We start from the raw sequence: 49183 nt of genomic DNA, 5'->3' as shown, positions 1-49183 counted from the left end.
AACGGTTTGATCGTTTTAGATTAAAGGTGTTATTACACCATCAATATAAAAATGTAGCAGTTCGAGTCGCATAAATTAGGAGTGAGCGTTCGCTCACCCCAACATTTGACTTAGAACCATAAAAAAACCTACTCGAGGTTCGAGTAGGGAAATGGTACAAGTAATAAAAAAGATTTAAAGCTTTAAAGGTTTATTTACAGTATAACATAATGGATTGACAATATGCGGGAATTGTATATAATTTCAATTTATTTATATAAATTATATTAACTCATTTAGTTCTTTAAAATCACATTAGCAATTCGGATTCAAGTTAACACAGTAATTAGTACATTAACTACTGACACCATATGGCTCCTTTATTAAGTTCTTAAAGAGTCGAGGCTGTCGGAGATTTTTGCGAATTATTTGTTTATCGCTCCTAACTTGCGTTTGCAAGCTCTTTATCTACTTGTAACTCATTTGTAACTCTAAGGTATACTATGATAATTACAGTAGACGGAAGGGGTTGAATAATGTGCAGACAGAAATCGATTGGATAGGAAAACGTGCTCAACTTTTCTCTAATGACCGAGCTATAATAGATGCAGATACGGATGAATCATGGACTTATTTTGAAATTAACGAACGTGCTGAACAATTGGCAGCGATTCTGGTTGATCATCAAGTAAACAAAGGTGATCGAGTTGCACTGTTAGCCCCTAATCATGTAAGTTATCTTGATTTTCTTTTTGCCTGTATGAAAATAGGTGCCATTTTTGTTCCGCTAAATTGGCGTTTATCAACAGATGAGCTGCAATATGTCGTGAACGATTCTGGGCCAACCTTTATTGCTGTACATCAACTTTTTTCGGAAGAGCATGAATGGTTAGAACCATCCATGATAATTAAAACAAATGATTACATAAATAGTAACCACCTTAATGATATACCTCTTTCAGTTGTTGATATTTCAGAAAAAGACCCGCTGGCCATGGTCTATACAGGTGGTACTACAGGAAAACCAAAAGGCGCGGTGTTAAGTCACCAATCGATATTTTGGAATGCGATTAATACAATAGTCAGCTGGAATTTAACTAAAGAAGATTGTACGTTAACGACTATTCCAATGTTTCACACAGGAGGTTTAAATGCCTTAACTACACCAATATTATTGGCTGGGGGAACGGTCGTTTTACGATCGACTTTTGATCCTGAAGAAGCCGTTGAGGAATTAATTAACTATCGATGTACAACTGTTTTATTTATCCCAACGATGTATCATATGATTGTACAAACAGAGATGTTTAAGCAAGCTGATTTTCCGGATATGAAAGTATTTTTATCTGGAGGAGCCCCTTGCCCGTTAACGGTATATGAGGCGTTTAAAAATAAAGGACTAAAATTTAAAGAAGGTTACGGCTTGACTGAAGCGGGTCCTAATAATTTTTATATCGATCCAGATGAGGCCTTGCTTCATCAAGGGTCAGTTGGAAGAGCCATGTTGTTCAATGAGATAAAAATTGTTGATGAAGATGGTGCTGAAGTTGATGTGAACGTGAATGGGGAACTATGGTTAAAAGGAAAGCATTTATTTGAATGTTATTGGAATAATGAAGAGGAAACTCGAAATGCATTTATTCAAGATTGGTTTTTAACGGGTGATCTGGCGCGACGTGATGCAGCGGGGTATGTTTACATAGCTGGTCGGAAAAAAGAAATGATCATATCAGGCGGAGAAAATATCTATCCGTTAGAGATTGAACATTGGCTACAGTCGCATGAACAAGTGAATGAAGTCGCAGTGGTTGGGTTACCCCATGACAAATGGGGAGAGGTAGTTGCTGCATTTGTTTCTCTGTGTGATGGTCACATGACAGAAGAAGTACTGGTTAAGTATTGTGAACAAAAGCTTAGCAGATATAAAATCCCTAAGAAATTTTATATGGTAGATGAATTGCCTAAAACCCATGTCGGTAAAATTGATAAAAATGCGTTAGTTAAGGAATATTCTAATATATAGGTTTTACCCCCTTAGGAGAGCCATAGTGCTCTCTTTTTTGTTTATCAATTTACTCCGTCTTGAGGTGGAGATATAAACACACTCAAGACTGTTATATTATTCTGAAAATTTTTGCTATAATCTTATTAGTTTATAAAAAGGGGGATGAAGATGGAAACGATTATTGAAGTTAAAGAGTTACACAAAAAGTACAAAAAAAGAAAAACAAAAGAGATTGTCAAAGCAGTGGATGGCGTTAGTTTTGAAGTGTATCGAGGGGAAATCCTGGGGTTATTAGGTCCGAATGGAGCTGGTAAAACGACTACCATTAAATCAATTTGTGGCCTATTAAAGCCGAATGGAGGATCCGTTCATATAAATGGTTATGATTCTGATAAGCAGCGTTTGAAAGCGCTAAATTATATTAGTGCGGTATTAGAAGGGAATCGTAACTTATACTGGAGGTTAACTGCTCGAGAGAACCTGGAATACTTTGCAGGAAATCGTGGAGTTGGCCGTAAAGAAGTTAAGCAGAAAGTTGAAGACTTACTTATATTGTTTAACTTAAAAGAAAAAGAAAATGAGTTGGTGAGCAGTCTCTCGAGGGGGATGCAGCAAAAATTAGCAATTGCTGTGGCATTACTCGCAGATACAGAAGTTATTCTATTAGATGAACCGACGTTAGGTTTAGACGTAGAAACAAGCTATGAAGTGCGAGAGTTACTCAAGCGAATTGTAAAAGAACAAGGAAAGACGATCATCATTAGTACACATGACATGCCAGTCGTTCAAGAACTGTGTGAACGAACAGTCATCATTAATAATGGTAAAGTTGTCGCAGATGAAAAGGTTGAAAATTTAATTAAGCTTTTTGAATCGCGTGCCTATTGCTTTACTGTAAGCGATGAATTAACTCAACAACAAATTACAGCGATAAAAAGTCACTTTCCAATCTATGAAATTAGTGATCAACAGATCGAGATTACGATTGAAAGAGAAAATGACCTTTACATTATGATGGACATTTTAAAAAGTGAACAAACAAATATAGAAAAAATTGATCGAACATCTGTCGATTTTGAACAGGTATTCATGAAGTTAATTAAGGAGGGACAAGAGAATGATAGAGCTTTGGCATCTAGTTAGTGCAAATACACGTAAAGAGTTTATTGAATTAAAACGATATTTTCCTAATACGATTAGTATGATTCTAACCTTTTATTTTATTTTCTTAGCGATGTTATTAGGTATTAATGTTATTGGTGATCCGCAACAAGCCGATACAAATATACAATATGTAATTGTGAACTATGTGATCTGGTTCTTCATGCTAATGACTCTTCAGGGGCTAGGGTTCACAATTTTAATAGAAGCCCAGCGAGGAACTTTAGAACAATTGTTTATGTCGCCTAAGGGGATGTGGCGAATTCTATTAGCAAGAATTACCGCGAACTTTTTCTTGAATGGCACCATTGTTATTTTCTTATTAATTTTATCTATGTTTACAGCTAATCAGTGGTTGTATTTTAGAGTTGATTTAGTGCTCCCTATTTTCTTTATTACTGCAATTGGTATGGTCGGCATTGGGTTTATGCTGGCTGGTCTTGCGATTATTGTTAAACAGATTCAATCATTCTTACAAATCTTACAATTTATTTTAATGGGATTAACGTTCGTCCCCTTGTCTGTCGCGCCTTATTTAATCTTCGCCCCATTTGTTAAGGGGGTTGATATGATTCGTCAGGTGATGATTCATGGTTATACTTGGGGAGATTTCACAATGATCGATTATTCAGCGCTTGTGTTAAATTCTATATTTTACGTTGCAATAGGGTTATATATTTATATGAAATCTGAAAATGTAGCGATGGAGAAAGGTTTGCTAAGTCAATATTAATCCACTAAAATTATCAGTGCAGCTCTATTAATAGAGTTGCACTTTATTATTGTTATAGGTGGTAAGCATATGATACGTTCTTATATATTTTTAATTGTTACAGTGATGATTTTTTCCGGAAATTTAATAGTAGGTAAAGCCATTAATGACTTACCTCCTGTCACCATTGCATTTTTCAGAACGCTCATCGCATTTACAGTTGTTTTACCATTTGGATATAAACAGTTTCGGTATTATTATTCTATTTTAAAAGAAAATTTATGGCCATTGATTGGTATTGCCCTTACAGGGATTACGACGTTTAATGTCTTAGTATACTTATCATTAAATTTTACGACATCTACAAATGCAGGGATTGTTGAAGCAACGACCCCAGCTTTTGCGATGATCTTGTCATTCTTAATTTTAAAAGAAAGACTAAGGATTAAACATATTATAGGGACTGTTATTTCATTTATTGGTGCGTTGTGGGTATTAACACAAGGTTCTTTTCAAGCATTGTTACAACTAGAATTCAATATCGGGGATATCACAATGCTTGTAGCCATGGTGGTTTGGGCGTTTTATACATTAATCGTTAAGCAACACAATCACAAGTTCCCTATTCTAGGTGGAACCTTAGCCATGGTCGGTTTAGGCGCAATGGTATTATTACCCGCAATGATGTTGGAGTGGTTTTTAGTTGGCGTTCCAACTCAATTAACTACAGTGAGTAGTTGGTCAGGATTATTGTATTTAGGAATCTTCCCTTCATTTATTGCTTTAATTTTATGGAATCAGGCTGTGTCTGATTTGGGACCATCGCTATCTAGTGTGTTTCTAAACTTACTTCCGTTTTTTACTACGATTGGTGCCGTCATATTCCTTGATGAACAAGTGGTTGCAGCACAAATTATTGGCGGGGTTCTAGTTGTCATTGGTGTAATTATGGTGAATGTGAACATTCAATCCATAAAAAAGTTTAAATTAACTAAATCTAAAAAAGTTTAAAAAAAGCTATCGCCTTATAATTGGGCGATAGCTTTTATCTTTATTTTGCAGCTTTTTGAAGCTTATGAATAAGGTATAGTGATTTTCCTGTACCAATTGCTACACATTCTAATGGGTTTTCAGCAACGTGTACGGGTACATCGATCTCACCTTGTAACCATTCTTTCATGCCTTTAAGAAGTGCGCCACCACCTGTAAGCATAATACCGTGATCGACGATATCACCACTTAATTCTGGAGGGCAGTTTTCTAAAGTTGATCGAACAGCTTCAAGAATAGATTCTAATGGTTCTCTAAGGGCTTCTTGAATTTCTTTTGAGTTTAGAGTGACCGTTTTTGGTAATCCTGTAACAAGGTCACGACCTCTAATTTCCATTTGTAATGTATCATGATCAATGAGAGCATAACCGATTTCCATTTTAATATTCTCAGCTGTACGCTCTCCAATTAATACATTGTAATTTTTACGAACGTGTTGAATGATGGCCAGGTCCATATGGTCGCCACCCGTACGAATAGAGTTGGCAGACACGACACCACCAAATGAAATAATAGCTACTTCACTTGTTCCACCACCAATATCTACAACAACGTTTGAAACAGGCTCGTCTACTGGTAAGCCAGCACCGACTGCTGCTGCAACAGGTTCTTCAATAATATGGACTTGTTTAGCGCCATAGTCTTTAATCGCATTATCAATCGCTCTGCGTTCTACCGATGTAGATCCTGTTGGCGCACACACGATAACATTAGGCTTGCGCATAGACATGCCAAGGCGTTTGCTAACTTTTTTAAGCATAACATTTAACATTTGAGAAGTTACTTCATAATCCGCAATTACACCGTCTTTTAACGGACGAATCGATGTAATATTTGCAGGAGTTTTACCAATCATTTCTTTTGCTTCATTACCAACAGCTAATACTTTTCTTGTTCGAGTATCTATAGCAACAACTGAAGGTTCATTGAATACAATTCCTTTATTTTTACTGTATATCAAAAGGTTCGCTGTCCCTAAATCTATTCCAATCTCTGCATTCGCAAACATAAGATGCCTCCATCTCTAGTAGTTCTGAGTTCTAGTCTAATTTCCTAATTAATATTTTAACACGGAAAGTTGTCGAATAGCGTTAAGAAAATTTAACAAAAAAATTACAGAGGAATAATCCTCTGTAATAATAATGGTTATTTTTTCTTGGATTCTAGTAAATTTGCAAGTGTAGATGCATCATATGACTCAATTTTGCGTCCTTCATGATAGCTTACACCGATTTTTTTCAATTCTGTTACAAACCAACCTTTAGTACCGATATACATCTATAACACCTCTTTCTTAAAAGTTGAATCAGAAATTCATATGCATTAGGCATTGTAACATCTATATTTCCCTATGAGAAGTAAAAAAATCATAAGATCTTATATGAAACTTTTTACATATGTACGAGCGTTATCCTATGGTAAGATAATAAGAGCAAATTAGAAAGGTTGTTTCATATGGAAAATCGTACACTTGAACAAGTCAAACAACGTTTAGCAAAGCTTGAAACGTTTGAATTAGATGAAGATTCATTTTATGAAGTGGCTGAGGATCAATTAGATTGTTATCATCAACCAAAAGAAAAAATGATGGCTATATATCAGAAATTGCTTCAGGAAGTATCTCAAAAAATGAATCAGATGGATAATCACATGGATATGACACCAAACTGTCAGTTAGGATGTGCATTTTGCTGTTATTTCCCAATAATTATCTCTCGGTTGGAAGCGAAAATGATTATAGCTTCAATAGAAGCTATGCCCGAAGAACGACACAATGAACTTAAAGAACATCTGCGACAATACTATAAAAATTACGAAAATTTAATAGAAGATGCTACTTCACTTGATTTTGAAGAACAAGATGTGAAGTATGAATATATGAAAAAACAGCTACCTTGTCCATTGTTAAACACTGAAACCAATACATGCATGGCTTATGAAGTACGACCATTACCATGTCGAACTTATGTAAATTATATGGACCCTGAAATTTGTGCAAAAAATTACGTACCAGAAGAAACGGTTAGCTTTGAGTTTCTATATGAGAATTACATGGGGGCATTAAACGCAGCGGCACAGGTTGTTTTTGAAGAGGATGATCCAGAGTTTTTAGATTATCCGACTGATGTGTATCAATATAATTACTTGCCAGTGTTTTTGAAAGAATGGATTGATTCGCTAACTTAATTGTAAAAACAGGTAGACTACTTACCTGTTTTTTATTTTCTTTGAATTGTTTCTAGATATGGGTGAAACCTAGAGTGTTTTTTTTTTAGTTAATATTCGAAAATTTGTAACTCCTTTGTAACTTATATTCTATATTATTAACTCATCAAATTTGATAAAAGGGGTTGTTTGATGAGTAAGTTATTTTTTAAATTGTTTATTACTGTTTTGGTTTTGGCTTCCCTTCCTTTATTAGGAGGAAATTCCCCTCAGAATACTTCAACACTATCCTTAGAAGAAACCTTCACAAATGTCAATAACGGTTGGAGCCACGTGGAACGATGGTCAGATTCTAATCCTATGTTTAAAGCCGAAGATTATCCACCAGATGGTCGTGGTAACCAAGAAGGTCAAAGATTAACTTTTTTCAATAATGTTCAGGCACCTCATTCTAGTAAGTTTTTATTATATTATGCAAACAAATATGATACTAACTCAAAGGAGGTTCCAGTCCTTCTTGTTCATGGCGCTAATGACAATGCAGACCGTGCTTGGGCAAATCCTAATGAAATGGGATCTTATGGATGCGGATCTTATAGTTGTCCTGACACCGGGTTAATGCAAGAGCTTGTTTCAGATGGACATAAGGTTTTTGCAATAAATTTTGGACATAAACAAGGAGACAACTACTATTGGGCCGAACACATTCATAATGCGATTCAAATTATTAAAGACGAAACGGGTTCAAATACAGTTAATGTTATAGGTTGGAGTAAAGGTGCTTTTGCAGCAAGAATGTACGGATCATCAGTGATTAAAGATGGTGGAACTGAGTATCAAGATGATATAAATAAGTTAATGTTAATTGGAAATCCCAACAAAGGATTTGACTATGTCTTTAGACATGGTTGGTCACATAATTTTTCAATATACCCTGAGTGTGGGGGAACCGTAAATGCTCCTTCTCCACATACTGAAATGGTTTGCTATGGTTTATGGAGAAGTCATGATGAACTGTCAATTTATATTACGGATGAAGGGAATTTTTATCCTGGTCAAACTCAGATGCTAGCAAGATGGGATGGTGTATACTCATTACCAATGAATGAACAAGATTGGTATACCACTTATTATGGTGGTCAAGGTTATTATACCTATGGATTTGGTATAGATCATGCGATAAATGAAGGTTCGCTTGTAGATGACATTATAACAGCTCAAATACCAAATTCCATTGAATCGTATTTACTAGCTGGTAATCAAAATGATATACCAACAATTCACAACGAGCATACTGGACCGAGTGATGGCGTAGTATTTATTACAAGTGCCACATCAGAAGAAGGAATTGGTCAAGTATCTGGAAATAAGGTAATTTCTCACAATCATTTGGAATTAGGTTGGGTTAATGCTGCTATGACTCAAATTAAGTCATGGCTAGATTAATAAATATGGGGAGGAATTATTATGGAGTATTTAGAAAAAAGGATAAAAACTGAAAGGTTAGACATGTTTTATTTAGAGGCAGGGAGTTCTGAAAAGCCACCATTATTTCTTATTCATGGAAATGTTTCATCTAGCCAATTCTTTGATGAAACAATAGAAGCTTTTACAAATGATTACTTTGTTATTGCACCGGACTTAAGAGGTTTTGGTCAAACTGAGAGGGTTGAAATTGATGCAACTCGCGGTTTACGTGATTGGTCTGACGACTTAAAGTCTTTAAAAGAAGCATTACAAATTGATGAGAAAATACATTTTGTTGGTTGGTCAGTAGGGGGTGCTGTCGTTATGCAGTATGCCATCGATTATCCTAAAGACGTCGCATCATTAGTTTTAGAAAATCCAATGTCACCATATGGATTTGGTGGAACAGGTGATGAACAAGGAACGCCTTATAGTGATTCATTTGTTGGTTCAGGAGGAGGTACAGCTAACCCGGATTTTGTTAAACTATTAAGTGAGAAAAGCATTGCTGACACAGAAGATAATAGTCCTAGAAATGTAATGAATCAATTCTATTTTAAACCCCCATTCCGTGTAGAAAAAGAAAGGGAAGATCGATTTGTTAAAGCCATGGTAGATATTGAGGTGGGAGATGGGTTCTATCCAGGTAATGTGAATACATGTGAAGAGTGGCCTGGGGTTGCCCCAGGTGAAAAAGGGATTAACAATGCTATTTCACCTAAATATGTAAATTTATCAGAATTTGCTGATGTTCAAGACGACATTCCTGTTTTATGGATTCGTGGAGATCATGATATGATTGTGTCAGACCAGTCGTTTTTAGATATAGCATTTTTGGGGAAACAAGGTTTTGTGCCAGGGTGGCCAGGTGATGAGTTTGCATCACCTCAACCAATGGTATCTCAAATGCGTCATGTATTAGATAAGTACAAACATCAGGGTGGCTTTTATGAGGAATATATTATTAACGATTGTGGACATTCCCCACATATAGAGAAGGCGGACCAATTTAATCAAAAGGTAAGAGAATTTTTTGAAAACGTGAACTCGAATTATATGTACGAATAATGAATGAATACCAATTTAACCAAAAAACCAGTTATGCTGTTAAAGTCATAACTGGTTTTATTTTCTATTCTTGAGCCAGCGTATTCGTCAACACGAAACGATCATCTTCAACTGGTTTTTCATTCGCATCAGTTAACCATACCGCTTTCATTCCAAGCTGTAGGGCAGGGGCGACTTCGTTCATAAAGTTGTCGCCAACAGAGACCACTTGTTCTGGAGCGACATCATATTTTTGTAAAACATAATTAAAATGTTTTTTCGTATTCACGGGTTTCATGGCTGAAGGGATCAATTCCTCAAAATGTTCATCAATGTTTAAGAACTGAAGAAGCCTTTTAGCATCAACTTCATCACTGTTCGTGCATACGATTAAACGTTTGCCATTTTGAAGTTCTTTTAGATATTCTTTTAGTCCAGGTGTGCGAGTCAAATAACCATCAAGCTCTGCCATTTGTTCTTTGGTGCGATTATATGAAGCTTGAATAACATCTATGCTTAATCCAAAGTGACGAGCAATGGCGTATGGTGGCCACCATCCATCCCCAATTGGCACCCAATTTTTAAAGTCAAATTCGTTCGCTGCAATATGTGATGGAGCGTCATTAATATGTACGGTCTCATTGTCCCAGTTTCTTGCTTCAGTTAGGGCTTCTGTAAAAGGGTTCCAACTCCAAACTAAATCGCGAACACCATCATAAATTTTTCCGATTTGAACAGGATGATCACCAACTAAAATTGCGTCATAAAGTTCTTGAAAGTGCTCAGCTTTCTCAGGGTCTAACTTGGCTTTTAAATTTTCGACATGTAGATTAAAGTGGTCTGTTCCTTCATATAATGTACCGTCTAAGTCAAAAATGATGACTTCTGCTTCTTTTAAGTAATTTTTATACATACCCATATCCCTTCCTTTAAATATCTTTTAACCAATTTTAACACATTTTAGAATAATCAATGGCGAAATGCTCAAACCAAACCTACTAATTTCGACATCTTTTATGTAAAATGTAAAAAGAGAAAAAATAGGGGAGAGAACAAGATGCGCACGTTGTGGAGTTTAATTTATGGAGTTATCTATGTGTTATATACGGCGTTAACATTAAGAAAGGTTAGAAAGTTAAAACGAGAAGATTATACGAGAGAAGAATATGACCAAATGATTCATGAAGTTCCTAAGCGATTTGCACGGAAGTTTTTTAAACAATCAGGTTCGAAAATGATAGTTAAAGGTGAAGAAAATATTCCAGAAGGCTCTTATCTCATTGTCGGAAATCATCAGGCGAACTATGATATTTTTGCCTATTTAGGCTATTTTAAAGAACCATTCGGTTTTATTTCAAAAATTGAAGTGAGTAAGCTTCCAATTGTTCGTCCTTGGATGGAAGTCATGGGTTGTTTGTTTTTGGATCGGGATAATCGCAGACAGTCGGTTAAAACCTTCAAAAAAGGTATAGAATTATTAAGGGATGGTCATCCATTAGCGATATTTCCAGAAGGTACACGTTCTTTAGGCAGTGAGATGCTGCCTTTCAAAAGTGGAAGCTTTTCATTAGCGAAAAAAGCTAAAGTCCCTGTATTACCAGTGATGATAGAAGGTACTTATAAGATTATGGAAGAAAATAAAAACAGAATTAAAAAGGCAACCGTTCACATGGCGATTTGTGAGCCCATTTCAGTCGAAGAATTAGAAGAAATGAGTTTAGAAGAAATTGCTGAAGAGACGCAACGAAGAATTCAACACGCCATGGATGAAATAAAAGTGAGGTGAGTTTAAATGTGTGGAAGATTTACATTTGTAGCAGATCCAGAACAGGTGATGGAAGCTTATCAATTAGAAGAGCCGTTTGATTTTCCAACACGATATAATATTGCACCAACTCAAGAGGTACTTACTATTGTAAGTGATGGTACTTCAAATAGGGCGGGAACGATGAAATGGGGTCTCGTCCCATCGTGGTCAAAAGATCCATCTATTGGGAGTAAGATGATTAACGCAAGGTTAGAGACTGCTGATCAAAAGCCAAGTTTTAAAAGATTGATGGGACGTCGTCGTTGTCTAATCCTGGCTGATAGCTTTTATGAATGGAAAAAGACAGATGATGGGAAACAGCCTATTAGAATTTCATTAGAGAACCGTGATTTATTTGCATTTGCAGGATTGTGGGACCGTTGGACAGATGGTGAAGAAGAACGTGTAACGTGTACGATTCTAACCAAAGAAGCGAATGAATTTATGTCACCGATGCATCATCGTATGCCTGTTATTTTACCTAGGTCAGCTGAAAAAGACTGGCTAGAGCATGATGTGAAACAAGCGAGTGATATGAAAGACTTTATAATGAAGCTGCCTGACGAGAAACTGGCAGCTTATGAAGTGAGTCAATATGTAAATAATCCAAGAAATGACGATCAAGATTGTATTGCTTCCCTAACATAATAAATTAGAGGGTTTCCATCTTTAATTGGAAGCCCTCTTTTTATGCATTGTAAAAAATTAATATTTTCCTAATAAAAAGTCCGATTGCAATTCCAGGTATAACAAATATCATAGGGAGCCACACGGGCCCGAGGATGTAACCTAATACTTCAGTCCTGTATGAATACATCAAACCCAAGGTCACAAAAAAGGCTGAGAAAACAAAAGGTAGAAAGTCTAATGGAGGATTTTCTCCTTCTGCATTTTTGTATGCATCCCATATTCCAAAGAAATAAACACATGGGTAGAACATCAACCATTGATAATCAACTACTTGGATGGCTTGATCTATTTCACCAATAAAACTGAATAGTATTGCCTGGTTGAACTTACTAAATACGTTAATTGTTACCTCTAAAATTATAAGAGTGATTCCTTTAATGAGTTGTTGATTAAGAACTTGTCCGAAACCAGGAAATGCGATACTCCAAAATAATACTTCAAGTTTTTTATTCCTCATGTTCCCGCCTCTTTATGCTTTAAATAATTTGTCACGATCAGGTACTTGTGGAGGTTCTTCCAACCATCCATTATTAATTAATATATCGTTTCCATCTTTAGCGAATAAGCCAATTTCAACAGATAAGCGCTGGTAGGTAAGTGAAATATCAAAGCGCATACTTGCTGATGCAGCCGTTGAGTAATTTCCTTGACCAGCTGCGCTTAGAAAGGTCATCATATACAGCATTAATTTATCGGAAAAGACTCTGGATGTAGAATTGGTTACAAAACTATTTGACCCAATCGGTGTGTCGATGTCTGATTCATTCATAATTTTTGTAAAGATTTTGATATGTTTTTTTGAGATATTCAGGCCTCTTTTCATAAATTCCTTAACTTCTACTGACTCTGAAGTTTGTCCGAATGCCATACATATCATTTCACCGACGGTATTAGATTTGATGTTTTCAAATAAATGAGTTAACTCAATTGTGTTTAGTGCACGATTACCGAAGAAACTCATATATTTTTTACTTGCAACAAATTCAATGCCTTTTTGTACGGTAATATGTGGTGGACGAACCATAATGCCTTTACTTAATGACGTATCAATGCATTTATTAAATAATTCTATAGTCCGTCTAGATAACTCGGTAAATAAATCCCTGATATCTTTTCTTGTACTAAGGCTTAAAGAAGTATTACTTGCAATGAGTCCAAATTTTAAAGTATGTTCCATAAACAACAGCATGAAAGGGTCATGAAATATTTTATCAGCTTTCAAGTTCACATCGTTTTTAGTAAAACCGACAGGAGTATCTATATCCTCAGACTTGAAAAAGTGTTCAACTTCTTGCATGGTAAATTTACTAACTTCTATAGTTTCTTTAATTAACTCTAATGTTTCCTCGTCTTCACATGTCTCAATAAAATACTTAAACACTTGTACATATAAGGAGTTCTGAAAATATTGCGTCCATAATGCTGTTATTTCATTGGTGCTAAGGTTTGTATAATTCATAAAGTCACTCCAAACATTGAATTGTCATTTCTTGAAATTCAATGTTATTTTTACCTAAGATTTCATAATTATAACGGAAATTATTGAGCATTCATTTTTTCAAATATCATTTCTTTTATTCTTGACCAATATTGTTTATGATATTTGTGGAAGGGAAAAAGAAATATATATTTGTTGATGAAGGTGATGAACTTGGTAAAAGTATTATTTGTTTGTTTAGGGAACATTTGTCGTTCTCCCATGGCAGAAGCAGTTTTTTCTGACTTAGTAAATAAGAAGGGGTTAGATGACAAATTCGTTGTCGATTCAGCTGGCGTAGCTGATTATCATGTGGGTGAAGCGCCACATGAAGGGACGGTTAGTAAACTTGAAGAACACGGTATAAATTCAAATGGTTTAACTGCTCGTCAGGTTGAGCAAGTTGATTTCGACCACTTTGATTATATTATTGCGATGGATGACGATAATATAGAAGATCTAAACAAAATTTTATCGTCTGAATCAAAAGCAATCGTTAAAAAATTATTAGATTATTTTCCTGATGGGGGAAAGGCAAACGTCCCAGACCCTTATTTTACAGGCGATTTTGATGAAACGTACCAGCTAGTGAGCAATGCATGTAAAAATTTATTAGATGATATTCGAATTAATAATGATATTTAATAACAAGGAGGAGAATATAAAATGAATAATAAATTAAAAACGTGGCAATCTGGGATGATTATTGGTGCATTAATGGGACTAGTTGTATCCATGTTTAATCAAAGAGAAAGAGAAAGTTTTAAAAATAGTTCTAAAAAAACTTACAATCAAATAAAACATATTTATAAGCATCCATCAGAGTCTGTACGTCAACTTCGTTTAAAAATAGATCAAGTTAATAAAGGTACGGACAATCTAATTGATCAAATCGAACAAGTTCAACGTTTGATTGATAAGGTTGACCAAGGTCAGAAAAAATAGTAGGTGACAATATTGATCTTTTCAAAACATTTTTGGAAAGAATTGTATACTCATTTTATGGATGATGATGTTGTTGGAATGTCTGCTCAGTTAGCATATTTTTTTCTATTGTCATTATTTCCGTTTCTTATTTTCTTGTTAACGTTAATTGGTTATATGCCCATTGATCAATCCAGGGTGTTTTTACTTATTCAGCGGTATGTGCCAGGGGATTCGTTGAACATTATTACAGACAATATTTATCAATTGATGGAAGAGAGAAAAAGCGGTTTATTATCTTTTGGTTTATTGCTAACGGTATGGTCTGCGTCCAATGGTATTAATGCGTTAATGCGCGTGTTTAATCGAGCTTATGAAACGGACGAGAACCGTTCGTTCATCGTGACGCGATTGATTTCCATGGCATTAACTGTAGCGATGATTTTGGTCATTGCCGTTGCATTAGCTTTACCTGTATTCGGTAAAGCAGCTGGAGCGTTTATCTTCTCATTCCTAGGCTATTCAGATAGCTTTATTGCATTTTGGGAAACCATCCGTTGGGTGATCTCATTTGTTATTATCATTTTTATATTAACGATTCTTTATATCTTGGCACCTAATAAATCAGTCACTATCAGACATGCCTTACCCGGTGCCATTATTGCCACAATTGGTTGGCAGTTAACTTCATTAGGTTTTGCTTATTATGTCGAGAATCTCGGTAACTTCTCATATACTTACGGAAGTTTAGGAAGTATCATTGTGCTTATGATTTGGTTCTATTTATCAGGGATGATGCTAATCGTTGGTGGAGAAGTTAATGCTGTTCTTGAACGGCATAAAAGAAGATTTATAAAGATAAGAAAAACTCGCATGGATTAATCATGCGAGTTTTGTTATGTCACCGGATTTGGTTGTTTGATTTGAATAATAATAAAAACAGTGAGTAAGAAAAATGTAATCACATAGAAGAACGAAACACCGGGAAAGTATTGTAAGAATAGGCCACTTAATACAGGCCCCGTTATACTTCCAATACTAAACGAAGCACCGCATAAGATGTTTCCGGCTGGGAGCAAACTTTTAGGTAACAGGTCCGTCATATAAGACATCCCCAAAGAGAACAATGAACCTACTAATAGACCAGCTACGGCAAATACAATAAATAACCCGACAAGTGATTCTTCTATAAAAGCTGCAATAAAGAATACGACAATCCCACCAATTAAAACCATAGAAAGAACTTTAACACGACCTATTTTATCGCTTAAGATCCCTAATGGAATTTGTGATAAAATACTTGCAGCTGCGAAGCTAGGAATAACTAGAGAAATCATTGATATATCGTGATCTATTCGCATCGCATAAACTGGAAAAATCCCGTGTAAAGATGCTTCCAAAAATCCGTAAGCAAAAGGTGCAAGAAAAGCTACCCATGCATATTTAACCGTTCCAATGAAACGTCCGATTGAACGAGTAGATGTGACCTGATATTCGTCCTCTTTAACGGGTAGTTCGTTTCTAACAAAAAACATGAGTGTCCAGACTAAAAAGCAAAGTGTTCCACTAATGATAAAAGGTAAATTAGGATTTAATTCTATTAACCCTGTCATTAAAGGACCAATAGCAAATCCTAATGCAAACATCAAGCCGTATATCGCAATGTCTCTTCCACGGTTTTCTTCTGATGTTGATGTTGTAATCCATGTTTGGGTACCGAAATGAAGTATGTTGTCCCCAATTCCAATCATCATTCTTAAGACAAACCAGAACCATAATGATTCCCAAAAAGTAAAAAAGAATAAAGAAGAGAATACTAAGATACCACCTGTTAAAATGATCGGTTTATAACCAAATGTTCTTAAAGGTTTCTCTAAAAAGGGTGAAATGATTAAAATACCTATGTATAAAGCTGTTGCGTGAACGCCATTGACTGATGATGAAATACCACTCTGTTCAAGTAATACGCCAATGACTGGCAGCAACATACCTTGAGAAAAACCTGAAATTCCTACAATTGTTACTAAAATCATAAATCGAGTACGTTCATTAGCCATGCAATTTCCCCCTAGATGACTGTGAGCAAAGTCAATGACATTGTACCTTATAATCATGTTAGAATTAAAGCAAATCATACTAAATGAGGAGTGGCAATCTATGAAATTTAAAGTAACAGAAAGAGATATAACAGCAGAGTTTCCATTTGCCCCTATGAACATTTCACCAAATGAAGAAGAAGGTTATCGACCTTTTCAATTAATGGTCGCATCACTTGCTGGTTGTAGTGCTTCTGTTTACCGTCGGATATTGGCTAAACAAAAGATTGAATACGATGAAATGACCATTGATGCTGAAGTAGAACGTACAGGTGATGATGTAAATAAAATTGAGAAAGTAACTTTGTATTTCAAAGTAAAAGGTAAAGACTTAAACGAGAAAAAACTTCAGAAAAGCTTAGAAATCGCTTCGAAAAACTGCTCTATGGTTCAATCTGTGATTGGGTCAATGGAAGTTATTGAACAAGTAGAAGCGATCGAGGCATAATTTTTTAAATCAACTCCCATAATTTTTAATAAAAGGGGGTTGATTTTTTAAAACACAACCTTTATCATGATAAAGTGTTAACGCGATAACAAGATAACATAATAAAAAGGGAGAGTTAAGTTATGGCTTCTGCAGTTATAATTTCTGTTTTAATATTAACGGTACTAAGTTTATTTAAAGTTAACGTCTTAGTGGCTATTATTATATCTGCACTTTCAGCTGGTTTCATAGCTGGTTTACCCTTCGTTGAAATAGTTGAAGTTTTTGTTTCAAATATGGGAGAAAGTGCAAACACTGCTCTTAGCTATGTCTTACTAGGTGGCTTTGCAGCTGCAATTGGTATGACTGGAGTAACGAAAGGGATTGTTCAATTTCTTCGTCGAGCGGTTACAGGTAAAAGAGGATTTATGTTGATTACAATTGCTATTATTGCTTCTTTATCGCAAAACGCTGTACCTGTACACATTGCGTTTATTCCGATTTTAATTCCGCCATTGATTTCACTTTTTGATAAGATGCAAATTGACCGTCGTGCGATTGCAACTTCATTAACATTTGGTCTTAAAGCACCGTATATTATGTTGCCGGTTGGATTCGGACTAATTTTCCAAGGGATCATTCAAGAAAACATGATTGAAAATGGCATTGAGATTTCTTTATCAGAAGTGACTCAAGCTATGTTAGTACCAGGGCTTGGTATGGTAGTTGGGCTATTAATTGCAATATTTATTACTTATCGTAAGAAGAGAGATTATAGTCAAGTTACACCTGAAGGACCTTCAGCTGATTATGAAGAGATTGATGATTCGCCATTTAAATTCGAATTAAAGCATTCTATGACATTAGTTGCGATTGTTGGTGCTTTATATGTTCAAGTAGACACAGAGAGCATGGTTTTAGGTGCATTAACTGGCTTAGTTTTAATGTTTGTTTTAGTAGCAGTTCCATTTAGAAGCAGTGAAGAAGTTATGTCTAAAGGTATTAGCATGATGGGCATGATTGCATTTATTATGCTAGCTGCAGCTGGTTTTGCTGGTGTACTCAAAGAAACGGGATCAGTTGAAGCATTAGTCGATGCGTCTTCAGGCATGTTAGAAGGACAGAAGGCAATAGTTGCACTAGTTTTATTATTAGTCGGTTTAATCGTCACGCTGGGGATTGGGACATCATTCGGTACGATTCCAATCTTAGCGGCGTTATATATACCAATCGCAACAGCTGCTGGCTTTTCACCTGTTGCAATTGCAGTACTAATTGGTACAGCTGGTGCATTAGGTGACGCCGGAAGTCCTGCATCCGATAGTACGCTTGGACCAACAGCTGGCCTGAACGTGGATGGTAAGCATAATCACATATGGGATACGGTTGTTCCAACATTTATTCACTTTAACATTCCATTGTTCATTTTCGGATGGGCTGCAGCATTAATGCTGTAATAAAAAAAAGCGCGACTTTTTGACCGTCGCGCTTTTTGTATATGTTAAATCAATGAAAGAATAAACATAATAACAACGATAAGACCAATAATCATCAATAGTGTTCGAATCAATTGCTTCACCTTCCTTAGTTTCCGATTAACTCGTTATTTGAAATTTTTAGCTTTCAGTGTTTTCATTTTTATTTAATGAGCGCATAAAATACGTTGTAGGTAATAAAATCCCCATCATTGCCTCCAGTAAGGCAAAAAGTCTCGCAATACCAACGGGTACATAATCACCAAAACCAACTGACACTATAGTTTCTCCACTAAAGTAAAGAGCTTTCCATATGTCTACGTTGACTGGATTACTGGAGCTATCAAGTAAAACATCCTGACTCATTGATAAGGCGTAATAAAGTACTCCGAATCCAACCGTTAGACCAGAAAGAACTAAAAATAACTTGAAGAAAAGAATAGAACTAAAATAACTGTACCTATAGGATCTGTTATAAAAGAAATAAAATAAATTAACTAGTATAATTAAAGCAGCGATTCCGACTAGAACTGTTGCCACGATGTCTCACTCCTTGGTTCCTTGGTTAATCAATACCCTCATCACATGACATTAAACATTCAAAGTATTAATTTTATATTTCAACACAAAATAAAGAAAAAGTGATGGAGGACCTATATATGAAGAAGTTTGTTAGCTTAATTATTTTAGCTGTCGTGTGTTTTCTTGTAAATACGGTTTCAGCTATGCCAACAGAAGAAGCTTATGGCTACGGTTATAAGAAACAATATAATGAGCAGCCACCTGATTTAGGGTTTTATGCTCCATTAATTGAAAAATATAATGGCATTTATATGGGAGATCCTAATAAGAAAAAGGTTTATTTAACCTTTGATAACGGGTATGAACAAGGGTATACAGGAACCATCTTAGATATATTAAAAGAAAAGCAAGTTCCAGCAACCTTTTTCTTAACAGGACATTATGTTGATGATGCTCCAAAATTAGTGAAGCGAATGGTAGAAGAGGGACATATTATCGGTAACCACTCTAATGACCATTTAGATTTCACCAAGGCTTCAGAAGAAAAAATCAAACAAGACTTAAAAACATTAGACGAAAAAATTATGAAGCACACCAAACAAAATTCAGTGACTTTTTTTAGGCCTGCGAAAGGTATTTTTAATGAAAAATCACTGAAAATAACCGATGAATTAGGCTATGTTAATGTCTTTTGGACAGTGGCTTTTGTAGATTGGTTCAGCGATCGTAAAAACGGTTGGAAACATGCATTTAACGAAGTCATGGAGCAAGTTCATCCAGGAGCTATCATTTTGTTACACACGGTTTCACAGGATAATGCCGATGCTCTAACCCACCTAATTGATGAGTTAAGAAAACGGGGATATGAATTTGGTTCATTAGATGAATTACTTTGGGATGATTTGGTTCCTACTGAATAGAATATGATTAACGGTCTATTGAATAGGCCGTTTTCTTTTTCGGTTAAAAATTTTTTGCTATTATATTTAAAATAGATGTAAACTGAATATAGTTGTAATTGTAAGGGAGAGTTAACTATGTGGAAGGAATACTATCATGCACCCGGCATGTATGATTTTGATTATGCATTAAAACGCTTAGGTATGGATCCGCTCATTCGTTTAGATATGAAAGAACGTTGGGTTGATGTTCCAGTTCAACTAGAAAACGATCGAACGGTAGTCCGTGTTAAAGCAGAAGGAACGACAGAGAAGCCGGTCTTCTCGGTGATGTCTGATCACGATGAAGAACAGGACGTCATTTTTGAACATATTAGAAATATCTTTCAATGGGATAAAGATTTAAATGAGATTCATCAATTCTTTCAGCAAACAGAATTGTCGATGCTATTTCATCAATACCAAGGAACACCAGTTGTAAGAGACTTTCACCTCTATCAGTCATTAATGAAAGTAATCATTCACCAACAACTGAACATGAAGTTTGCATATACAATATCAACACGTTTTGTTCAAACATTTGGCGAAGAAGAAGATGGTTCTTGGTTCTATCCAACACCAGATAAAGTCGCTCAACTTGAATATGATGACTTAAGGAATTTACAGTTCAGCCAACGAAAAGCGGAGTACGTAATTGATACGTCGAGGAAAATTGTTGATGGCGAACTTAACCTTCAAAAGTTATCCAAACTTCCAAATGAAGAAGTCTTTAAAACTTTAGGAAAAGCTCGAGGTATTGGTCCATGGACAGTAGAAAATTGGTTGTTATTTGCCTGTGGCCGTGATGATTTATTCCCAGCTGCTGATATTGGCATTCAAAATGCCCTTAAAAAATGGTGGCAATTGGATGCAAAGCCTACTAAGGTTGAGGTTGAAAAGAAAGCTAAGGAATGGGAACCGTACAGAAGCTTTGCAGCATTGACGCTGTGGAGAAGTATAGAGGATTAATAAAAGGCGCTTCCGGTTAGACTGGAGCGCCTTTGTTATGTTTAATAATCTGCATTATCTAAGTCAACTGACGGATCGCCGCCACTACCGCTTGGGTAATCGATGCCTTCACATTCTGGAAAATCTGGGCCAGAATCGGTGTAGTTAATTGATTGCCAATCAGGATTAATAATGGGTTCGGATTGACCTTTTTCATATATCGTCAAGTCACCAGCAACATTGATTGTACCACCAAAAGTACTAATGTTTGTTTGATTAGTATAAACGGTTAAATTGCCTCCAACGTCCAAACTAGTATTTTTAATATTTAAACCGTCTTTAAAAATGGTATCATTACCAATTTTAGCTGGGTTGTTTTCGAAATTGACAGGGCCGTCTGATATAACGTAACCCCTTACTCCAAATTGGCCTCTGTAATTAATACCTTCTTTGAAACGTGCATTACCACAAACTAAAAATTCACTGTTGGGATTATTTTCACTCGTTAGCGTTTTATTTATGAACGCATTTTCATGTATTTTGACTCTAGTTTTATTGTTAATTTCAACGCCCATAAAGACCGCAGTTCCATTAACGGTCAGGTTGTTATGGCTTTTACTTACTTTTACGTTACCTTCAGAATAATAGTCGCCAACCGTCGCCTCACAATTAAAAGTCGCATCACCTTTCACATAATACGAACCGTCTTCATCATCAGGACAATCATTTTTCTTCCAAGTAACATCTTCCTCATAAACATAATCAGGTTCAGCTGGAGGATCTGGGAATGTTTCGCTATTATCTTCCCAATCATCTACACTTTCTTCACCACTAATTAACTGAAGAGTTACTTGTATGGGGTTCGATATATTCTCATCATGGCCCGTTACTTCAGTATTTAATAAAGCTCCACGATCGTTTTCCTCAAAAGTAAAATCTGCCGTAATTTCAAAAGAACGCTCAGGAAATTCCCTATCAACAGTGACACCACTTATTTCTGATTCAACAAAGGATTGCATGGATGAAAAGTAATCATCAGTTGCTTCAAACTCGTTATTTCTCATATATTCTATAACTCGATCTTTAATGAATGTTGCTCCCATCTCAGCTAAATGGGTGGAGCGGTAGTTTTGTTCAGTGATATCATTTTGCTTTGCATTAGACAAGATACTGTTCATCATAACCGTTGAAAAAAGCATGATTAACGCAATCGTTAACAGGACCACAACTAGGGCTGCACCTTGTTCGTTTTTTAAGTTTTTGAACATGATTAGCTACCTCCAGTACCAGATAGACGTGAAATAGATGTGGAAATTTCAATGGTTTTAAAGCGTGGATTAGAGTCAGTTACTTTAATAAAAAGGTCTTGTTTTTCACGGTGATCGATTTCTTTAGAGTGACCGACTTCGAGTAAATGATCTGTTAAAAGTGAGCCATTTTGCCAAATCTTATGGTTAATATAGAGTTCCACATTGTCAAGAGCACTATCAAATGTATAGGTATTTCCATCCATAGTAACTTGATAACTTGAAGCATCTATTCGTGTAATGGTATATGTTGAGTGGCTTTGATGAATTTCAGTTAAATTTAAAATAAAACGATTAACTTCGGATTGAGCTTGTGATTGAATTTCTGAATGCTGGTAATTATTGATCGCAGAAATCGCGACCGAAAACACTAATGTTCCTATAATAAAAGTTAAGATTAATGTTGTTAGAACCTCTACTAATGTTAAACCGCGCTCATTCTTAATCATGGAGACACCTCAATATAATCATAGGTATCAGTGTATACTTTACCGTTTTGATCTATAACTTGTAATTTTGCTTTTAGCAAATTGGTATCTGACTCATCAGTAATGATTAATTTTAAGTAATACGACGGTTGCGAATAGAATTGACCTTGATTATTTACTGATGCAATATCTAATAAGTCGAAATTTGTATATGTACCCGGAGACACACTACTGCTATCCAGCTCTCGAACATCTTCAAGTGCTGAACGAATTAAATTGGTCGTTAGCATTTCTTCTTCATTTACATTTTGCATAGAGGCAGATTGAGTGAAGACAGAAAAGAACCCAATTAACACGATTGATAGAATGACTAATGCCCCTAGAATTTCTATTAAAGTCATGCCTTTTTCATGTTTAATTAATTGTTCACACATTGTCAACAACCCTCGATTTTTATCTAGTAAAATAGTATAATAGATTAATATAGATTATCTATTACTAATTTATCATATTTTAATGAATAATGAACGCTTTTCATACTTGAAAGGGAGATTGACTTGGCGAAAAAAGTAAAATTAAGACTTGGGGAACTGCTCGTCCAGCAAGGCTTAATCACAAAAGAACAATTAAATAATGCATTAGATTCTAAAAGTCCAGGTCAAAAATTAGGTGATAGATTAATTGAAACCGGTGATATTACCGAAATGCAGTTAATGGAAGTCTTACAGCAACAGCTCGGAATACCACACGTTCGCTTACATAAATACGAAGTTGATCAGTCATTACTGAATTTAATATCTAAAGATTATGCAAGAGAAAATCTTGTTTTACCTTTAAAACGAGACAAAAATAAACTCGTGGTAGCAGTAGCTGACCCATTGGATTATTTCGTCTTTAACGATTTACGGTTATCAACAGGGTTTGTGATTGAACCTGTGATGGCAACCAAGGATGAAATCAGGCAGAACGTACTTAAGTTTTACGAGACTGAGAACTTAGCTGAACAATTTGAAGCAGATTATGAAGTCGAAACTAGAGATGACTTATCCATTGAAGAAGAGGCATCTCCAGTTGTTAAACTACTCAATCAAATCATCCAACAAGCTGTCGTAGAAAAAGCCAGTGACATTCACTTTGACCCTCATGAGCACCGAATAATGATTCGCCTTAGAATTGATGGATCTTTACAAACCGAACAAACCCTTTCCCGAAGCATTCAATCATCTCTAATTACACGTATTAAAATCATGGCAGGACTAGACATAACTGAATCCAAAATACCACAGGATGGGCGTATTAAACGAAAAGTCGAAGGAAGAGACATCGATTTACGTGTAAGCACGTTACCAACCATTTTTGGCGAAAAAGTCGTAATTCGTGTATTAGATATTCATTCAGTGTCGAATAGATTAGAAGACTTAGGGTTTCATCAAAAGAATTTAGGAGATTTCATACGTATGATTGAGAAACCTCATGGAATTGTGCTACTAACTGGTCCAACTGGTTCGGGTAAAACTTCCACGATGTATGCGGCTCTAACTCGTTTAAATCGTGAGGAATCCAATGTCATTACCATTGAGGATCCAGTTGAGTATCAATTAAGTGGGGTTAATCAAATACAAGTTAACCCTAAGGTCAATTTGACATTCGCTTCAGGTTTACGCTCCATGTTACGTCAGGACCCTGATATTATTATGGTAGGTGAGATTCGTGATGAAGATACAGCTAATATGGCTGTTCGTGCCTCGATTACTGGGCACTTAGTCTTGAGTACATTACATACCAATGACTCAGTAGGGGCCATTGACCGCTTAATTAACATAGGGGTTGAGCGATTCTTAGTTGGAACATCATTAAACGGAATTGTTGCTCAACGACTCGTGCGTACCATTTGTCGCGATTGTGTAACTGAAGTTGAACCGACACTTAGGGAACAAGAAATATTTGAGAAATACGGTTTTCAAATGACTCGTGTCAAAAAAGGGCGCGGTTGCCCAACTTGTAATGATTCAGGTTATAAAGGACGTACAGCCATTCATGAAGTATTAACAATTGATGATGATATACAAGCAGCGATTTTAAATAATTGTTCATCAATTGAAATAGAAAAATTAGCGAGAGATAAAGGATTCATTTATTTATTTGAAGACGGTTTACGTCGAGTACGAGATGGGATAACAACGACTGAGGAAGTATTCAGAGTTGCTGCTGAATAAGTAAAAAATCCTATAATTTATGATTATATAGTTCTATTTGGGGGTAATGAATAGTGGCTTCCTTTAAATATGTCGCTTCAGATTTTTATGGCCATGAAATAAAAGGTCGTCTTGAAGCTTTTAATGCTGAACAAGCAAAAAAATTGCTAAAAGATGAAGGATATAAAGTCGAAAATATCGAAGAAGTAAAAGATTCTATTTGGACGAAAGACCTATATTTAGGAAAGCCCTTCAAGAATAGAGATATGGTAGTCTTTCTCCAACAATTTTCAGCATTATTAAAGGCAGGATTAACTGTAGTCGATACAATCAATATATTACGTGAACAAACCAAGAATAAGGCTCTTAACAAAGCTTTATACTACATAGAAATTGATTTGAGACAAGGAACATCTCTAGCCAACTCTATGAGAAAACATCCAAAGATTTTCTCTACTATTCTAGTTAATGTTATTCATAGTGCTGAAATGAGTGGTTCACTAGAAGATACATTAGAAGAGCTGAGTGCTTATTATAACAAGCAACATAAAACGATGACGAAGGTTAAATCAAGCCTAGCTTATCCGGTTGTCGTTATGTTCGTTGCGTTCTTCGTCGTATTGTTTTTATTGATGTATGTCGTCCCACAATTTGTAACGATGTTTGACCAATTTGGTGCAGACTTGCCTGGGATTACTAAATTCGTTTTGGCAGTCAGTAATTGGTTAGTTGCGAATTGGTTACTATTTTTACTAATCGTACTAGGTCTTGCTGTTGGCTTTATTGCTGCCTTACAAAATGAAAAGTCAAGATATCATTTAGACCAATTGGCCTTAAAGGTTCCTGTTTTCGGACAACTTGTAATGAAGTCAAATATGGCTAACATGAGCCGAACGCTGAGTTCACTGATGAAAAATGCGGTGCCAATCATTCAAGCCATTGATTTAACAAAAGACACACTAAAAAATCTGGTCATTAAACAAACTTTAGAGCAATCAAAGTCTTCTTTAAAGCAAGGAAACTCTTTCGTAAGACCAATGAAAGATCATTGGGCGTTTCCTTTTATGGTCACGCAAATGATTGCGGTGGGTGAGAAAACAGGTTCACTAGAAGAAATGCTTAACCAGGTAGCAACATTTTATGAAGACGATGTTGATACAGCTGCAGAGCAACTAAAATCTTTATTAGAACCATTACTTATTATTTCATTGTCGGTTATCGTTGGAACGATAGTACTTGCAATAGTTGTTCCAATGTTTGATTTATATAGCCAAATCTAAAATCTATTAAAAGGGGAGAGAGGCAAATGTTTAAAGCGTCTAGAAATTTGTTGAAAAAGGAAAAAGGTGTAACGTTAGTCGAGTTACTAGCAGTTATTATCATTTTAGGGATAATTGCGTTGATTGCGGTACCGGCGATTGCGGGGGTAATTGAGGATTCGAGATATAATAGTTTAAAAGCTTCTGCGATTAATGCAATTGAAGCTGCTGAGTTGCACAATTTAACACAAGGAAATCTTCCTGCTACAGAAACTGATTTAAACAATTATTATGATGGTGATGGTGTGAGCTGGACAAATATGGCTTTTGATGAAGACACTAACGGTAACATAATCATTTCTGGTTCAGTTCAGTCAGTTGATGATAGCTCAGTATCTATTACTCTCGAAAGTGCTACTATAACTGAAATAAATAATGCTTCAGTAGATGGAAGTGCTAGTACAATTACAGGTGATGCTCATCCATAAGGTTCATTTTATAATTATATTGATGTATTTGTAGGGATGATTAGTTTGATATACTTATATACTTACGTGTTTACTTTTGGATTAATTCTAGGATCCTTCTACAACGTTGTGAGTCTACGTGTGCCGCTTAAAGAATCAATCGTGAGTCCGCCTTCTCATTGCCCGAACTGTGAGAAGAGGCTTCGGGCTCATGAGTTGATTCCTGTTTTTTCTTATCTCATACAAAAGGGTCAGTGTCGTAAATGTGGGTATAAGATTTCTCCGTTCTATCCATTTTTTGAATTGTTAACGGCCCTTCTTTTTGTGTATGCTTTCTATCATATTGGTTTTCAAAATGAGCTAATCATTGCTTGGGTATTTATTAGTTTATTAGTTATTATTACGATTACAGATCTACATTATCAGTTAATTCCTAATAAAATTCTATTATTCTTTTTAATAATCTTAGTCCCATTGAGAGCTATCATCCCAACTGATCCTTGGTATGATGCTTATCTAGGGGGATTAGTCGGTTTTACGGTGCTACTTCTCATTGCGCTTGTCAGCAAAGGAGGTATGGGTGGTGGCGACATTAAGCTCTTTGGAGTGATTGGACTAGCCTTAGGAGTCAGTGGTACGTTGATGACGCTATTCCTTGCTGCTTTAATAGGTTCAATTGTTGGTGTTATTTTTATGTTTTTTGGAAAAGTGAAAAAAGGGGTGCCTTTTGCGTTTGGTCCATTCATCGCATTAGGGGCATTAATCTCTTACTTTTTCAAAGATGATTTAATTACTTGGTATATACAAACATTTTTCATCTAAGAAGGGGTGGTCAAATGAGTAAAGATATCGTGAATATAGAAATCAGAGATTACGTTATTCGTTATACGGAAACCAACCCTAAGGATTCAACAAAGATTGATCGGTTAGGTGAATACTTCTTACCTGAAGGTGTTATTGAAGGTGGTATGATTGAACAGCCTGATACCTTTCAAAAGTTATTACATACATGTGCAAAGAAATGGAAGTTGAAGCGGAAGAAAGTTCGATTAACTATGCCAGACTCTCTAGTCATTATTCGTAAACAAAAGATTCCAGCTTCTGTAGAAAAAGCAGATATACAACGTTATGTGAACTTCCAATTAGGTGATACCATTCATTTACCTTTTCCAAAGCCTTTGTTTGAAACAGTATTGCTTAATCAAGGCGATGACAAGCATGAAATTAGCATTATCTCGACATGCGAAGAGTTAGTGAACCCGTTTATCAAACATTTTGAGAATGAAAAAATGAAAGTCATTGCGGTAGATATTTCTCCATTGAACTATTATCGTATGTTCCATCATCAAGGAACAATAGATGATGAAGATAATACGCTTTTAATTCAATATAATGCGAAGAATGTGGTGTTCAGCGCGTTTGAAAATCATACGCCGATTTTCTTACAGCAATTTCAATTACTGTTGCCTGAAGGTGATCACCACTCGTTTGGGCCGATGATGACAAAAGAGGATTTTAATCGAGACGATGTGTTGTTAGAGTTTGAAGAGATCCGAACGGAAATTGAACGTGTGGAACGGTTCTATCAATATTCGATGAACAATGGAGAGAAATCTTTCACTAAAACAATTGTGGTGGGAGACCATCCATATTTATCCGATATTATAGAAAAACTTTCAGATCGATCTGAAACAGAGATAGTTTCCGTATCTGATGATACAATTGATGGTCCGAAAGGTTTGAAGCTCGAGAGAAAATTTCATAATGTTTATGGCTTAGCTATGAAGGATGGACATTAAATGCTAGTAGACATCAATTTATTACCTAAAAAAGAGAAGAAAAGTGTTACGCCCTTTTTGGTCTATACATTCATGTCACTACTCACCTTACTATTAATTGGGTTTGGCGGTCTAATGTACTGGTCGAGTGCCGAGGAAATAAAACAACTTGAAAGTCAAATTAATCAACAGAACAAAACGAATCTCGTCATGCAATCAGAACTAGAAGGTAGTACCGAAGAAAAACAAGCAAAAAAAATCCAGGAAATTACGCAGCAAATTAGAATGACGATTCATTCGATTTCGAATGTCATGTATGAAGTGACTCGTTTAATTCCAGCAGGTGGAACACTTAATGCTTTTGAAATGAGTGAAATTCAAATTGATTTGAATATCACAACATCTTCTAATGAGGATGCAGTGAAATTTTATCAGGATCTACAAGACGTGAAAATTTTTGATGATGTGACTATACACACAATTAGTTTTGTAGAATCGGAAAATAATTTTGTAACGAATTATACGATTCTCCTCCAATCAGAAGCAAAAGAGGAGGATGAGTCATGAAGTTAAGTAAATTACTCAAAAAGGTCATATTAATTTGGTTGCTTGTTTTATTACTAGCATCTGTTGCAGTTTATTTCCTAGTAATTGCGCCATTGCTTGGAGACATTGCAAATAAAGAGCAGACCTTAGCATTTGAAAAACAAAAAAACATAGCACTAAAACAGCAAATTGAAAACGGGGAAGAGGAATCGATCCCAGTAACCACTATTCGTTCGTCAATTCCAGAGTCTATGGAAGAAGATGAGATTATTCGGATGATCAATCAAGCTTCAAACTCATCTAACGTTGTGATTCAGAATTATGAATACGTGGATCAGTCATTCACGACGGTTAGTGAAGATTCAGGTACAGAACTGGAGCAGTTAACGATGCACATTAATGGTGAGGCAGATACGTTAACCTATTTAAATCAATTTGTGAATGAATTAGAAGCTGCTGAGCGGTTAGTAAATATACAATCATTTAATTATCAAACAAGGTCTGAATCGGTAACATTTCAATTAGAATTTCAAGTTTATGCTAAAGATTTCAGTGAATAAAAAAGCATTCGCCTAAACATAAGGCGAATGCTTTTTGTTATTGTAATGCTCTATTTTTCAATGTAATAATCGCAAATTGTATACAAACAATTGAAAATACCAAAGCCATTAAAGCAGAGTACCAAAGTTCATCAGTAAGCGTCCCTGTTGATAGGTAAGCTCCGATGTAATCAGAGATTAACGCTGGACTCCAAGTAAGAATATGTCCATAGATGCTGGTTGCAACATTAAGGATAATGATTAGAAGTAACGAAATAAACGCAACTAATCCTGGAGTCTGGAACCAAGTGTTAACCATAAGTACAATCGAGACAATTAGTGCGAAATATAAACTGAAAAATAAAATACCAGTTAATAATTTAGTAAAATCTATAGTGCCAAAAAGTAGTGCGACATAATACCAACCAGCGATTATGGCTAAAGCTGTTGAAACCCATACCATAAGGGCGATCGACATAAATTTAGCCGAAACATAGTGCGTGTATTTCACAGGTTTTGATAAAATCAGTTCATAAACACCGCTTTTCATCTCACCTGAAATGGTCCCCATAGCAATAACAACTGTAATGAGTACTCCAAGTAAGCTTAGCTCGCCGAAGCTCATCATCATCGCTTCATTGGCATTTGGCATCGGAATATCGACCACTGCGCCCTCTGGCATACCACCAACAGCATCCATGATTTTAGGCAAGTAATAAGTGGTGATCGGATCCATCACAGCAAATATAATAAAGACAATCGGTACCCAAATCCATTTTAAATTACGCCAGTTTTCCAGTAATTCTTTTTTAAAAATAACAAACCATTGCATCTAACTTTTCACCGCCTTCATAAATAAATCTTCTAACGATGTTTTGGCTACTTCAAATTTCGTTAGTTGCCAATTTTCACGATTGACGACATCTAGTAGTTGTTGACGAGCAACCTGAAGATCATGAACGGTTAATAAGTAATCGTTAGCTACTTGATTAACCTTAAATACTGATTCTATTTCCTTTAAACGGTCTTCAATGAATTTAGGATCTTCAGAGAATGATAGTTTAATGGTTACTGTATTCTGAACCGATTCAAGTTCATGCATACTTCCTTGTTCAATAACCTTACCTTCATTCAGCAAAAGAATTTCGTCACTGACTTCTTCAGCATCATTCAAAATATGAGTTGAATATAGGATCGTCGCATCCTTTTTCAACTCACGCATGAGGTTAAGGATTTCTCTGCGACCAATAGGATCTAGAGCTGAAGCAGGTTCATCTAAAATGATCAGTTTTGGTGCATGAATAAGAGCCTGGGCAATTCCAAGACGCTGTTTCATACCACCTGAATATTTAGAGATTCGTAGCTTTCGTACCTCTTTTAAGTTAACCAGCTCTAATAACTCGTCGGCTCGCTCCTTGGCCTCTGCTTTCGATAAATGAGCAAGCTGACCGGCATAAACGAGAAATTCTTTTCCTGTCATCCAATTATGAAATACTGGGAACTGAGGTAAGTAACCAACATAATTACGAAAATCTTTAGATAAACTTTCTTCATTAAAATCAATACTTCCATTAGTAGGCTTAATAAATCCTGCTAACATTCTTAGCGTAGTAGTTTTACCTGAGCCGTTTGGGCCAAGTAAGGCTACACATTTTCCGTGTTCAAGAGAAAAGGATACATCATTAATCACGCTGACATTATTAAATGTTTTGGTTAGGTGATTTGCTTCTAGTAACGCCACATTTATGGCCTCCTTCCAATAATGAAGTAGATTATTGGACCAATAATGTTGAGGAAGATTATAATAAGCGCCCACATCCATTTAGGTCCATTGGTTTCTTCGATGCGAATTAAGTCTACTATTGCAATGACCAGTAATAATAGTTGCAAGATTAATACAGGTAACAATAATAGAATCAAATCCTGACTTATCATCATTATGACCACCTTTGATTGTTTTATACTATTAAAATACTAAATTTCAAACAGGAGAGTTTTAATTAGTGCAAAAATATGGTAGTTTATTAGTAATAGTATAATATACCTATCAACAAAAAGATATATTATTTTTAGGGGAGGGGGAGGGCAATTATGAAGCATTCATTATTGATTAAACATGATGGAATTGATCATGACATAGTCATTCGTATTTTAAAAATGGTGTTACCTAATCAGAGCACTTTCATTAAAAACAGTCAAGAAGTCGTACATGATTTGAATATTTATCAGTTTGGGGAGGATCGCACTGTCATTTCATATAATGACGAATTGAAGGACGCACTGGAAGGTATACAAAACGATTTAATAGAATCAGGAATCGAATCGGAATACATAAAAATAGAACAAGAGGCTAATCATCAACAAATTCTAAAATTCTAAATCAATTGTTAAAAGATAAAATTAAAGTCCAGGTCGCTGAAGAACTTCAACTACTGGACTTAAATGATTATTAATAGATTAAGCTTCCATTTCATCGTATTCGACCTGATCTTGTTCATGCATATGAAAGATAAATGCGTCTTTGTAAATTGCAAATAACTCGTAAAGTTTTGGACCTTCATTAATTTGTTCAAGAATTTTAGGGAAGTGTTCATTCGCATGAACGGCATACTCAATTTTTTGCATAGCTCTTAATGATCGAGCGTTGTTCTGATTCACTTTTAGAAAAACAACCTCAATGTCTTTTTCTAAAAATAGCTCTCTTAAAAATAAGTCTTTTGCATATTGGTTATAACCTTTTCCGAAATATGGTTTTCCAAGCCAAGTTGCTAAAAAACCTTTTCCATCTTGAATATCGTATAATGTAATGGCTCCGATTGGCATCTCCCACTCATCTAAAATCGTACGTGAGATCAACTCCTGACTTTCTTCCTGTAAAATCATTTTGTTTAAGAAAAAGTAGTACTCCTCAATTGTTTCTGACTTTTCACGAACATAAGGCTTAACAGCATCATCATTCAGCAAAGGAAACAAAACATGGGCATCGTGTAAATCGCGTTTTTTAAGCATGAAAAAACACCCTCCTTGGCTGAGGGTGTTATCGTAATCGGCGCACAAGTAGCTCACGACCACCCTCGAATTTTTATCAATTGCTCACAAAAATTCGGGGTGGGAATCGAACCCACTAGAACCGCTTGTGACAAGCGGTGGCGCACCATTTGCCTTCCCTTATTTTCTGAAAAAAACTTGGCTTTTCGCCAAATAGCGAAAGCCTTAGTTTTTTACATACTTTAAACCTTTAAAAAGGATTAACTGTAAAGTGTAAGAAAATCATACAACATTTTTAAGCGTTTGGGAATAGGTATTTGATTCTTTTTTATAAAATTTATGAATAAATATTTTCCAGTGATTCTTGTAGATTTGGATACTTGAAATTATACCCTGATTCTTTAAGTTTTTTCGGATACACGTATTGTCCCTTTAGGATTAATATACTCATATCTCCAAGAATGGTGCTTAGGGCAAATGATGGTGCAGTTAACCAATGAGGTTTTCTTAAAACTTGACTTAAAGTACGACCAAACTCCTTGTTTCTCTTAGGATTAGGAGCTGTGATATTAACAGGACCATCAAGTTCTTCATGATGTATGATAAAATCAATCGATTCCACTACATCATCAATATGCACCCATGACATCCATTGTTCACCGTTGCCTAATGGACCACCAGCCATTAATTTGTATGGGAGTGCAATCATTGGTAATGCACCCTCATCTTTATCAAGAATGACACCAAAGCGAGTCATCACTGTTCTGATACCTAATTCTTCAGCAGCTTGAGCTTCTTGTTCCCATACTGAGCAAACTTCTGCTAAAAAATCATTGCCTGGCATAATGGTTTCTTCAGTGAAAATTTGTTCGTCTGATGTACCGAAATATCCAATGGCAGAAGCGTTGATATAAGCTTTAGGTGTCTCAGACAGCGCACCCATAATACGAATGAATTCACGTGTGGTAATCATACGACTTTCTAAGATTTGCTGCTTTTTGTTTTCAGTCCAACGTCCACTGTTTAATGATGTACCGGCCAGATTAATGGCGACATCAATATTTTCGAGTTCGGTCTCTGGATGACTGTGTGGATTGAGCCATTCAATATATGAAACTTGTGATTCATATTCATGTTTTTGTGGATTGCGAGTTAAGATGAACACTTCATGACCTTGATTTTTAAAATGCTGAGTCAAGCGAGTTCCAACCAGTTCCACCCGCGATTAGAATTCTCAAGTAGCAGTCCCCCTTATATATATACTATAATAATAATTAAGTTTAATCACTTATTGGGAGTTTTTGTAATGATTATTAGTAAAATCACAACTCAAAAGAAGAATAAGCATCGTTTTAATATTTTTCAAAAGACTAATGGTGCAGACGAGTATGCCTTTAGTCTTCATGAGGATTTATTCATTCGACATTATATTAGAAAAGGTATGGAATTAAGTGAAGCGGAAGTAAAAAATCTCATCGAACAAGATGCAATCTATCAATACTATACCCTTTCAATTAATTATTTAAGCTATCGAATGCGTGCAAAATCTGAAATCACCGATTATTTAAAAGAGAAAGAAGCTAGTGAAGAAGCCATTCAAGTCGTATTGAAAAAACTTGAAGATGAGAGATTGGTGGACGACCTTGCTTTTAGTAAAGCCTACGTTAGGACGAAAATGAACACATCGAGTAAAGGTCCAAATAAAATTAAACAAGAATTAATGCAGAAAAAGATTCCGCTTAATTATATTGATGAAGCGATGGCGGAATACGGAACCGAACAAGAAGTTGAAAAAGTCGTTAAGATGATGGAAAAAAAATTATCTGGTACAAGAAAGAAATCGTTTAAACAACAGCTGATGCAACTGAAGCAGTCTTTAATGCAAAAAGGATTTACAGCAGAAGCACTCGAAATCGCTTCTCAGGAAGTCGATTTGTCTGTAGATGATGACGAAGAGATGGAGGCCTTACGATATCAGGGTGAAAAAATCTGGGCCAAGCAAGCTCGGAAACACGAAGGCTTTCAGTTGAAACAAAAAGTACTAGGATCGTTATATCAAAAAGGCTTTGATATGGATATGATTAACCGTTTTTTGGATGAGAAAGAGGAAGAGATGTAGGGGTTATGCGCGCTTGAGGGAAAAATTGTTGCACTCGCGAGAAGAATTGTTGCACTCGCGAGAATAATTGAGCGCTCACGGGAGTAATTGAGCGCTCACGGGAATAATTGAGCGCTCACGGGAGTAATTGAGCGCTCACGGGAGTAATTGAGCGCTCACGGGAATAATTGAGCGTTCACGGGAGTAATTGAGCGTTCACGGGAGTAATTGAGCGTTCACGGGAGTAATTGAGCGCTCACGGGAGTAATTGAGCGTTCACGGGAATAATTGAGCGCTCACGGGAGTAATTGAGCGTTCACGGGAGTAATTGAGCGTTCACGGGAGTAATTGAGCGTTCACAGGAGTAATTGAGCGTTCACAGGAATAAATGAGCGCTCGCAGGAATAAATGAGCGTTCACAAAAAAAGCTCCCCAACCACTGAGGAGCTCACCTTATTTTTCTAAAACAATCTCATTTCTTCCGTCATCCTGGGCTACGATTTGTTCTGCGATCGTATCTGGTGATGGTAATACTGATGGATCTGATACATAATCACTTTCATCCCAGAAAGGCGTGTTCATACCGCCCATATAAACGCCAGTCACTGCGATGCCTTTGTCTTCATATTCCTTCTGAAGACTTTCTGTAAAGCCGCGTTGAGCGAATTTACTTGCGCAATATCCAGCTTCATGAACTTTTCCGCGTAATCCGGCAGTTGAAATAATATTTAAGATTCGACCTTTAGATTCTAAAATATGTGGCATGAAATGTTTCGTTGTATAAATCAACCCTGCGCCATTCACTATAAACATCGTATCGATTTGATCCTTTTGTAAATCTTCGAATGCTCCAAAAAATCCAATACCAGCATTATTAATTAGCACGTCGACTTGCTTGATCGACTTAGCTAATTCTTCTAGCTCGTCCCATTTTGTAATATCACAAACGTGAATTTCGGCTGATCCGCCGTCATTTTCAATAAAACTCTTCGTTTCTTGTAATTTTTCCTCTCGACGACCAACAAGTAAAACAGTATAGCCTTCAATTGCATATTGCTTGGCTAATGACTGGCCTAAACCTGTTCCTGCTCCTGTAATTAATGCGTATTTCATGGTTAAACCTCCATTATGTGTTTTCATTGTTGAAGCTCGTGCGTTTTCTATTGTAAATGACTTTGGTATACTAAAAAAAGTCATAAGTTTGAAAGGGGACGAATTATGCAACGCCGATATAGCGATTATACCGTCGAAGAATTACGTCAAGAAATTGCTGAGTTAACCGAAAAAGCCCGCAAAGCTGAACAGATGGGCATGGTTAATGAATATGCTGTACATCAAAGAAAAATTGTGATGGCTAAATCATATACGATCGATCCAAGTCAATTTAAAGGTGGACAAGTTTTTGAAATAGATGGTGCACCAGGAGAATACCTTCATATTAATTACTTAAATGGTGTATTCGCCTGGGGAGCGCGTAAAGGTAAACAAGGGCAAATTCTAAGCGAAGAAGAAGCCTTACCAATCGCACTTTTAACTCGTAAAGTCAGGTAAGAGAGCTATCTTAAGTAAGTGGCTCTAATTTTTTTTGTAATTTACCTTCTGAATACACCCAACCTGTGTATGATGAGATGATATTATAAAATCGATCCAATGTAACAACAGCAACAAAAGGGTAACGATCCCTTGCACGGTATCTTAAATCAATGAAACGAACTTCGACATAGTCTTCATGACGTTCGATTTCATAACGATATACGGGTGAAAAGTTAATAAAAGATTTAACATTTTTGTCCTGTAAAGCTGCATTCATTTCTGCTGTTTCAGGTAATGGTTTACGGTCAAATTTATCTTGAATTCTAATGTGACCATTTTCAGACCGTGCAACGTAAAAATGTTCATCTGTTGTCACAGCAATGCGCCAAATGTTGTGCCGGATTGTCGGTTGAGTAACTACTTTCTCAACACCGTCTAAGTGGTCTTTCATTTGATGCACGATTTCTCGTTTATCAAGATACCGTTTGATATAGTAAAGAAATGCGACAAAAAATATAATACCGAATGTATATCTTGGATCAGCCCCTAACACCCAAGCCATAATCCCAGCAATATAAATGGCAAATAAAAATGGATCAAACGTGTTGATAAATCCAATGGCAATCCATTTATCAACGAATGGCTTTAAAGCTTGGGTACCATAAGCATTGAAAATGTCTACAAATACGTGGAGAAAAACAGAAAATAAAACCCACAGCCACAAATGTAAATAAGACACATCTAAGTAAAATAAATAAATTGAACCAGAAACTAAAAAACTCCACAACAATACAGCAATAGGAGAATGCGACGCGCCACGGTGGTGACGAATATAAGTCGCATTTCCTTTGAATTTAAATAACGTATCAAAATCAGGAGCATGTGAGCCGACGATTGCGCCAATAAAAACTGCTTGAAATAATGCAGGGTCTTGTTGGACAGCAGGGTCGATGGTTGCTAGACCACCAATAGCAACTCCCATGGTTATATGGGTTGCAGTATCCAAATTATGCTCCTCCTTTTAGACAGAATTATTTAGTAAGTTAGGTGATTATTTTGAAAAGTTCCTCTACATTTTCTATACCCGTTTTATTTGATGTTCACGCTTTTAGAGATGATTTGCTCTTTTGGTATGAAGAAAATAAACGTGATTTACCTTGGCGTCAAAACCAAGATCCTTACCGTGTATGGGTATCAGAAATAATGCTTCAACAGACACAAGTCGATACAGTTATTCCTTATTTTAATCAATTTATGAATCGTTATCCGACACTTGAAGATTTAGCTGATGCAGATGAACAAGAAGTGTTAAAATCCTGGGAAGGTTTAGGGTATTATTCGCGCGCACGCAACTTACATACAGCCGTTAAAGAAGTTGTAGAGAATTATGAAAGCACTGTTCCTCATGATAAAAAAGAATTAAAAAAATTAAAAGGCATTGGGCCCTATACATTAGGAGCTATATTAAGTATTGCATTTAACCAGCCGGAACCTGCAGTCGACGGAAATGTCATGCGTGTTATCTCCAGGATACTTCATATTGAAGATGATATCGCAAAAAATAAAACAAAAAAACTATTTGAAGAAGTGGTACAAGAACTCATTTCAGAAGAAGACCCTTCATCCTTTAACCAAGGGTTGATGGAACTAGGTGCAATGATTTGCCATCCTAAAAGTCCAAAATGTGAAATCTGTCCAGTACAATCACACTGTATGGCATATGAAAAAGGTGACCAAACAGACCTTCCTGTAAAAACTAAAAATAAAAAGCAAAAAGTACAGCAATATTACGGATTAGTTTTACGAAATAAAAATCATGAATACCTAATACAAAAAAGGCCGAGTGATGGTCTGTTAGCAAATATGTGGGAGTTCCCTTTAATTCAACGAGATCAGTTAAAGGATGAAGAACTCATTTCTTTCTTTGAAACGGAATATGGCATTAATATTAAGTTAGAGGAAAAAGGCGAAAGTGTGCGCCACGTTTTCTCACATGTTATATGGGAAGTTGATGTTATTTTTGCCACAATTACTAAAGGAAATACTCAACATATTGATGGTCAATTCTTAAACAAAGAACAAATTGAACAATATCCGCTACCAAATGTTCAACAAAAGATTAAAAAGCAAATATAAAATTGAATAATTTTGGGTTATTTTTTTAGGATAATATCATCTTAATTGGTTATTCTAATCAATGCGGAGGTGATATTGATGGCTAAAAAGCAAAACCAACAACAGCCCAATGCTGCAGGTACTAACGTTGAAAAAGTGAAAAAGCAAAACCAAGCAGCACAACAAGGTCAACAGCAGTATGGTCAAGAGTTTGCTTCTGAGACAGATGCTCAAGAAGTACAACGCCGTAATCAACAATCTCAACAAAAGAAAAATCAAAAAAACCAACAAAATCAATAACATCTAATTTTAATGAATGAAACTAAGAAGCACTCCTCTTGTAGGGGTGCTTCTTTTTGAGGTTAAACCTCTCTAGAGCTAAAAGCTTTTTAATCGTTCAATGAGTATTGTTATGTTACAATTTAATAAAACTTAAGCAAATCAACATGAAGAGGAGAAGGTAGGGTAGTCAGTCATGATTGTTCCAAAAGCCGGAGAAAAAATCGAAGTCCATAGCTATAAACATGATGGGAATATACATCGAGTTTGGGAAGAAATAATGGTACTAAAAAGCCAATCCAACTTATTAATTGGTGCTAATGACCGTGTTCTTGTAAAAGAAAGTGATGGACGTACATGGCGGACTAGAGAACCGGCCATTACTTATTTTACAAGTAATAATTGGTTCAACATTATCTGCATGATTAGAAATGATGGCATTCATTATTATTGTAATATCAGTTCTCCATTTGTGCTTGATGACGAAGCACTAAAATATATTGATTACGATTTGGATATTAAAGTTTATCCAGATATGACGTATGCTATTTTAGATGAAGACGAATTCGAGGAACATAGTAAACAAATGAACTATCCGGACGTTTTAGAGAAGATTTTGTATAAACAATTACGTACCTTAGAACGTTGGATTCAACAACGTAAAGGACCATTCTCAGCGGATTTTGTTGATAAATGGTATGAGCATTATTTAACGTTTCCGAGTTAATACCTGTTGGCATCAACAGGTTTTTACTTTTGTTTTATGGTAGAAAGTTAGGTGAATTATTTGTACAGCATAAAAAGATATTTACAGTTTGTTAAACCTTATAAATGGAAAATTGTTTTAACAATCATTATTGGACTACTAAAGTTTGGTATCCCATTAATGCTTCCTTTAATTTATAAGTACGTCATTGATGATATCATCGACCCTGAACTAAATCTCACTTATGATGAACGAGTGTCTAAATTGTTATGGGTGATGGGAATTTCCTTCTTTGTATTCTTAGTTTTACGTCCACCCATTGAATATTTCCGTCAATATTTAGCTCAAGAGGTCAGTAGTAAGATTTTATATGATATTCGAGATCGGTTATTTGATCACATACAAAAACTGAGCTTAAAGTTCTATTCAAAGACGAAATCTGGCGAAATTATTTCCCGGGTGATACATGATGTCGAACAAACGAAGACTTTTGTCTTAACTGGTCTAATGAATATTTGGTTAGACATGGCAACAATTTTGATAGCCGTTGGGATTATGTTATATATGGATCCAATTTTAACTGTAATTGCTGTATCCTTATTCCCGATTTACGGTTTTTCGGTTAAATATTTTTATTCCAGATTACGACAGCTTACTCGTAATCGTTCTCAAGCCCTTGCTGAAGTGCAAGGTCATTTACATGAACGGGTTCAAGGTGTCCCGGTTACTAGAGGTTTTGCATTAGAGGACCACGAACAAAATCAATTTGATAAACGCAATTATAATTACTTAGATCGTGCGTTACGTTTTACGTCTTGGAATGCTAAATCTTATGCAGTAACCCATACAATTACGGACCTTGCTCCATTACTAGTGGTGGCAACAGGCGCTTATTTTGTTATAGGCGGAAACGCATCATTAGGTACTCTTGTTGCCTTTATTGGTTTCATGGACCGTGTGTATCAGCCTTTACGTCGCTTGATCAACTCCATGACACAGTTAACTCAATCACATGCCTCGATGGACCGTGTGTTTGAGTTCATGGATGAAAAATATGATATTACTGACAAACCTGGAGCTAAGGAGCTAAGCTCAGTGCATGGTGACGTAGCATTTGAAAATGTATCCTTTCAATATGATGATGAAGATGAAATGGTCTTGAAAGATATCAACCTTAATATAAAAAAAGGGGAGACCATTGCATTGGTTGGTATGAGTGGAGGCGGTAAATCTACACTCGTTAGTCTGATTCCAAGGTTCTATGATGTGAGTAAAGGGAAACTGAAAATTGATGGCACAGACATTAGAGATGTTCAAGCCAGGACTCTAAGAGATCAAGTCGGTATGGTGTTGCAAGATAACATTCTATTCAGTGACTCAGTTGCATCAAATATTCGAATCGGTAACCCTGATGCAACAGACGAAGAAGTTGTCGCAGCTGCCAAAGCGGCAAATGCTCATGATTTTATCATGGAACTTCCGAAAGGTTACGAAACAGAGGTAGGGGAACGAGGTGTCAAACTATCTGGCGGTCAAAAGCAGCGTGTGGCGATTGCTCGGGTTTTCTTGAAAAATCCACCATTACTAATCTTTGATGAAGCAACATCAGCTTTAGACCTTGAGAGTGAACACCTGATTCAAGAAGCACTAGAAAAATTAGCAAACAACAGAACAACATTTATTGTTGCACATAGATTGTCAACAATCACTCACGCCGATCGGATTGTTTTAATGAACGACGGTGAAATCAAAGAGATGGGTTCACATAATGAATTAATGAAGAAAAAAGGATTATATTATAATTTATTCCAAGTACAAGAGCTGGACTCACAGCCTGATGACAATATGAAAGTATAATAAAAGATCGCTAACGGCAATAAAGCTTTAGCGATCTTTTATATTATTTATTATGCTGGTAACTAATTAGTAATTTTCTTAAATGATTAAGTTCATTATTATATTCCAATAAGTTCGAGGCTAACGGCAGAAACTTCATACGATCATTCTCTTCATCTTCATAGCGTTCCATCAAGGAATCTACTAATGAAGAAATGTCTGGTTGAGATAACCTCTCTAAAGGATCGACTTCTTTTTTACGAATGCGTCCTAAGTACATAAGCGTCAATTTTTCGTGTGAATGTAACGATTTATCTATTTCATCAATAATTTTATCATTAATCTCACTTTTAAAGTGTTCAATTTCATAATCCATACGATGTAAGTTTTGTAAGACGTTAAATGCTTTTTTTGTTGTCTGTATTAACTGTCTGAATAAAACTAGTTTCCTGGCACGTTGATAGCCTTTCCGTCTTGAGTAAATACGCTCTTCTGAAAATAATAAGTAGGTTTGTTCAATCCTTGTTAAATCTTCTTGCATTCGCTTAATTTCTTTTTTTAATGCAGGCTGATCCGATAAATGTCTGGTTGTGACACGAATCCACTGAATAATTTCGTTATTTGTCTGATTGATTTGTTCGAACAATCTTGTCTCATATTTAGGAGGTAAGAAAGCTAAGTTAACAACGAATGCAGAAACGATACCTATAAATATTGCAGTGAAACGAATACCTGCATGTTCGATGAAAGGGTCTGAACTAAATTCCATAATAGCTATAACTGCAATAATCGCAATAAAAGTTGTATCTTCTTTCATTTTAAATAACATACAAATACCAATCACAGTGACGATACCAAAACCGATGACAAACGGTTCGTTTCCAACGGTCATAACTAAGATGACACCGAGTCCAGCACCTATGATATTTGCTTGCGCTTGCTCGATAATCGTTTGAACAGATCTATAGATGGATGGCTGAATTGAGGATGCGGCTGCGATGGCAGCTGCGAATAGTCCTGCCGTGAAGTCTATTGCACCAACTACATATAGTGCAATAGCTGTGGCAAGGCCGGTTTTAAAAGCTCTAGCTCCAAGTTTCATATAAAACCTTCTTTCAACAAAAAATCTTAATCCATTAATATATTAATTCCTTATTAGTAGAAAAGACAAACATATTGTGAATGATTTGTGAAATAAAAAAATAAGCCCTTGCACCTGATGCAAGAGCTTTACCTGGAATAAACCAGAAAGGAAGGGAGTTTCATAACATGAATTCCTTGATAAGGGGTAATCCATTAAAATCTGAATTAATTATATTTTACATAAATATTTTGAAAATTACAACTACTTATTTAAGATTTTTATAGAATTTTTTGATATTTTAAGTGAAAAATCTCAAATCCCCATAAATTTAATGAAATTCCCCATAAATAGAGGGGAATTCCCCATAAAATAAAGAAATTCCCCATAAATCTAAAACTTTCCCCATATAATTAAGATTTTCCCCATAAATCTATTTACTCATTTCCGTAAAAGCCATATCTACAGCATCTAGTGTCTGGTTTATATCATCTTCAGTATGAGCAGTTGTCAGAAACCATGCTTCATATTTAGAAGGTGCTAAATTAATTCCTTGATCAAGCATTAATTTAAAGAACTTTGAAAACTGTTCACCATTCGTATTTTCAGCTTGTTCATAGTTAGTAATTTCCTGATCAGTAAAGTACACCGTTAGGGCACCTTTTAATCGGTTAATAGAAATATTTATATTGTGTTTTTCGGCACGCTCAAGAATACCATTTTCAAGGATACCGCCTAAGCGATCCATCTCGACATAAACGCCTTCTTCTTGTAAAACTTCTAAACATGCAATCCCTGCTGCCATGGATGCTGGGTTACCTGCCATTGTTCCGGCTTGATAAGCTGGACCTAGTGGGGCAACTTGTTCCATGACATCCACACGACCACCATAAGCTCCGATTGGCAGGCCTCCTCCAATGATTTTACCCATTGCAGTCATATCTGCTGTCACATTCGTGATTTCCTGAGCACTGCCATAATGAAAACGAAAAGCCGTGATCACTTCATCAAAAATTAGTAAACTACCATTATCATGTGTCAGCTGTTTGACTTCTTCTAAAAAGCCTGGCTTTGGTTCAACAATGCCAAAGTTCCCGACGATCGGTTCAACCATCACTGCAGCTACTTCATCACCGAACTTGTCTAGAGCTTCTTTAAGTGGTTCTGTTTCATTAAATGGAACAGTGATCACTTCTTGAGCAATACTTGGTGGGACACCAGCTGAATCAGGTGTGCCTAAGGTAGAAGGACCTGAACCAGCCGCAACTAAGACTAAATCTGAATGACCATGGTAACAACCTGCGAATTTAATGATTTTCGTACGGTTCGTATACGCACGAGCTACACGAATGGTAGTCATCACTGCTTCTGTACCTGAATTCACGAAACGAACTTTTTCTAATGAAGGAATAGCATCTTTTAGCATCTTTGCAAATTTATTTTCTAATTTAGTAGGTGTTCCATATAACACACCGTTAAAAGCCGCATCCGAAATGGCTTTTGCAATATGTGGATGGGCATGACCTGTGATGATCGGACCATATGCACCTAAATAATCAATATATTTATTACCATCTACGTCTAAAAAGTGTGCACCTTCAGCTTTTTCCATAAACACGGGTGTTCCACCGCCAACACCTTTATAGGCGCGAGAAGGTGAGTTCACTCCGCCGACAATATGTTCTTCTGCTTCTTTGTATAAAGCTTCTGATGTTTGTCTGTTCAATATCATCAATCCTCCAGTCATAATTTCAGCCCTTATTTTATCATAAATTCCATTCACTAATTTACATGAAAAGGACAAGTCTGACATAAAAATTAGAGAACACAAATTCTGAAAATGGTGATTAGATGGGATATATCGGTATTTTATTTGTTATTTTGATTGTGTTAATGAGTATTTATTTCTTCATGAGTCATACAAAAATGAGGAACAGTTTTTCAAAAGAGTTATTCATAACATTTTTAATCATTTACTTCATATTAATGGTTGGTTTTGCACTCATCTATTTTTTAATGTCTGAAATAGGATTCACCGTCCTATCAGATATGTCACTACAGCATGGAAATTCAGTCGACCGTTTCCTAAGATCGTTTTATTTCAGTGGCGTCACGTTAATGACGGTTGGGTACGGTGATATTTATCCAATTGGTGTAGCTAGGTTTGTCTCACTTGCGGAAGCTGCTGTTGGATATTTAATGCCTGCTGCTTTTTTGTATAAGCTGATAAAATAATTTGTCATGAACCCCATTCTTCGATAATCTAAATATAAGATATTTTTTGAGGAGGAATGACGTCATGACAGTTGAAGTAGGAAAACAAGCACCTGAATTCACATTACCAGCAAGTAATGGAGAGGAAGTCAGTCTTTCTGATTTTAAAGGGAAGAACGTCGTATTATACTTTTACCCGAAAGATATGACACCTGGCTGTACAACAGAAGCATGTGATTTTAGAGACAATCACAAAAGCTTTGAAGAATTAGATGCTGTAATTCTTGGTGTAAGTCCGGATCCAGTTAAAAGACACGAGAAGTTCATTGATAAACATGACTTACCATTTTTACTTCTTGCGGATGAGGATAACAAAGTAGCTGAAGATTACGATGTATGGCAACTTAAGAAAAACTTTGGCAAGGAATATTACGGAATTGTACGTTCTACTTTTATTATTGATAAAGAGGGGAACCTGGTAAAAGAATGGCGTAAAGTTCGAGTAAAAGATCATGTTGAAGAAGCTCTAAACTATATTAAAGAAAATCTATAAACAAGAACTGGCCTTGGCGCACTGCCTGGGTCAGTTTTCATAACATGAAGAGGTGACAGATATGTACGTATTAGTGACAGCAAGAATGAAGACAGAACTAAGAGAACAGCTACAAGGTCAATATCCTGATGTAACTTTTGCATTCAAATATCCAATTCAAGAGGCAGTACCACATTTACCTAAAGCAGACGTCATTATTACATATGGAGAAGACTTAACAAATGATCATATTGAGAAGGCTGAGAATTTGAAATGGATCATGGTGGTCTCAGCTGGTTTAGATCAAATGCCTTTTGAAAAAATTGTTGAAAAGGATATTTTAGTTACAAACGCACGTGGTATCCATACAATACAAATGTCCGAGTATGTGATTGGAATGCTACTTAACGTTTATCGAAACATTCCAGCCTATCGAGAGAATCAAAAACAACACGTGTGGGACCGAACAATTAAAATAGAAGAAATCACCGGTCGCACGATGCTTGTTGTAGGAACAGGTGCTATTGGGCAAGAGACTGCTCGACTCGCCAAAGCATTTAATATGAAAACAATTGGTGTGTCTCGAACAGGTGAATTTAAAGATCACTTTGATAAATGCTATAAGAATGAGGAGATTGAACGTTTACTTCCAGAAGCTGACTTTGTCATTAATGTATTGCCTTGGACTGATGCTACCGAAAGCTTCTTTACCATGAAACATTTTGACTTAATGAGTGAAGAGGCTGTGTTCTTAAATATGGGAAGAGGAACAACCGTAGTTGAAGCGGATTTAATTGACGCATTAAAACAAGAAAAAATTCGTCACGCCATCTTAGATGTTTTTGAGGAAGAACCATTAGATGAAAATAGTCCATTATGGGAATTAAACAATTGCACAATCACGCCACATAATTCGGCCATTACAAAGAACTATATGCCACGAGCGCTGGCCATCTTTAAAAAGAATATGAACCAATTCTTAAAAGGTGGACAGCCAAGCGTGAACGTTATAGATCCAAAGAGGGGGTACTAACTTGCGAATTTATACACGATCAGGGGATAAAGGTCAAACGTCATTGATTTACGGAAAACGAGTAAAGAAAAACGACATTCGAGTAGAAGCTTATGGGACGTGTGATGAAGCTAACTCTACGATTGGTGTTGCTCGTAGTCATCTATTACAAGAAGACTGGGAAAGTAAAACATCAGTGATTGATGCGTTGCATAAAGTACAGACAGTATTATTCCATGTAGGTGCTGAATTAGCAACGCCTAACGGGAAGGAAGTCATGTGGAAGTTAAAAAAGGAACATATTGATTTCCTTGAGCAACAAATTGATGAATGGGATCAATCACTTCCGGAACTGAAGAACTTCATTTTACCGTCAGGTCATCCAGCTGCAGCTTCCTTACATGTTTCTCGTACCATAGTGAGACGTGCTGAGCGAATGGCAGTTGCTATTGAAGATTTTGAAAATGAATTCGTCTTACAATACCTCAATCGCTTGTCAGACTTTTTGTTCGTAGCAGCGCGATATGTAAACAAAGAATTAGATGGAGAAGAATTACCGTTAAATACAGATGTATAAAGTTATGTTTTTTACCATATAAATTGACAAAACGGATCTTGAGCAATTACACTAATTATAAGAATTCTTATTTAATAATCTTATAATTTGAAAGAGAGGTGCATGACGGTGTCTGAACAAAAATTACAAGAAGCTTTAGCACAACTGAAAAATTCGGGTGTACGTATTACACCTCAACGTCATGCAGTGCTTGAGTATCTCATGCAAACGATGAATCATCCTACCGCAGATGATATTTATAAAGCACTTGAAGGAAAATTCCCAAATATGAGTGTCGCAACTGTTTATAACAATTTACGTGTATTCCAGGAAATTGGTTTAGTTCGTGAGCTCACATACGGCGATTCCTCTAGCCGTTTTGATTGTAATACTTCAAAACACTACCATATCATTTGTGATGATTGTGGAAAGATTGTTGATTTCCACTACCCATCATTAGATGAGGTAGAACAACTAGCTGAACAAGTGACTGGTTTCGATGTAAGTCACCATCGTATGGAAGTATACGGGAAATGTGAAGATTGCCAATCTAAATTACAAACAAGTCATTAAATTTTACTGCATCACTATAAGTGGTGCAGTTTTTTATTGTTTGAAAACTGTGGCTATGTTTAATTCTGCGAATCGCTACAGGCGGACGCTTTCCGAAGACCTGGACGGTCAAGTGTCGACGTTGGCCACAGGACGTGGCCATTTTTAGTCGACCAGGAGTCGCCGCCTTCGCTCAATCTAAAACTAATTTCACTTCATTAATATATCTTTATTTTAAATATAAAAAACTCCCTGTGAATGATCACAAGGAGTAGTACTATTGTTCATTGCTTTTCTTTTGTTGTTCTTTCCAATATTTCTTCGAGTTATATTTCTCGTCAAAATCTTCGCCTTCTAAGTTAGGATCTAATGTTAACGGTTGCTGACAAAACATACATGCATCAACGCGTCCCAAAACTTTGGTAGGCTTTCCACACTCTGGACAGACAACTTGTACAGCCTTAGTGGAGAGCATCCCAATCCAGAAATAAATGATCGTGCTTAAAACTATTGCAATTAGACCAAGGAACATAAATAAGACCATAACCCATTCATAACTCTTAAATAATAAGCCTATATACATAATTATCATACCAGCAAAAACTAACGCTAAGGCAACGGTACGTATTTTGTTAATTTTATTACTATACTTTAGTTTCAATTAAGGGCACCTCCCTTGAGATTTCAAATGAAGTATAGCATATTTTTAAAAGTATGTATGTGAAGAAAAAAGGAAATTTGTTATTTTTGTAGAAATTAATAATTTGAGGAACGGTATTAGGGAGGAAACCAAAATGGAAAATTTATTGCGCCCAATATATCAAGAACGTGCAAGCCAACCGAACACATTAGGTGTTTTGTTATATGAAAAATTACATGATCACAGTCCTGCTACTGATAATTTTGATGTTATCTTATTAATTGTAGTACGTGAAGCGGCTGATGATTGGTATGTTAAACATTATGAATTTGAAAATAAAACAGCTGCGATGCATATTGTTGATGAACAACTACTTAACAGCTGGATTGAAACCAGTGGTTATCGAAAAGTGATTGATTGGTTAATTAATGGGAAGATTGTATTTGACCGTAACGAATATCTAGCTAACAAAAAAGAAGAGCTTCGTGAATTTCCTGAGAAGAATCGTAAAATGAGAAAAGCTGTAGAGTTTGCCAAACTTATCCGAGCATATAGAGAATGCAAAGACTTGTTTTCGTCTAAACATTATCTTGATGCAAACAGCCTAATGGTACGTTCTCTACATTATTTAGCAAGAGTAACGGTTTTAGAAAAAGGATTTCATCCTGAAATTACAGTATGGAATCAAGTTAAAAAAATTGATCCAGAAGTATATAAGCTTTATGAAGAACTAATGGAAAGTGAAGAACCACCTGAAAAGAAAATTTCATTAATGCTCTTGGCTAGTGACTTTGCAATCCATTCACGTGCCGAAAGAGGAGCTGAGCATTTATTGGATATTATGAAAGAAAAAGATGAACCATGGTCGTTTGGAGAATTAAAAGTTCATCCAGAAACGCAACATTACTCATTAGATCTGTCGTTATTACTAGAATATCTAGTTGAAAGAGAGATTATCAATATATATTTGGTAGAAACAAAAGGAAAAGGTATATTCCATCGACAATATATAGTTAACCAATAATATGGATATTATTTCCGTACCGTTTACTATTGACGGTACGGTTTTAAAATATTATATTAGTTCATGCGCTCAAAAGGATTATGTTTAAAACAAGCTTTTGAGTATGCAGACTGAAAAGTTGTTTATAATAAGTAACGCCTTCTATGAATCCTTCATATGATTTATAGTGGTTATTTGCAATAGGAAGTAACTAAACAGTTTAAAAGAATTTCAAATTAGTTATTGACTTACTTCTTTTAATCGTGCTATATTATTTCTTGTCGCCAAAACGACGTAAGTTGTTAAGGCAATTACAAATTTAATAATATTCATGAAAAAGATTTTTTAAAAAAAGGCTTGATTACAAAGCCAAATCATGATAAATTATTATACGTCGCGTTAAAGACGTGGCGCAAAACAACTTCAAAAGACAACTAAAAAGTTATTGACATTTATTAGAGAAGTTGTTATGATAATTAAGTCGCTTTTTTGAAGCGACCGACATTCGAACCTTGAAAACTAAACAAAATAGCCTGTCGTCAATTCGGTAACTTTCAACGGTTGGTGGAAAGTTACTAAGACGAAACAAACAAGCCAATCAAACTACTTTTATGGAGAGTTTGATCCT

56 protein-coding genes are annotated in these 49183 nt (G+C 35.9%); 36 read left to right on the top strand and 20 right to left on the bottom strand.

Translation table 11 applies throughout. The features are described from left to right. The first annotated feature begins 517 nt into the window (after window positions 1–517). The 4 genes from E3U55_RS15245 to E3U55_RS15230 all read left to right on the top strand — a co-directional run bounded on the left by E3U55_RS15245 (window position 518) and on the right by E3U55_RS15230 (window position 4868). Complete coding sequence (locus E3U55_RS15245) at window positions 518–2002, top strand: class I adenylate-forming enzyme family protein (RefSeq protein WP_134341350.1); 1485 nt, start codon at window positions 518–520, stop codon at window positions 2000–2002. 150 nt (window positions 2003–2152) lie between these two features. After that, window positions 2153–3127, top strand: a complete 975-nt coding sequence (locus E3U55_RS15240) for an ABC transporter ATP-binding protein (RefSeq protein WP_134341349.1) — start codon at window positions 2153–2155, stop codon at window positions 3125–3127. Beyond that, a complete protein-coding gene (locus tag E3U55_RS15235; RefSeq protein ID WP_228547588.1) occupies window positions 3102–3878 on the top strand; it encodes an ABC transporter permease in 777 nt (258 codons plus the stop codon). Before E3U55_RS15240 ends, E3U55_RS15235 begins: the two co-directional genes overlap by 26 nt. Before the next feature lie 69 nt (window positions 3879–3947). Then, window positions 3948–4868, top strand: a complete 921-nt coding sequence (locus tag E3U55_RS15230; protein ID WP_134341348.1) for a DMT family transporter — start codon at window positions 3948–3950, stop codon at window positions 4866–4868. A 40-nt stretch (window positions 4869–4908) separates the two neighbouring features. Here E3U55_RS15230 and mreBH read toward each other — a convergent pair whose 3' ends face one another. Further along, entirely contained in the window at window positions 4909–5916 is a 1008-nt protein-coding gene (mreBH, locus tag E3U55_RS15225) for a rod-share determining protein MreBH (protein WP_134341347.1), read from the bottom strand. 137 nt (window positions 5917–6053) lie between these two features. Next, entirely contained in the window at window positions 6054–6185 is a 132-nt protein-coding gene (locus E3U55_RS15220; protein ID WP_134341346.1) for a YflJ family protein, read from the bottom strand. A gap of 177 nt (window positions 6186–6362) precedes the next feature. Here E3U55_RS15220 and E3U55_RS15215 point away from each other — a divergent pair, with 177 nt between their 5' ends. The 3 genes from E3U55_RS15215 (at window position 6363) to E3U55_RS15205 (ending at window position 9608) form a co-directional block, all read left to right on the top strand. Then, window positions 6363–7094: a YkgJ family cysteine cluster protein gene (locus tag E3U55_RS15215; protein WP_134341345.1), complete on the top strand. Its 732-nt coding sequence runs from the start codon at window positions 6363–6365 to the stop codon at window positions 7092–7094. Between the two features lie 171 nt (window positions 7095–7265). Next, complete coding sequence (locus tag E3U55_RS15210; RefSeq protein WP_134341344.1) at window positions 7266–8519, top strand: esterase/lipase family protein; 1254 nt, start codon at window positions 7266–7268, stop codon at window positions 8517–8519. Window positions 8520–8540: 21 nt separating this feature from the next. Further along, the gene (locus tag E3U55_RS15205) at window positions 8541–9608 is read left to right on the top strand and encodes an alpha/beta fold hydrolase (RefSeq protein WP_134341343.1); all 1068 of its coding nucleotides are present in this window, start codon (window positions 8541–8543) and stop codon (window positions 9606–9608) included. Window positions 9609–9672: 64 nt separating this feature from the next. Here E3U55_RS15205 and E3U55_RS15200 read toward each other — a convergent pair whose 3' ends face one another. After that, window positions 9673–10500, bottom strand: coding sequence for an HAD family hydrolase (locus E3U55_RS15200; protein WP_194840945.1), 828 nt, complete (start codon window positions 10498–10500; stop codon window positions 9673–9675). A 144-nt stretch (window positions 10501–10644) separates the two neighbouring features. Between E3U55_RS15200 and E3U55_RS15195 the strand changes: the two genes are divergently transcribed. Together E3U55_RS15195 and E3U55_RS15190 are read left to right on the top strand one after the other, a co-directional pair. Beyond that, complete coding sequence (locus tag E3U55_RS15195; protein ID WP_134341341.1) at window positions 10645–11373, top strand: lysophospholipid acyltransferase family protein; 729 nt, start codon at window positions 10645–10647, stop codon at window positions 11371–11373. Between the two features lie 6 nt (window positions 11374–11379). Further along, a complete protein-coding gene (locus E3U55_RS15190) occupies window positions 11380–12042 on the top strand; it encodes an SOS response-associated peptidase (RefSeq protein ID WP_134341340.1) in 663 nt (220 codons plus the stop codon). A gap of 40 nt (window positions 12043–12082) precedes the next feature. Here E3U55_RS15190 and E3U55_RS15185 read toward each other — a convergent pair whose 3' ends face one another. Both E3U55_RS15185 and E3U55_RS15180 read right to left on the bottom strand, forming a co-directional pair. Continuing rightward, entirely contained in the window at window positions 12083–12541 is a 459-nt protein-coding gene (locus E3U55_RS15185; RefSeq protein WP_134341339.1) for a hypothetical protein, read from the bottom strand. Window positions 12542–12553: 12 nt separating this feature from the next. Beyond that, the gene (locus E3U55_RS15180; RefSeq protein ID WP_134341338.1) at window positions 12554–13543 is read right to left on the bottom strand and encodes a DUF3231 family protein; all 990 of its coding nucleotides are present in this window, start codon (window positions 13541–13543) and stop codon (window positions 12554–12556) included. A gap of 192 nt (window positions 13544–13735) precedes the next feature. Here E3U55_RS15180 and E3U55_RS15175 point away from each other — a divergent pair, with 192 nt between their 5' ends. The 3 genes from E3U55_RS15175 to E3U55_RS15165 are packed head-to-tail and all read left to right on the top strand — an operon-like array spanning window position 13736 to window position 15367. Next, complete coding sequence (locus tag E3U55_RS15175) at window positions 13736–14206, top strand: low molecular weight protein-tyrosine-phosphatase (RefSeq protein ID WP_134341337.1); 471 nt, start codon at window positions 13736–13738, stop codon at window positions 14204–14206. A gap of 21 nt (window positions 14207–14227) precedes the next feature. Further along, window positions 14228–14506: a hypothetical protein gene (locus E3U55_RS15170; RefSeq protein ID WP_134341336.1), complete on the top strand. Its 279-nt coding sequence runs from the start codon at window positions 14228–14230 to the stop codon at window positions 14504–14506. Between the two features lie 12 nt (window positions 14507–14518). Beyond that, the gene (locus E3U55_RS15165; RefSeq protein WP_228547587.1) at window positions 14519–15367 is read left to right on the top strand and encodes a YihY/virulence factor BrkB family protein; all 849 of its coding nucleotides are present in this window, start codon (window positions 14519–14521) and stop codon (window positions 15365–15367) included. Between the two features lie 14 nt (window positions 15368–15381). Here E3U55_RS15165 and E3U55_RS15160 read toward each other — a convergent pair whose 3' ends face one another. Continuing rightward, window positions 15382–16542: an MFS transporter gene (locus tag E3U55_RS15160; protein WP_134341335.1), complete on the bottom strand. Its 1161-nt coding sequence runs from the start codon at window positions 16540–16542 to the stop codon at window positions 15382–15384. Window positions 16543–16642: 100 nt separating this feature from the next. Between E3U55_RS15160 and E3U55_RS15155 the strand changes: the two genes are divergently transcribed. Together E3U55_RS15155 and E3U55_RS15150 are read left to right on the top strand one after the other, a co-directional pair. Continuing rightward, on the top strand, window positions 16643–17029 hold the full coding sequence (locus tag E3U55_RS15155) for an OsmC family protein (protein ID WP_134341334.1): 387 nt from the start codon (window positions 16643–16645) through the stop codon (window positions 17027–17029). A 122-nt stretch (window positions 17030–17151) separates the two neighbouring features. Further along, on the top strand, window positions 17152–18465 hold the full coding sequence (locus tag E3U55_RS15150) for a Na+/H+ antiporter family protein (RefSeq protein WP_134341333.1): 1314 nt from the start codon (window positions 17152–17154) through the stop codon (window positions 18463–18465). A 159-nt stretch (window positions 18466–18624) separates the two neighbouring features. Here E3U55_RS15150 and E3U55_RS15145 read toward each other — a convergent pair whose 3' ends face one another. Continuing rightward, on the bottom strand, window positions 18625–19023 hold the full coding sequence (locus tag E3U55_RS15145) for an ion channel (RefSeq protein WP_134341332.1): 399 nt from the start codon (window positions 19021–19023) through the stop codon (window positions 18625–18627). Window positions 19024–19142: 119 nt separating this feature from the next. Here E3U55_RS15145 and pdaA point away from each other — a divergent pair, with 119 nt between their 5' ends. Further along, the gene (gene pdaA, locus E3U55_RS15140) at window positions 19143–19925 is read left to right on the top strand and encodes a delta-lactam-biosynthetic de-N-acetylase (protein ID WP_134341331.1); all 783 of its coding nucleotides are present in this window, start codon (window positions 19143–19145) and stop codon (window positions 19923–19925) included. Between the two features lie 117 nt (window positions 19926–20042). After that, on the top strand, window positions 20043–20912 hold the full coding sequence (locus E3U55_RS15135; RefSeq protein WP_134341330.1) for a DNA-3-methyladenine glycosylase family protein: 870 nt from the start codon (window positions 20043–20045) through the stop codon (window positions 20910–20912). Between the two features lie 41 nt (window positions 20913–20953). Here the strand turns inward: E3U55_RS15135 and E3U55_RS15130 are convergent, their stop codons facing one another. Genes E3U55_RS15130 through E3U55_RS15120 form a run of 3 tightly spaced genes read right to left on the bottom strand, consistent with a single transcriptional unit; the run spans window position 20954 to window position 23060 of the window. Then, window positions 20954–22159 (bottom strand): hypothetical protein, encoded by a 1206-nt coding sequence (locus E3U55_RS15130; RefSeq protein WP_134341329.1) that lies wholly within the window; start codon window positions 22157–22159, stop codon window positions 20954–20956. Window positions 22160–22161: 2 nt separating this feature from the next. After that, on the bottom strand, window positions 22162–22647 hold the full coding sequence (locus tag E3U55_RS15125; protein WP_134341328.1) for a PulJ/GspJ family protein: 486 nt from the start codon (window positions 22645–22647) through the stop codon (window positions 22162–22164). Continuing rightward, window positions 22644–23060 (bottom strand): prepilin-type N-terminal cleavage/methylation domain-containing protein, encoded by a 417-nt coding sequence (locus E3U55_RS15120; protein WP_134341327.1) that lies wholly within the window; start codon window positions 23058–23060, stop codon window positions 22644–22646. Before E3U55_RS15120 ends, E3U55_RS15125 begins: the two co-directional genes overlap by 4 nt. 123 nt (window positions 23061–23183) lie before the next feature. On the opposite strand from E3U55_RS15120, the gene E3U55_RS15115 reads away from it, so the two are divergent. The 7 genes from E3U55_RS15115 to E3U55_RS15085 are packed head-to-tail and all read left to right on the top strand — an operon-like array spanning window position 23184 to window position 29431. Beyond that, window positions 23184–24842, top strand: a complete 1659-nt coding sequence (locus tag E3U55_RS15115; RefSeq protein WP_134341326.1) for a GspE/PulE family protein — start codon at window positions 23184–23186, stop codon at window positions 24840–24842. A gap of 53 nt (window positions 24843–24895) precedes the next feature. Further along, the gene (locus tag E3U55_RS15110) at window positions 24896–26101 is read left to right on the top strand and encodes a type II secretion system F family protein (RefSeq protein ID WP_134341325.1); all 1206 of its coding nucleotides are present in this window, start codon (window positions 24896–24898) and stop codon (window positions 26099–26101) included. A gap of 26 nt (window positions 26102–26127) precedes the next feature. Next, on the top strand, window positions 26128–26568 hold the full coding sequence (locus E3U55_RS15105) for a prepilin-type N-terminal cleavage/methylation domain-containing protein (protein ID WP_134341324.1): 441 nt from the start codon (window positions 26128–26130) through the stop codon (window positions 26566–26568). A gap of 45 nt (window positions 26569–26613) precedes the next feature. Then, window positions 26614–27369: a prepilin peptidase gene (locus E3U55_RS15100; protein ID WP_134341323.1), complete on the top strand. Its 756-nt coding sequence runs from the start codon at window positions 26614–26616 to the stop codon at window positions 27367–27369. A 14-nt stretch (window positions 27370–27383) separates the two neighbouring features. Beyond that, the gene (pilM, locus tag E3U55_RS15095) at window positions 27384–28346 is read left to right on the top strand and encodes a type IV pilus biogenesis protein PilM (protein WP_134341322.1); all 963 of its coding nucleotides are present in this window, start codon (window positions 27384–27386) and stop codon (window positions 28344–28346) included. Then, the gene (locus E3U55_RS15090) at window positions 28347–28892 is read left to right on the top strand and encodes a PilN domain-containing protein (protein ID WP_134341321.1); all 546 of its coding nucleotides are present in this window, start codon (window positions 28347–28349) and stop codon (window positions 28890–28892) included. Beyond that, window positions 28889–29431: a hypothetical protein gene (locus E3U55_RS15085; protein WP_134341320.1), complete on the top strand. Its 543-nt coding sequence runs from the start codon at window positions 28889–28891 to the stop codon at window positions 29429–29431. The genes E3U55_RS15090 and E3U55_RS15085 overlap by 4 nt, the downstream gene beginning before the upstream one ends. Window positions 29432–29468: 37 nt before the next feature. On the opposite strand, the gene E3U55_RS15080 is transcribed toward E3U55_RS15085, so the two are convergent. The 3 genes from E3U55_RS15080 to E3U55_RS15070 are packed head-to-tail and all read right to left on the bottom strand — an operon-like array spanning window position 29469 to window position 31348. Then, window positions 29469–30242, bottom strand: a complete 774-nt coding sequence (locus tag E3U55_RS15080; protein WP_134341319.1) for an ABC transporter permease — start codon at window positions 30240–30242, stop codon at window positions 29469–29471. Further along, a complete protein-coding gene (locus tag E3U55_RS15075; RefSeq protein WP_134341318.1) occupies window positions 30243–31151 on the bottom strand; it encodes an ABC transporter ATP-binding protein in 909 nt (302 codons plus the stop codon). Window positions 31152–31153: 2 nt separating this feature from the next. After that, window positions 31154–31348: a PLDc N-terminal domain-containing protein gene (locus E3U55_RS15070; protein WP_134341317.1), complete on the bottom strand. Its 195-nt coding sequence runs from the start codon at window positions 31346–31348 to the stop codon at window positions 31154–31156. Between the two features lie 153 nt (window positions 31349–31501). On the opposite strand from E3U55_RS15070, the gene E3U55_RS15065 reads away from it, so the two are divergent. After that, window positions 31502–31789 (top strand): hypothetical protein, encoded by a 288-nt coding sequence (locus tag E3U55_RS15065; RefSeq protein WP_134341316.1) that lies wholly within the window; start codon window positions 31502–31504, stop codon window positions 31787–31789. Window positions 31790–31867: 78 nt separating this feature from the next. Here E3U55_RS15065 and E3U55_RS15060 read toward each other — a convergent pair whose 3' ends face one another. Continuing rightward, complete coding sequence (locus E3U55_RS15060) at window positions 31868–32419, bottom strand: GNAT family N-acetyltransferase (RefSeq protein WP_134341315.1); 552 nt, start codon at window positions 32417–32419, stop codon at window positions 31868–31870. A 316-nt stretch (window positions 32420–32735) separates the two neighbouring features. Next, window positions 32736–33596: a TIGR01777 family oxidoreductase gene (locus E3U55_RS15055; protein WP_323740423.1), complete on the bottom strand. Its 861-nt coding sequence runs from the start codon at window positions 33594–33596 to the stop codon at window positions 32736–32738. Between the two features lie 108 nt (window positions 33597–33704). Here E3U55_RS15055 and recX point away from each other — a divergent pair, with 108 nt between their 5' ends. Further along, complete coding sequence (recX, locus tag E3U55_RS15050) at window positions 33705–34517, top strand: recombination regulator RecX (RefSeq protein WP_134341314.1); 813 nt, start codon at window positions 33705–33707, stop codon at window positions 34515–34517. A 432-nt stretch (window positions 34518–34949) separates the two neighbouring features. Here recX and E3U55_RS15045 read toward each other — a convergent pair whose 3' ends face one another. Beyond that, on the bottom strand, window positions 34950–35609 hold the full coding sequence (locus E3U55_RS15045) for an SDR family NAD(P)-dependent oxidoreductase (RefSeq protein WP_134341313.1): 660 nt from the start codon (window positions 35607–35609) through the stop codon (window positions 34950–34952). Window positions 35610–35714: 105 nt separating this feature from the next. On the opposite strand from E3U55_RS15045, the gene E3U55_RS15040 reads away from it, so the two are divergent. Further along, window positions 35715–36047 carry a YfhH family protein gene (locus E3U55_RS15040; RefSeq protein WP_134341312.1) on the top strand — a complete coding sequence of 111 codons (333 nt, stop codon included), beginning with the start codon at window positions 35715–35717 and terminating at the stop codon, window positions 36045–36047. 10 nt (window positions 36048–36057) lie between these two features. On the opposite strand, the gene E3U55_RS15035 is transcribed toward E3U55_RS15040, so the two are convergent. Beyond that, the gene (locus E3U55_RS15035) at window positions 36058–37035 is read right to left on the bottom strand and encodes a metal-dependent hydrolase (RefSeq protein WP_134341311.1); all 978 of its coding nucleotides are present in this window, start codon (window positions 37033–37035) and stop codon (window positions 36058–36060) included. A gap of 41 nt (window positions 37036–37076) precedes the next feature. Between E3U55_RS15035 and mutY the strand changes: the two genes are divergently transcribed. From mutY to E3U55_RS15015, 4 genes are all read left to right on the top strand, one after another. Then, on the top strand, window positions 37077–38165 hold the full coding sequence (gene mutY / locus E3U55_RS15030; RefSeq protein ID WP_323740422.1) for an A/G-specific adenine glycosylase: 1089 nt from the start codon (window positions 37077–37079) through the stop codon (window positions 38163–38165). A 78-nt stretch (window positions 38166–38243) separates the two neighbouring features. Beyond that, the gene (locus tag E3U55_RS15025) at window positions 38244–38444 is read left to right on the top strand and encodes a gamma-type small acid-soluble spore protein (protein WP_134341309.1); all 201 of its coding nucleotides are present in this window, start codon (window positions 38244–38246) and stop codon (window positions 38442–38444) included. 175 nt (window positions 38445–38619) lie between these two features. Continuing rightward, on the top strand, window positions 38620–39150 hold the full coding sequence (ntdP, locus tag E3U55_RS15020) for a nucleoside tri-diphosphate phosphatase (protein WP_134341308.1): 531 nt from the start codon (window positions 38620–38622) through the stop codon (window positions 39148–39150). 60 nt (window positions 39151–39210) lie between these two features. Next, complete coding sequence (locus E3U55_RS15015) at window positions 39211–40986, top strand: ABC transporter ATP-binding protein (RefSeq protein WP_134341307.1); 1776 nt, start codon at window positions 39211–39213, stop codon at window positions 40984–40986. A gap of 43 nt (window positions 40987–41029) precedes the next feature. Here E3U55_RS15015 and E3U55_RS15010 read toward each other — a convergent pair whose 3' ends face one another. Next, the gene (locus E3U55_RS15010; protein WP_134341306.1) at window positions 41030–42067 is read right to left on the bottom strand and encodes an FUSC family protein; all 1038 of its coding nucleotides are present in this window, start codon (window positions 42065–42067) and stop codon (window positions 41030–41032) included. Between the two features lie 412 nt (window positions 42068–42479). Continuing rightward, window positions 42480–43778: a glutamate-1-semialdehyde 2,1-aminomutase gene (locus E3U55_RS15005; protein ID WP_134341305.1), complete on the bottom strand. Its 1299-nt coding sequence runs from the start codon at window positions 43776–43778 to the stop codon at window positions 42480–42482. A gap of 194 nt (window positions 43779–43972) precedes the next feature. Between E3U55_RS15005 and E3U55_RS15000 the strand changes: the two genes are divergently transcribed. The 5 genes from E3U55_RS15000 (at window position 43973) to perR (ending at window position 46933) form a co-directional block, all read left to right on the top strand. Further along, the gene (locus E3U55_RS15000; RefSeq protein WP_194840942.1) at window positions 43973–44281 is read left to right on the top strand and encodes a two pore domain potassium channel family protein; all 309 of its coding nucleotides are present in this window, start codon (window positions 43973–43975) and stop codon (window positions 44279–44281) included. 64 nt (window positions 44282–44345) lie between these two features. Further along, window positions 44346–44813: a thioredoxin-dependent thiol peroxidase gene (gene bcp, locus E3U55_RS14995; RefSeq protein WP_134341303.1), complete on the top strand. Its 468-nt coding sequence runs from the start codon at window positions 44346–44348 to the stop codon at window positions 44811–44813. A 61-nt stretch (window positions 44814–44874) separates the two neighbouring features. Next, window positions 44875–45825: a D-2-hydroxyacid dehydrogenase gene (locus tag E3U55_RS14990; protein WP_134341302.1), complete on the top strand. Its 951-nt coding sequence runs from the start codon at window positions 44875–44877 to the stop codon at window positions 45823–45825. A 1-nt stretch (window position 45826) separates the two neighbouring features. Continuing rightward, entirely contained in the window at window positions 45827–46381 is a 555-nt protein-coding gene (locus E3U55_RS14985) for a cob(I)yrinic acid a,c-diamide adenosyltransferase (protein ID WP_134341301.1), read from the top strand. 102 nt (window positions 46382–46483) lie between these two features. Continuing rightward, window positions 46484–46933 (top strand): peroxide-responsive transcriptional repressor PerR, encoded by a 450-nt coding sequence (perR, locus tag E3U55_RS14980; RefSeq protein WP_134341300.1) that lies wholly within the window; start codon window positions 46484–46486, stop codon window positions 46931–46933. A gap of 256 nt (window positions 46934–47189) precedes the next feature. Here perR and E3U55_RS14975 read toward each other — a convergent pair whose 3' ends face one another. Next, window positions 47190–47573, bottom strand: a complete 384-nt coding sequence (locus tag E3U55_RS14975; protein ID WP_134341299.1) for a YgzB family protein — start codon at window positions 47571–47573, stop codon at window positions 47190–47192. 133 nt (window positions 47574–47706) lie between these two features. Here E3U55_RS14975 and E3U55_RS14970 point away from each other — a divergent pair, with 133 nt between their 5' ends. Continuing rightward, window positions 47707–48576 (top strand): nucleotidyltransferase-like protein, encoded by an 870-nt coding sequence (locus tag E3U55_RS14970; protein ID WP_134341298.1) that lies wholly within the window; start codon window positions 47707–47709, stop codon window positions 48574–48576. Window positions 48577–49183 lie beyond the last annotated feature (607 nt).

Source organism: Filobacillus milosensis, from assembly GCF_004402015.1.
GTDB lineage: Bacteria > Bacillota > Bacilli > Bacillales > Alkalibacillaceae > Filobacillus > Filobacillus milosensis.
Note: the sequence above shows the minus strand (reverse complement) of the source record. Positions and strands in the feature narration are given on the sequence as shown.

Excerpts from the sequence above, each read along its gene's own strand:
- E3U55_RS15240 (WP_134341349.1), top strand. The coding sequence starts at position 2,153 with ATGGAAACGATTATTGAAGTTAAAGAGTTACACAAAAAGTACAAAAAA.
- E3U55_RS15235 (WP_228547588.1), top strand. The coding sequence starts at position 3,102 with ATGATAGAGCTTTGGCATCTAGTTAGTGCAAATACACGTAAAGAGTTT.
- E3U55_RS15230 (WP_134341348.1), top strand. The coding sequence starts at position 3,948 with ATGATACGTTCTTATATATTTTTAATTGTTACAGTGATGATTTTTTCC.
- mreBH (WP_134341347.1), bottom strand. The coding sequence starts at position 5,916 with ATGTTTGCGAATGCAGAGATTGGAATAGATTTAGGGACAGCGAACCTT.
- E3U55_RS15220 (WP_134341346.1), bottom strand. The coding sequence starts at position 6,185 with ATGTATATCGGTACTAAAGGTTGGTTTGTAACAGAATTGAAAAAAATC.
- E3U55_RS15215 (WP_134341345.1), top strand. The coding sequence starts at position 6,363 with ATGGAAAATCGTACACTTGAACAAGTCAAACAACGTTTAGCAAAGCTT.
- E3U55_RS15210 (WP_134341344.1), top strand. The coding sequence starts at position 7,266 with ATGAGTAAGTTATTTTTTAAATTGTTTATTACTGTTTTGGTTTTGGCT.
- E3U55_RS15205 (WP_134341343.1), top strand. The coding sequence starts at position 8,541 with ATGGAGTATTTAGAAAAAAGGATAAAAACTGAAAGGTTAGACATGTTT.
- E3U55_RS15200 (WP_194840945.1), bottom strand. The coding sequence starts at position 10,500 with ATGTATAAAAATTACTTAAAAGAAGCAGAAGTCATCATTTTTGACTTA.
- E3U55_RS15195 (WP_134341341.1), top strand. The coding sequence starts at position 10,645 with ATGCGCACGTTGTGGAGTTTAATTTATGGAGTTATCTATGTGTTATAT.
- E3U55_RS15190 (WP_134341340.1), top strand. The coding sequence starts at position 11,380 with ATGTGTGGAAGATTTACATTTGTAGCAGATCCAGAACAGGTGATGGAA.
- E3U55_RS15185 (WP_134341339.1), bottom strand. The coding sequence starts at position 12,541 with ATGAGGAATAAAAAACTTGAAGTATTATTTTGGAGTATCGCATTTCCT.
- E3U55_RS15180 (WP_134341338.1), bottom strand. The coding sequence starts at position 13,543 with ATGAATTATACAAACCTTAGCACCAATGAAATAACAGCATTATGGACG.
- E3U55_RS15170 (WP_134341336.1), top strand. The coding sequence starts at position 14,228 with ATGAATAATAAATTAAAAACGTGGCAATCTGGGATGATTATTGGTGCA.
- E3U55_RS15160 (WP_134341335.1), bottom strand. The coding sequence starts at position 16,542 with ATGGCTAATGAACGTACTCGATTTATGATTTTAGTAACAATTGTAGGA.
- E3U55_RS15155 (WP_134341334.1), top strand. The coding sequence starts at position 16,643 with ATGAAATTTAAAGTAACAGAAAGAGATATAACAGCAGAGTTTCCATTT.
- E3U55_RS15150 (WP_134341333.1), top strand. The coding sequence starts at position 17,152 with ATGGCTTCTGCAGTTATAATTTCTGTTTTAATATTAACGGTACTAAGT.
- pdaA (WP_134341331.1), top strand. The coding sequence starts at position 19,143 with ATGAAGAAGTTTGTTAGCTTAATTATTTTAGCTGTCGTGTGTTTTCTT.
- E3U55_RS15135 (WP_134341330.1), top strand. The coding sequence starts at position 20,043 with ATGTGGAAGGAATACTATCATGCACCCGGCATGTATGATTTTGATTAT.
- E3U55_RS15130 (WP_134341329.1), bottom strand. The coding sequence starts at position 22,159 with ATGTTCAAAAACTTAAAAAACGAACAAGGTGCAGCCCTAGTTGTGGTC.
- E3U55_RS15125 (WP_134341328.1), bottom strand. The coding sequence starts at position 22,647 with ATGATTAAGAATGAGCGCGGTTTAACATTAGTAGAGGTTCTAACAACA.
- E3U55_RS15120 (WP_134341327.1), bottom strand. The coding sequence starts at position 23,060 with ATGTGTGAACAATTAATTAAACATGAAAAAGGCATGACTTTAATAGAA.
- E3U55_RS15105 (WP_134341324.1), top strand. The coding sequence starts at position 26,128 with ATGTTTAAAGCGTCTAGAAATTTGTTGAAAAAGGAAAAAGGTGTAACG.
- pilM (WP_134341322.1), top strand. The coding sequence starts at position 27,384 with ATGAGTAAAGATATCGTGAATATAGAAATCAGAGATTACGTTATTCGT.
- E3U55_RS15090 (WP_134341321.1), top strand. The coding sequence starts at position 28,347 with ATGCTAGTAGACATCAATTTATTACCTAAAAAAGAGAAGAAAAGTGTT.
- E3U55_RS15085 (WP_134341320.1), top strand. The coding sequence starts at position 28,889 with ATGAAGTTAAGTAAATTACTCAAAAAGGTCATATTAATTTGGTTGCTT.
- E3U55_RS15080 (WP_134341319.1), bottom strand. The coding sequence starts at position 30,242 with ATGCAATGGTTTGTTATTTTTAAAAAAGAATTACTGGAAAACTGGCGT.
- E3U55_RS15070 (WP_134341317.1), bottom strand. The coding sequence starts at position 31,348 with ATGATGATAAGTCAGGATTTGATTCTATTATTGTTACCTGTATTAATC.
- E3U55_RS15065 (WP_134341316.1), top strand. The coding sequence starts at position 31,502 with ATGAAGCATTCATTATTGATTAAACATGATGGAATTGATCATGACATA.
- E3U55_RS15060 (WP_134341315.1), bottom strand. The coding sequence starts at position 32,419 with ATGCTTAAAAAACGCGATTTACACGATGCCCATGTTTTGTTTCCTTTG.
- recX (WP_134341314.1), top strand. The coding sequence starts at position 33,705 with ATGATTATTAGTAAAATCACAACTCAAAAGAAGAATAAGCATCGTTTT.
- E3U55_RS15045 (WP_134341313.1), bottom strand. The coding sequence starts at position 35,609 with ATGAAATACGCATTAATTACAGGAGCAGGAACAGGTTTAGGCCAGTCA.
- E3U55_RS15040 (WP_134341312.1), top strand. The coding sequence starts at position 35,715 with ATGCAACGCCGATATAGCGATTATACCGTCGAAGAATTACGTCAAGAA.
- E3U55_RS15025 (WP_134341309.1), top strand. The coding sequence starts at position 38,244 with ATGGCTAAAAAGCAAAACCAACAACAGCCCAATGCTGCAGGTACTAAC.
- ntdP (WP_134341308.1), top strand. The coding sequence starts at position 38,620 with ATGATTGTTCCAAAAGCCGGAGAAAAAATCGAAGTCCATAGCTATAAA.
- E3U55_RS15010 (WP_134341306.1), bottom strand. The coding sequence starts at position 42,067 with ATGAAACTTGGAGCTAGAGCTTTTAAAACCGGCCTTGCCACAGCTATT.
- E3U55_RS15005 (WP_134341305.1), bottom strand. The coding sequence starts at position 43,778 with ATGATATTGAACAGACAAACATCAGAAGCTTTATACAAAGAAGCAGAA.
- E3U55_RS15000 (WP_194840942.1), top strand. The coding sequence starts at position 43,973 with ATGAGGAACAGTTTTTCAAAAGAGTTATTCATAACATTTTTAATCATT.
- bcp (WP_134341303.1), top strand. The coding sequence starts at position 44,346 with ATGACAGTTGAAGTAGGAAAACAAGCACCTGAATTCACATTACCAGCA.
- E3U55_RS14990 (WP_134341302.1), top strand. The coding sequence starts at position 44,875 with ATGTACGTATTAGTGACAGCAAGAATGAAGACAGAACTAAGAGAACAG.
- perR (WP_134341300.1), top strand. The coding sequence starts at position 46,484 with ATGACGGTGTCTGAACAAAAATTACAAGAAGCTTTAGCACAACTGAAA.
- E3U55_RS14970 (WP_134341298.1), top strand. The coding sequence starts at position 47,707 with ATGGAAAATTTATTGCGCCCAATATATCAAGAACGTGCAAGCCAACCG.